The 50,009-nt window shown below is 46.6% G+C and carries 41 protein-coding genes and 1 tRNA gene (1 of these 42 only partly in view); 27 read left to right on the top strand and 15 right to left on the bottom strand.

The genetic code is table 11. The features are described 5' to 3' along the window. Window positions 1-648 (bottom strand): YihY family inner membrane protein (locus V4534_03125; GenBank protein ID MES2503850.1); only part of this gene is annotated, 648 nt, incomplete at its 3' end. Window positions 649-713: 65 nt separating this feature from the next. Here V4534_03125 and V4534_03120 point away from each other — a divergent pair. Both V4534_03120 and V4534_03115 read left to right on the top strand, forming a co-directional pair. Then, complete coding sequence (locus V4534_03120) at window positions 714-2,054, top strand: Mur ligase domain-containing protein (protein MES2503849.1); 1,341 nt, start codon at window positions 714-716, stop codon at window positions 2,052-2,054. Then, window positions 2,051-3,097 carry a hypothetical protein gene (locus V4534_03115; GenBank protein ID MES2503848.1) on the top strand — a complete coding sequence of 349 codons (1,047 nt, stop codon included), beginning with the start codon at window positions 2,051-2,053 and terminating at the stop codon, window positions 3,095-3,097. Before V4534_03120 ends, V4534_03115 begins: the two co-directional genes overlap by 4 nt. On the opposite strand, the gene V4534_03110 is transcribed toward V4534_03115, so the two are convergent. Further along, window positions 3,047-3,430, bottom strand: a complete 384-nt coding sequence (locus tag V4534_03110; GenBank protein ID MES2503847.1) for a DoxX family protein — start codon at window positions 3,428-3,430, stop codon at window positions 3,047-3,049. The two genes, V4534_03115 and V4534_03110, sit on opposite strands and share 51 nt — an antisense overlap. Before the next feature lie 12 nt (window positions 3,431-3,442). Here V4534_03110 and V4534_03105 point away from each other — a divergent pair, with 12 nt between their 5' ends. From V4534_03105 to V4534_03075, 7 genes are all read left to right on the top strand, one after another. Continuing rightward, a complete protein-coding gene (locus V4534_03105; protein ID MES2503846.1) occupies window positions 3,443-3,913 on the top strand; it encodes a GatB/YqeY domain-containing protein in 471 nt (156 codons plus the stop codon). After that, window positions 3,914-5,503 carry a CHC2 zinc finger domain-containing protein gene (locus tag V4534_03100; GenBank protein MES2503845.1) on the top strand — a complete coding sequence of 530 codons (1,590 nt, stop codon included), beginning with the start codon at window positions 3,914-3,916 and terminating at the stop codon, window positions 5,501-5,503. A 69-nt stretch (window positions 5,504-5,572) separates the two neighbouring features. Beyond that, a complete protein-coding gene (gene rpoD, locus V4534_03095; GenBank protein ID MES2503844.1) occupies window positions 5,573-7,459 on the top strand; it encodes an RNA polymerase sigma factor RpoD in 1,887 nt (628 codons plus the stop codon). 9 nt (window positions 7,460-7,468) lie between these two features. Further along, window positions 7,469-8,503 (top strand): ATP-grasp domain-containing protein, encoded by a 1,035-nt coding sequence (locus V4534_03090; GenBank protein ID MES2503843.1) that lies wholly within the window; start codon window positions 7,469-7,471, stop codon window positions 8,501-8,503. After that, window positions 8,478-8,960 carry a flavin reductase family protein gene (locus V4534_03085; protein ID MES2503842.1) on the top strand — a complete coding sequence of 161 codons (483 nt, stop codon included), beginning with the start codon at window positions 8,478-8,480 and terminating at the stop codon, window positions 8,958-8,960. Before V4534_03090 ends, V4534_03085 begins: the two co-directional genes overlap by 26 nt. Before the next feature lie 440 nt (window positions 8,961-9,400). Then, the gene (locus V4534_03080; protein MES2503841.1) at window positions 9,401-10,267 is read left to right on the top strand and encodes a hypothetical protein; all 867 of its coding nucleotides are present in this window, start codon (window positions 9,401-9,403) and stop codon (window positions 10,265-10,267) included. Continuing rightward, complete coding sequence (locus V4534_03075; GenBank protein MES2503840.1) at window positions 10,230-10,670, top strand: peroxiredoxin; 441 nt, start codon at window positions 10,230-10,232, stop codon at window positions 10,668-10,670. Before V4534_03080 ends, V4534_03075 begins: the two co-directional genes overlap by 38 nt. Window positions 10,671-10,673: 3 nt before the next feature. On the opposite strand, the gene V4534_03070 is transcribed toward V4534_03075, so the two are convergent. Continuing rightward, a tRNA-Leu gene (locus tag V4534_03070) sits at window positions 10,674-10,753 on the bottom strand. Between the two features lie 26 nt (window positions 10,754-10,779). Between V4534_03070 and V4534_03065 the strand changes: the two genes are divergently transcribed. Both V4534_03065 and V4534_03060 read left to right on the top strand, forming a co-directional pair. Then, complete coding sequence (locus V4534_03065; GenBank protein ID MES2503839.1) at window positions 10,780-11,748, top strand: AMP-binding protein; 969 nt, start codon at window positions 10,780-10,782, stop codon at window positions 11,746-11,748. Between the two features lie 15 nt (window positions 11,749-11,763). Next, on the top strand, window positions 11,764-12,789 hold the full coding sequence (locus tag V4534_03060; GenBank protein ID MES2503838.1) for a hypothetical protein: 1,026 nt from the start codon (window positions 11,764-11,766) through the stop codon (window positions 12,787-12,789). A gap of 5 nt (window positions 12,790-12,794) precedes the next feature. Here V4534_03060 and V4534_03055 read toward each other — a convergent pair whose 3' ends face one another. The 7 genes from V4534_03055 to V4534_03025 are packed head-to-tail and all read right to left on the bottom strand — an operon-like array spanning window position 12,795 to window position 18,849. Next, complete coding sequence (locus V4534_03055) at window positions 12,795-13,511, bottom strand: CpsB/CapC family capsule biosynthesis tyrosine phosphatase (GenBank protein MES2503837.1); 717 nt, start codon at window positions 13,509-13,511, stop codon at window positions 12,795-12,797. Next, window positions 13,512-14,936, bottom strand: a complete 1,425-nt coding sequence (locus V4534_03050) for an HAD-IG family 5'-nucleotidase (GenBank protein MES2503836.1) — start codon at window positions 14,934-14,936, stop codon at window positions 13,512-13,514. Next, entirely contained in the window at window positions 14,933-15,988 is a 1,056-nt protein-coding gene (locus tag V4534_03045; protein ID MES2503835.1) for an isochorismate synthase, read from the bottom strand. The genes V4534_03050 and V4534_03045 overlap by 4 nt, the downstream gene beginning before the upstream one ends. Next, the gene (gene ubiE / locus V4534_03040; protein MES2503834.1) at window positions 15,966-16,649 is read right to left on the bottom strand and encodes a bifunctional demethylmenaquinone methyltransferase/2-methoxy-6-polyprenyl-1,4-benzoquinol methylase UbiE; all 684 of its coding nucleotides are present in this window, start codon (window positions 16,647-16,649) and stop codon (window positions 15,966-15,968) included. The genes V4534_03045 and ubiE overlap by 23 nt, the downstream gene beginning before the upstream one ends. A 7-nt stretch (window positions 16,650-16,656) precedes the next feature. Further along, window positions 16,657-17,790: a translocation protein TolB gene (locus V4534_03035; GenBank protein MES2503833.1), complete on the bottom strand. Its 1,134-nt coding sequence runs from the start codon at window positions 17,788-17,790 to the stop codon at window positions 16,657-16,659. Continuing rightward, entirely contained in the window at window positions 17,787-18,383 is a 597-nt protein-coding gene (locus V4534_03030; GenBank protein MES2503832.1) for a TonB C-terminal domain-containing protein, read from the bottom strand. The genes V4534_03035 and V4534_03030 overlap by 4 nt, the downstream gene beginning before the upstream one ends. A 52-nt stretch (window positions 18,384-18,435) precedes the next feature. Next, the gene (locus V4534_03025) at window positions 18,436-18,849 is read right to left on the bottom strand and encodes an ExbD/TolR family protein (GenBank protein ID MES2503831.1); all 414 of its coding nucleotides are present in this window, start codon (window positions 18,847-18,849) and stop codon (window positions 18,436-18,438) included. Window positions 18,850-18,995: 146 nt separating this feature from the next. On the opposite strand from V4534_03025, the gene V4534_03020 reads away from it, so the two are divergent. Further along, window positions 18,996-20,651: a hypothetical protein gene (locus tag V4534_03020; protein ID MES2503830.1), complete on the top strand. Its 1,656-nt coding sequence runs from the start codon at window positions 18,996-18,998 to the stop codon at window positions 20,649-20,651. Between the two features lies 1 nt (window position 20,652). Then, on the top strand, window positions 20,653-22,320 hold the full coding sequence (locus V4534_03015; protein MES2503829.1) for a hypothetical protein: 1,668 nt from the start codon (window positions 20,653-20,655) through the stop codon (window positions 22,318-22,320). 3 nt (window positions 22,321-22,323) lie between these two features. Here the strand turns inward: V4534_03015 and V4534_03010 are convergent, their stop codons facing one another. Then, a complete protein-coding gene (locus V4534_03010) occupies window positions 22,324-22,980 on the bottom strand; it encodes a hypothetical protein (protein MES2503828.1) in 657 nt (218 codons plus the stop codon). Window positions 22,981-23,206: 226 nt separating this feature from the next. Here V4534_03010 and V4534_03005 point away from each other — a divergent pair, with 226 nt between their 5' ends. From V4534_03005 to V4534_02965, 9 genes are all read left to right on the top strand, one after another. After that, on the top strand, window positions 23,207-27,151 hold the full coding sequence (locus tag V4534_03005) for a hypothetical protein (GenBank protein ID MES2503827.1): 3,945 nt from the start codon (window positions 23,207-23,209) through the stop codon (window positions 27,149-27,151). Window positions 27,152-27,161: 10 nt separating this feature from the next. After that, complete coding sequence (locus V4534_03000) at window positions 27,162-28,673, top strand: GTPase domain-containing protein (GenBank protein MES2503826.1); 1,512 nt, start codon at window positions 27,162-27,164, stop codon at window positions 28,671-28,673. A gap of 10 nt (window positions 28,674-28,683) precedes the next feature. After that, window positions 28,684-29,931, top strand: coding sequence for a hypothetical protein (locus tag V4534_02995; GenBank protein ID MES2503825.1), 1,248 nt, complete (start codon window positions 28,684-28,686; stop codon window positions 29,929-29,931). Then, on the top strand, window positions 29,928-34,985 hold the full coding sequence (locus tag V4534_02990; GenBank protein ID MES2503824.1) for an RHS repeat-associated core domain-containing protein: 5,058 nt from the start codon (window positions 29,928-29,930) through the stop codon (window positions 34,983-34,985). Before V4534_02995 ends, V4534_02990 begins: the two co-directional genes overlap by 4 nt. Further along, the gene (locus V4534_02985; protein MES2503823.1) at window positions 34,975-35,415 is read left to right on the top strand and encodes a hypothetical protein; all 441 of its coding nucleotides are present in this window, start codon (window positions 34,975-34,977) and stop codon (window positions 35,413-35,415) included. Before V4534_02990 ends, V4534_02985 begins: the two co-directional genes overlap by 11 nt. A gap of 18 nt (window positions 35,416-35,433) precedes the next feature. Further along, a complete protein-coding gene (locus tag V4534_02980) occupies window positions 35,434-35,832 on the top strand; it encodes a hypothetical protein (GenBank protein ID MES2503822.1) in 399 nt (132 codons plus the stop codon). A 6-nt stretch (window positions 35,833-35,838) separates the two neighbouring features. Beyond that, a complete protein-coding gene (locus V4534_02975; GenBank protein MES2503821.1) occupies window positions 35,839-37,176 on the top strand; it encodes a hypothetical protein in 1,338 nt (445 codons plus the stop codon). A 248-nt stretch (window positions 37,177-37,424) separates the two neighbouring features. Then, window positions 37,425-37,919 carry a helix-turn-helix domain-containing protein gene (locus V4534_02970; protein MES2503820.1) on the top strand — a complete coding sequence of 165 codons (495 nt, stop codon included), beginning with the start codon at window positions 37,425-37,427 and terminating at the stop codon, window positions 37,917-37,919. Between the two features lie 143 nt (window positions 37,920-38,062). After that, complete coding sequence (locus V4534_02965) at window positions 38,063-38,599, top strand: hypothetical protein (GenBank protein ID MES2503819.1); 537 nt, start codon at window positions 38,063-38,065, stop codon at window positions 38,597-38,599. Between the two features lie 106 nt (window positions 38,600-38,705). Here V4534_02965 and V4534_02960 read toward each other — a convergent pair whose 3' ends face one another. The 4 genes from V4534_02960 to V4534_02945 all read right to left on the bottom strand — a co-directional run bounded on the left by V4534_02960 (window position 38,706) and on the right by V4534_02945 (window position 44,580). Beyond that, on the bottom strand, window positions 38,706-39,164 hold the full coding sequence (locus V4534_02960; GenBank protein MES2503818.1) for a hypothetical protein: 459 nt from the start codon (window positions 39,162-39,164) through the stop codon (window positions 38,706-38,708). 128 nt (window positions 39,165-39,292) lie between these two features. Further along, complete coding sequence (locus V4534_02955; GenBank protein ID MES2503817.1) at window positions 39,293-41,707, bottom strand: hypothetical protein; 2,415 nt, start codon at window positions 41,705-41,707, stop codon at window positions 39,293-39,295. 137 nt (window positions 41,708-41,844) lie between these two features. Continuing rightward, window positions 41,845-42,573, bottom strand: coding sequence for a hypothetical protein (locus tag V4534_02950; GenBank protein MES2503816.1), 729 nt, complete (start codon window positions 42,571-42,573; stop codon window positions 41,845-41,847). A 141-nt stretch (window positions 42,574-42,714) separates the two neighbouring features. Next, window positions 42,715-44,580 carry a hypothetical protein gene (locus V4534_02945; protein MES2503815.1) on the bottom strand — a complete coding sequence of 622 codons (1,866 nt, stop codon included), beginning with the start codon at window positions 44,578-44,580 and terminating at the stop codon, window positions 42,715-42,717. 86 nt (window positions 44,581-44,666) lie between these two features. Here V4534_02945 and V4534_02940 point away from each other — a divergent pair, with 86 nt between their 5' ends. The 5 genes in view from V4534_02940 to V4534_02920 are tightly spaced (at most 47 nt apart) and all read left to right on the top strand, a layout consistent with a single transcriptional unit that may run on beyond the window. Then, window positions 44,667-45,779 (top strand): fimbria/pilus periplasmic chaperone, encoded by a 1,113-nt coding sequence (locus tag V4534_02940; GenBank protein ID MES2503814.1) that lies wholly within the window; start codon window positions 44,667-44,669, stop codon window positions 45,777-45,779. 47 nt (window positions 45,780-45,826) lie between these two features. After that, complete coding sequence (locus V4534_02935; protein ID MES2503813.1) at window positions 45,827-48,229, top strand: fimbria/pilus outer membrane usher protein; 2,403 nt, start codon at window positions 45,827-45,829, stop codon at window positions 48,227-48,229. Next, window positions 48,214-49,173 carry a spore coat U domain-containing protein gene (locus tag V4534_02930; GenBank protein MES2503812.1) on the top strand — a complete coding sequence of 320 codons (960 nt, stop codon included), beginning with the start codon at window positions 48,214-48,216 and terminating at the stop codon, window positions 49,171-49,173. Before V4534_02935 ends, V4534_02930 begins: the two co-directional genes overlap by 16 nt. Window positions 49,174-49,176: 3 nt before the next feature. Continuing rightward, window positions 49,177-49,869 carry a signal peptidase I gene (gene lepB / locus V4534_02925; GenBank protein ID MES2503811.1) on the top strand — a complete coding sequence of 231 codons (693 nt, stop codon included), beginning with the start codon at window positions 49,177-49,179 and terminating at the stop codon, window positions 49,867-49,869. Continuing rightward, window positions 49,869-50,009, top strand: partial view of a deoxyribodipyrimidine photo-lyase gene (locus V4534_02920; GenBank protein MES2503810.1) — the 5' end (the start) only. It continues 1,143 nt past the right edge of the window; only the first 141 of its 1,284 coding nucleotides appear in the window; it begins with the start codon at window positions 49,869-49,871; its stop codon lies off the right edge, out of view. The genes lepB and V4534_02920 overlap by 1 nt, the downstream gene beginning before the upstream one ends.

Genomic DNA, 50,009 nt, shown 5'->3' with positions numbered 1-50,009 from the left:
CTGAATGTATAAGCCGAATAAATGCTTTGCCGATTCGAATAGGATTGTGGCTAGCAGCGCTCCTTTGGCAGCGTCTTTCCAAAAGACGACGCAATTGGGCAGGAAGCGATAGATCAAAGTCAGCCCAATCCAAGTTGATAGAATGGACATCATGTCAGCGAAAGGTAGCCAACTAAGAAGCGAATTGGCCAAAGCCGCCAATGCAATGCCTGCCAGAATCGGCAGGATTAACAGCACAGCCGCGTAAGTAACAAATGAGCGTATATCCCACGGTCTTGGCTTTGCCCCCCAGATGGCGCTGAATGCATTTTCGATGGTGGCTATCATCATCACCGCGGAGATAATCAGAAAGACTATGCTGCCCGCTGAAAGGCCAGCCGCGTTTTTGCTAAAGGTTTCTATGTATTCTTTAATTTCGGAGGTAGAGTAGGCCACCATGTGTTTTACCAGGTAGGCTTCGAAGTCTTTGGTCGATTGTTCAAAAAAAGGAAAGAGCGTGCTGAGAGCGAGTCCAGCCACCAGCAGAGGTACAATTGAAAACAAAGTCTGATAGGCGAGCGCGCTTGCCGAGGTGAATCCATTTTGATCTAAAAAATGGGTGGTGGCGGATTTCCAAAAACGATATTGCCGTGTGAACCAGAGTCTCATTAGACGCATATTATCATATAAAACAGACTTGGCGCGCTGGAAGTTTTGGCATAAGATTTAGATGTATGAAGATTTACCTCATTGGGATTGCTGGCACGGCCATGGGTGCTTTTGCGGGATTGTTAAAGCAAGCGGGTCATGAAGTGGTTGGCTCCGATGCCGCGACCTATCCACCCATGAAAGATAAGCTTTCTGAATGGGGTATACGCGTTAAGACACCGTATGCAGCGAGTAACATAGAGGCGGACAGCGATTTGGTGGTGGTTGGAAATATTGTTTCCAAAGATCATATCGAAGTGCTGGAAGTTTTGCGTTTAGGACTGAAGACGACTTCCTTTCCCCAAGCTTTAAACTCATTATTTTTAAGTGATAAAAAGTCGGTGGTCGCAGCTGGAACACATGGAAAAACCACTATCAGCGCGATTTTGGCCCACACGCTCACCCACACAGGTCGTGATCCAAGCTTTTTAATCGGAGGCATCGCTCAGAATTTCACGGAAAGTTTCCATGTTGGTGCGGGCGAGCCCTTCGTGATTGAGGGGGACGAATACGACACGGCGTTCTTTGATAAGGGACCGAAATTTCTTCACTATAAGCCGTTTTATTTGCTGTGCAGTTCACTAGAATACGACCATGCCGACATTTATAAGTCTGTAGATGAAATTATTGAGCGCTTTGCTCAGTTGATTTCATTGGTGCCAGGAGATGGCGTGATTGTGCTCAACAATCTCTTTCCAGATTTAAAGCGTGCGCTAGAAAAGAGCGAGCTGAAGGCCAAGCTGATTGAATACGGTGAGCCGGCGATGCTTGTTGAGTCTTCCAAAGGCCTTGAGTTTGAAGTGAACGCCGCCCGCGTGAGCATCCCGTTGGCTGGACGGCATAACGCTCAAAATGCCTTCGGTTGCTACCTGATTCTTCAATCGATGGGTTTGACGCACGAAGAGATACAAGGTGGCTTTTCTAGCTTTCAAGGTGTGAAGCGGCGAATGGAAGAAGTCGGCTTGAAAAATGGCATTTTGGTGATTGATGATTTCGCGCACCACCCTACAGCTGTTAAAACAACTTTGGAAGGCGCGAAAAAACGCTACCCAGGCAGGCCGCTTTGGGCATTGTTTGAGCCACGCTCAGCCAGTAGCTGTCGAAAAGTCTTTCAAAATGCCTACGCCGCCAGTTTTGATGCCGCAGATCGGGTGCTGCTTGCACCGCCTGGGCGCCATCTTGAGCCAGGCATTATGATGGATGTGCCTAAGCTTGCTTTGGATGTCGGCCTCAAAGCAACCGCTTGCGACTCTTACGATAAGATGATTGAGTTGGTGCGTGCTGAAGTACCAGCAAATGCGGTACTGCTATGTATGTCCAATGGGGCATTCGGTGGCATTCATCGGAAAATTTTGGAAGTGCTATGATCGTTGCGAATCTAAAAGCATTGGAAGGGTTGGTGTGGGGAACGGCGCTTGGCGACGGGCTACACCGGATGCATCGTTTTCGAAAGCCGCCCTTTTTGCTGCATTCTGCCAGTGGCACTTGGTTTTTATCCGTTTTTCAAGCAGTATTTGAACCAGGGGATCTCTCGACCAAGCTGCAAGTGCTGGCCACGCCGCGTCACGGTATGGCGCTGAGAGGTGATGCCAGCGCTTTGGCTGGTACATTGCTTGAAGCTTCAAATGCGCGGCCTTCACATCGGTTGCTAGGCGATATCTTGCCTTGCATGACACCACTTGCTTTCTTATCCAAAGATGAATCCAGCTTGGTTGAAAAGCTGATTGACTGGACACATGTGACCCATTGGCATCCACGAGTCATCTCTTCTGTGGCGCTGCTAGTCGGTGCACTGCGGGCTTTATTAATGGATGCAAAACTGCCGCTTGAAGGCCAGCTGCAACAAGGTGAATTGCTTGCCGATCGCGTCCTGCATAGGTTGTTCGAGCGCAAGGAAGCAGATACGCCGCAAGCTATTTGGACAGCACATCAAGCGCTTAGGCACCATGTGGCTGTTGGAAAAGGCGCTGTGGATCCTGTTGATTTGCAGTTTCCGGCAGGCTTTGACGGGCGAGATAGCCCTGAGCAAATCGTAATTTATGCCTTGGCTTTAAGCTGCCAGGTCGCCCCGGCAGAACTTAAGTTAAATGTTGTGTTGGAAAATGGCAGCACCAGCGATATTTTGGCGCCTTTAGTGGGTGGTTTGATAGGATTTCACGAAGGCATATCGACCATGCCGCCGCATTCACTCCAGATAATGTTGAGCAAAAGCTTGTGGTCTAGACACTTGACGGCATTGGCGCAGCGCGATTTCTATTTTCCCGCGCTCGCTGAGGCAGAAATCACGCTCACGTTGTCTGAAGAATCCGCTTTGAAAGAACTCGATCACTTCCAAAGCGGCTCTGGGCTCAAAAATCAATTAGCGCTTTTTGAAGACAAGATAATCAAGCGAGAATCTGCCGGAGCCTAATAGGCTCATGGCTAAAAAAGCGATACCAAAGAGAAAGGAAGCTTCACGCGTTCCCCAGTCTGCGCCGCCATGTATGTGAAAGCAGGCTACGGCCATGACAATAATTACGGGAATGGCACTATAGCGAGTCAGTACGCCAAAGGCCACTAATAGCGCGCAGAAAAATTCCGCAAATACCACAAACGCCATGCTTGGCACCGGTCCGATCCCCAAAGGGTCCGCAAAGCCGGGTGACATTTCGGCAAAGTTCATCAGTTTCGGTAAACCATGAGCGAGCGCCATCGAGAGGCCAAAGGAAAGTCTCAGGGCAAGTGTTGCGATGTTGAATTGCATAGGATATACCATATGGCATCTATGACTAGCCTACAAGAACGAATCGGAAACGACTGGAAAGAAGCCATGAAGGCGCGTGATCCGAAAAAAGATGTTCTGTCTTTAATGAAGACGGAAATTAAAAATAAAGCGATTTCTTCCAGAACCGACGGTGCGGCTGGCACAGAGCTTGGCGATGCGGCTGCATTAGATGTTTTGATGAAGATGGCCAAACAGCGCCGTGAGTCAATCGAGTCCTTTAAAGCCGGCGCGCGTCAAGATTTGGCTGACAAAGAAGCGTTAGAACTTGCTACTATTGAGTTGTATTTGCCCAGCGCTTTAACCGATAGTGAATTGGAAGCTTTGGTTCAGGATGTCGCGAAAGAAATTGGCGCTGAAGGCCCAAAAGACATGGGCAAGCTGATGAAAGCCGTGATGACCAAAGCCGCCGGCGGTGCCGATGGCAATCGCGTCCAAGTCATGGTGAGGAAGTGTTTGGGATAAGTGAAACTCGAAGAAGCGATACAGGAAATTAAAAGACGAACGGATTTGGCCCAGGTGATTGGACAAACCGTTAAACTTCGAAAGAACGGCTCACATTATGTGGGCCTTTGTCCGTTTCATGGCGAAAAATCCCCGTCTTTTAATGTTCGACCAGACAGGGGCTATTTTAAATGCTTCGGTTGCGGCGCCAGCGGCGATGTTTTCGAGTTCCTGCAAAAGACCACCGGTCAGCTGTTTATTGATATTGTCAAACGCCTGGCCAGCGAACACGGCATTGAAATCGAACAGACATACAAACCGAGAGTCAATCCCGCGGTTGCCGATTCATTGGCCAGTATGCAGTCCATGTTTAGGCAACAACTTAAAGGTGAGGCGCTTTCTTATCTGACCCGCCAGCGAAAATATTCGACCGATTTTATCGATAAGATGGAACTTGGTTACGGCGGCGCTGTTTCAGGCCTGTTTCAAGGTCGCATTACCATTCCGATTAAGAATCATCGCGGGCAACTGGTAGCCTTTGGCGGCCGCATCTTTAACGATTCAGAAAAAAGCCGCCCGAAGTATGTCAACAGTGCGGCTAGCGAGCTATATGACAAAGGCCACGTGCTCTACGGGCTATTTGAATCGCTGCCTTTAATTAAAACGCAAAAACGAGTGGTCTTGGTGGAAGGCTATTTTGACGTGATGGCGTTGTTGGCCGTCGGCATCCCAGCGGTAGCACCTTGCGGCACGAGTTTAACAGAAGGCCATCTGGAACTTATCCATAAATACACAGACCAGGTGGTGTTGTGCTTTGATCAAGATAGCGCAGGCCATTTGGCACATGAAAAAGCATTGCTGATGTTTTTAAGCAAAGGCTTTTCGGTACAGACGGTTGTTCTGCCAGCCAAAGACCCAGATACACTGTGGCAAAACGGCCAAGCTCAAACATTGAAAGATTTATTCGCCAAGCCGAAAGATGCCATCGAAAACCGAATCGAGCTCGCGCTGCAAGAAAGCGTAGGCGGCGTTCACCAACGCATTGGCGCCCTACAAGCTTTGATGCCCGTGCTCAGTGCCTCGCCAGATCCCTTAGTCAATAGGCAATACGTGCGCCTCGCTGCCCACATGTTGAAAGAAGACGAAGGCCTATTGGTTGGCGCGGTATTAAAATACAGACCTGGCAGCGTCAAAAGGGCGCCTGCACGCGCCACTGCTGCGCCTGCCACGCGAACTCCTTGGTCTGATGCTGAAAAGCTTCTTTATAAAGCTGTGATCGCCGCACCAGCCTTGGTGCTGAATCACCCCGATATTTTAGAAGATGTTGGTTTAAATCCTGAGCTCAAAGCAGTGCTTACCGCACTGGTTCAGGGCGAAAATTTGCTCGATATTACTTTGCCAGAAGTGCAATTAGGTGAAATTTTGGTATCAGGGGAAGAAGCAGAAAAAATATTTTTAGGCTGGTCTGACAAGGTGGCTCGAGAAAAAAGACAAATTTGGTTGAAAGAACAACATCTTAAGTTGATGTCTGCTACAAATCAGGGTAACTTAGATGAGGTTCGACAAACACTAAAAGACCAAAGTGGCGCGTTAAAAAAAGGCTGGACTTGAACACTTTGGTGGATCAGCTATGGAAACGTTTTCTCCTTGGAAAACATCCAATGAGCTCGAAGGCTTCTTATGACACGTACGACCGATAAAAATCAATCTGAAATTGATCTAGACCTTGATCTAGACGACCTAGAATTAGGCAATGAATTAGAATTTGAAGCCGACGAATTCGAGGCACCTGCCCCAAAGCCAAAAGCTGCCGGCGCGAATAAAGCCTCTCAAAAACCACTTCATGAAAGACGCGAAGTCGTTAAACTGGTTAATCGTGGGCGCGATCGCGGCTCGTTAACCATTGACGAAATTAACGACGCTTTAGGCCATGACGTTGCCAAAATGGAAGACCTGGAAAACCTGGTCGCTATTTTGCTCGAAGCCGAAATCGAAATTACCGACGAAGGTGGCAGGCCGACAGAAGCTGCGGGCCGTGATGAAGTCGAAGAATTTACGCCTGAGCCAGACATTGAAACCCCTGATGTGGCCACAGGCGAGTTTAACAAAGGCAGCGATCCGGTAAGGCTCTACCTGCGCAAGATGGGCTCTGTGAATCTCCTAACCCGCGAAGGCGAAGTCGAGATTTCCAAACGCATCGAAGAAGGCGAGACAGAAGTCTTGGATGCTGTCCTTAAGACGCCAATTTGTCTGGTTGAAATCTTAGATTTAGGTGACCGCCTTAAAAAAGGCAAAATCCGCGTCAAAGAAATCGTCAAAGAAAATGAGCCCGGTGAAGATGGCCAAACCATCGAATTCGATGAACCAAAAATCACCGAACGCGCTCTGAAAATCGTCTCTGAATTGAGCCAACTTCGCAAGCACATGACCGAAGTCAACGGCGAGCGCGTGGTTGAGCTTTTAAGAGAGCTCAAAATCAACAAGAGGCAAATCGACCGAATCGTGCAGCGCATCAAAGTCTTGGTCCGCAGGGTCAACAAAGTCGAATTTGAACTGTCCAATATTGAGCGCCGCGTCAATCGCCAAGCTCATGTGGTGCTCTCTGAAATCCGCGCATGCGATAACGATCAGCCCAAAATGCAGGCCTTGGCCAAGAAATGGTTTTTGACCGTTGAAACTCTGCAAGACTGGTACCGTACCATCGTCATGGGCGTGCATCGCATCAAGCGTGTACAAGAAGAAGCTTTGGTAGAAGTTGAGCCACTGCGCGATGCCTACCGCTTAATCCAAAAGGGTGAGCGTAAAGCCAATCGCGCCAAAGAGCAGCTGGTTGAAGCCAACTTGCGTCTGGTTGTGTCGATTGCCAAGAAATATACAAACAGAGGCCTGCAGTTCTTGGATCTTATCCAGGAAGGCAATATCGGCTTGATGAAAGCCGTAGATAAGTTTGAGTACAAGCGTGGCTATAAGTTCTCAACCTACGCTACTTGGTGGATTCGTCAGGCAATTACGCGCGCCATTGCCGATCAGGCGCGCACAATTCGTATTCCAGTGCATATGATCGAAACCATTAACAAGCTGGTACGAACCAGTCGTTACTTGGTTCAAGAGTTAGGCCGTGAACCGACCCCGGAAGAGATCGCTGAAAAAATGGAGATGCCGGTCGAAAAAGTTCGTAAGGTATTAAAAATTGCCAAAGAGCCTATTTCTCTGGAAACACCGATTGGTGACGAGGATGATGGCGGCAGCTCTCTAGGCGACTTCATCGAAGATAAATCTGCGGTTAACCCGTCCAATGCAGTGATGCTCATGAACTTGAGCGAGCAAACCCGTAAAGTGCTGGCCACTTTGACGCCTCGTGAAGAAAAAGTTTTGCGCATGCGTTTTGGGATTGGCGAGCGTTCTGACCATACTTTGGAAGAAGTTGGCCAAGATTTCGAAGTCACCCGTGAACGTATCCGGCAGATTGAAGCTAAAGCCCTTAGAAAACTCAGACATCCTTCTCGATCTAAAAAGCTGTTTGCTTTCTCAGACCCGACAGAGCTACAGATACAAAAGAATCAGTAGGAGATGCACATGGGTCAAAATCTGGTGATCCTCTTTGGAAGCGATAGCTCTGAGCGTTTTGTATCGGTTGCGACCGCACAGAACTTAAGTGAAGCGCTTTTGAATGCGCGTTGCTGGTTTTGGGCACCCAATGATTCGGTTTACGAAGTATCGTCCAGTGATCTGCAAGCTGCGAAAAACGTCTTTAAGGCCGAGTTTAAGCCTGCGGGCACACCGATTGCGACTCACCTGTCTGAAGCGCTCGATTTGGCCAAAGCCAATGGTTATGAGTTTGTCCTAGCCACCCATGGCGGCAAAAGCGAGGATGGCACGTTGCAAGCGCTTTTTGAAAAACGAGGCTTGGTATTTACGGGTTCAGGCTCCAAAGCATGCCATTTAAGCATGGACAAAGCTGGGGCGAAAAAGGCGGTAGCTGCGCGCCAAATTCGCGTGGCACCATCGACAGCGGTGACTGGCAAAGATTTTCAAAATGCGAACGCTGCTATTCATCAAATGTTACACGCGCATTCCAGGTTGGTTTTAAAGCCTAATTGGGAAGGCTCTAGCGTCGGTGTTTCGATTGTCACCCAAGATAACGTAAATGAAGCTTTAGCATCGCTTAAATCGCACGCAGATAGGCCTTATCTTGTGGAAGCTTTCGTGGAGGGAATTGAGCTTACCGTTGGCGTTATCGATGAAGGCGGTGTCCCTCGAGCTCTTGTGCCTACTGAGCTGCGCGCAAAAAACGGCCTTGCCGATTATGATGGCAAATATTTAGGCTTGGGCACCGACGAAATCACACCAGCCGAAGTACCTGAAGCCATTGCGCTTGAAGCTCAGCGCATGGCTGTAGCCGCGCACGATGCGTTGGGGCTTGAAGGCTACTCTCGTACGGACATGATTGCTTCCCATGAAGGTGTTGTCTATTTGGAAACCAACTCCTTGCCCGGGCTTACGAAAGCCTCGTTGGTTCCCCAAGCGTTGGCCTATGAGGGCATCAGTATTCATCAGTTCATCATGCAACAATTGGAGCTTGCGCGTGCCAGACTTAACCGACAGCTATAGAGAGGTGATGTCGCATTGGCCTTCAGGCGTGGCGATTGTGACCTCTGGGATGAATGGTTCGTTCCATGGTATGACCGTTAGCTCGTTCACCAGCGTCAGTTTGCATCCGCCCATGGTGTCCATCTGCGTGGATAAAAGGGCGCAGATGTGTAACATTTTGAAAGCGTCGCAAAAATTTGCGGTGAATTTATTGCAGCATAGTCAAAAAGATTTAGCCGCAAGTTTCGCTGACCATCGCTTAAGCATGGTTCAACGTTTTGAACAGGCTGAGTTTTCAGCAGATCTAGCAGGCAATCCGATTTTAGCAGGTGCGTTGGCTTGGTTGGATTGCCGTATCTCCGGCATGCATGATACTGGCGACCACGTTATTTATCTGGGTGAAGTTTTGAGAGCCAGTGTGTCTGGGGCAGGGGAGCCACTAATTTATTATCGCCGCGGCTGGCATCGGATAGCTTAACTATATATTGCTGCAACCTCTGTAAGCAACGACTGCATTTCAACTGATAGCAGTTCTTTACATGGGTGGTGATTGAACCACCAAAAGACTTGCCTCGCTGCATAATTTTTGGAATTATTTGTTCTACTTCCTACATTCGCAGCCGCTACAATGGTTGTATGGAAGGACTCTAGCCCCTGAGGGCAGTAATCTCTAAGTTCGCTATGGAGTCTCCTGACGTCTTGATGCCTATAAGCGTAGACAATTAAATCCTCAGCATCGAATGCCCTTAAGTTGGAGGATATTAATCCTGTTAATAAACACACAGCTAAATAGATTTTCAATGATACTCCCTGAACAAGTCCGCTCATGTTAATAAGGGCGAGGCGGGTTTTATTCCAGTGATGGTGCTGAGCATTTAGGCATTGACGATGCTTTTTGCCGCTCGTAGACATGGATTGATGGAAATTTTGCTCGTCTATAAGCGTCCTCGGCCCGAAGAATTGGAAAATCATGACGCTTCTTTTCGGCGGGTAGAAGATGTTCTTAAGCTTAAGCGCATCGCTTTTGAAACCTGCTTTCGGGAAGATTTGTCATCTGGCAAAATTAAAGATCGGTTGATTATCACAGTGGGTGGAGATGGCACGTTACTGGAGGCGAGTCACTCGGTTGCAGATAACGTTTTGATGGGCGTGAATTCAAATCCAAACACATCGGTGGGCTCATTATGCGTTGCCGATATGAATAATTTTTCGGATGTTTTGGATGATTTTTTGAGTGGTAAGCTGCAGCCAACGCAAGTGACGCGGATGCAGATTGAACTCGGAGGTAAACAGCTGCCGGTATTGGCTTTAAACGATATTTTAATCGCGAATCAAAATCCTGCGGCTATGACACGGTATGAGGTCACCGCTTTGGGCCAAACGAGTTTTCATAAGAACTCTGGCCTTTGGGTCTGCACCCCCTGTGGCTCCAGTGGCGCGGTTTGTTCTACCGGTGGACGGGTGCAGCCGATTCAAGATAGGCGGCTGCAGTGGGTGTGCCGTGAGCCATATTTCGCGCGTATGCCGGTGCCAGCGCTATTGGCAGGATTTCTGCCGGAAGGCGAGTCTTTGCGAATTCGAAGTTGCACCAGCGGTGGTAGGCTATTTATTGATGGTCCGCATTTGCAAGAGTCGTTTGAAGAAGGCACAGAGTTGATTTTATCTGCATCTAAGAGCATTCTAAACTGGCTGATCACCCCAGAAATGGAGAATCGGCGCCAGCAAATTGGGCTGCTGAGGGAGTTATATGAGTTTGAAAGAAGGGATGAAAGCGCCGGCGTTTAAAGAACTGGAAAAACATTCAGGCCAATGGGTCGTTTTGTATTTCTATCCGAAAGATGACACACCAGGATGCACCCGTGAGGCATGCAGTTTTAGAGATTTGTCTAAAGATTTTCACAAACACAACGCTGTGATTTATGGCGTGTCCAGAGACGACCACGACAGCCACGAAGCTTTCAAAAGCAAGTACGAGCTACCATTTCCACTGCTGAGCGATCCAGATCTAAAACTGCATCGGGCGTATGGCGCATACGGTGAAAAGACCAGTTATGGCAAAACGTCGATGGGCGTCATTCGAAGTACCGTGCTGATTGATCCCAAAGGCCACATAGCGAAAATTTGGCCCAATGTGAAAGTGGACGGCCACGTCGAAAAGGTACTGGCTGCAATTGATGGTGATAAATAAGAGTGCCGAGGGCGGGACTCGAACCCGCACGGGATTACCGGACGATTTTAAGTCGTCTGCGTCTACCATTCCGCCACCCCGGCTTTTGCAACTTTTGTGCTTAACGGATGTGAACGTCAATTTCAAGTGCGTATTGGGTACAAAGCTCAAAACTTCTGGAAGCATGGGTGTCCCTAAAGTGGTTTGCCATAGTTTTGAGCAGCACTTATTGGCTGCGCAAGCCGTGATTCAAAATACAGGATTAACGGCCACGAGCCGTTCTTTGGTCTCCTTGCCCGTGCATCATGTCAGTGGCCTGGCAATCGTCGTGCGCGCTTGGGCATCAGGAGGGGAATGGGTTCTTCCGCCCAAAGATTGGACGCCGAGTTGGGCTTTTGATGCCGGCATCACCCACTTATCGTTAGTCTCAACTCAGTTGATTCGCTGGATAAAGGAGCCTGTTTTCATATCTGCGCTCAGGCAGATGAAAGCGATTACGCTCGGTGGTAGCGCCATCCCTAGGAGTCTTATCGAACAAGCCTATCGTGAAGGACTTCCCCTCATTACGACATATGGGAGCACAGAGACTGCCTCTCAGGTAACGGCCACAGCCCTCGGTGATTCGTTGGACAGGCTTCTCACTTCTGGAAGATGTTTGCCCGATAGGGAGATTCAAAGCGCTGCCGACGGCGAAATCTTGGTACGCGGTGACATGGTGCACCAGAAAGGCTGGTACGCTACAGGCGATCTAGGTCAGATAAATAACCACGGTTATTTGGAAGTTTTCGGCCGCAAAGATAATAGGATGATCTCGGGCGGCGAAAACATCTACCCAGAAGAAATTGAGCGCGCTCTTTTGGAACATCCGAATATAGAAGCGGTCATCGTTGTGCCTAAGCAGGATATTGAATATGGCCAAAGACCAGCAGCATTCGTTAAGATGCGTTCCAATCTCGAAATCCAGCCAGACGACTTAATAGCCTTTTGCAAAGAGAGATTGCTTGGATATAAAGTTCCACGCTTTTGGTACGCTTGGCCTGAGGGCTTAGCGGAGCATCAAAAGCCGAGTCGATATGCCTTCGCCAAATTACTAAACTAAATACTAGTTTAGGCTATGCATATTTCAACGTCGCCTCAAAGCCTGCCTATTTCTATCGACACGCCAGGCCCCAGGGCAATTTGCTCAGAATCTCCTAAGGGGATTCCGGAAGATATCTTCTTGAGCGTGTGTCACCAATATCGGGCAGAACACGAGTTGCCGAATCGGCCTGGGTATGTTTCTCAAGCTACCAGCTATCTTCTTGGGCAGACGTTGACGAGGCGAGTGTCTAACTTCTTTTCTTGCTTTGGCCTCAGCCAGTTTTTGCCTGCTCAACGCGATTACCCCACCCTGCCTCAAAGCGAGCTCAACGATCAATTAGCCCAGCGTTTTACGCCCAAACTATCAACGATTCGAGAACTAAAGTGCAACACAGCGGAGCTTAAACCCAGCTCCATCAGGTATGAGATCTTGCCGCCTCAGGAAGACCGCCCTTTTCATTCGATTATCTATTATATCGGGATGCCGCTAGAGAAACTTCCCATACCCGTAATCGGCAAACTCTATGATTGGGCCCGGCCGGTATTATACGGCTCCCAAAAAGATTGGGAAGCCGTGCAAATCGATGTTGATCTGGCTGGAAACCCGATCGGCATGTCCTTCGAGACTTCTAACTACACCAACTCGCCTGATAGTTTTAATCTAATTACTTACCGAGATTTGCACCTGTTTTCCAAAATCGAAAAAAGGGTCGACGGTGTTTGGACCCAAACGATCCAACAAAAAAATGGCCTGACACAAGTTCAAGAAATCGCTGATCCCTTCAAAGAGAACACACACCCAGATCTCTGCCTAGTTTCCTGGAACGGTCAGCTAGATCTCAGTGATCGAGTGAAGCAAAAGCCCGATTTGAAAGTGAACGCTCTGGAGGCACCAAAACCAGAGTTTCTAGACATCGAAACCTACCGCAAAGAAGGAATCGACCTCAGAGCAACATGGCTAAAAACACGCAAATTCGGCAAATTCATGATGAAGCTACCAGGTCGAACGATTAGACCAAAGCCGTTAGACCCCGCATCCTTAAATGCCCCAAGCGCCTGACGATGTTACAGGCCTACAATTTCACTGGGGTTGTCTACGGTTAGTCTTCTTAGGTCGGCCCCACCGATTAAGCCCTTCGCCGCTTTCAAGCCTTCCACGATAAACCGCCCAACATCATCAGCGTGGTGACAGTCACCGGCCAAAACATCCACCTGGCCGCCCTTCAAAAGCTTTTCCGCAGCGAGTTGATACTCTTTGCCGTAAGCGCCAGCTAAAGAGCCTAGGTTTACCTGAATCAAGCAGCCGGCATTGCGTAAGGCTTCTACTTTTTCAGGATAGGCATAGACATAAGGGAATCGTTCCAAATGCGCCAAAAGGATCTTGTATCCCGTCGTCTGTATCCTGAACAAAACGTCCATCAACTTAGGCGGTGGCGTTTGATAGGGCAGCTCCAACAAAATCCAAGAGCTTTGTTTGCCATTCAACTCGTAAGGTACAGCTTGCTTACTGCGACAAGATTCCAATAGCAGTTCGTCCAGATAATGTTCAGCGCCCTTAATTCTGATGGGCCCTTTATCGCCCAGCAAGGCGTCTAACTTACTATGAATCTGTTTTTGAACCGAGGCGTTATTCATCCAAGCTCTGTCGCGGCGAAAATGCGAAGTACAAGCCACATGAGTGACACCAGCTTGCTCCAACGCTAGTGCCAAAGCGATAGAGTCGCTCTGAGTTTGAGCGCCATCGTCAACGCCATAAGCTAGATGGCAATGCAAGTCGATCATTTATGTCAAAGCTCTAAACTGATGATCGTGGCTCATCAACTCGCCTTCTTTTCGAAAGCCGTGCAGCGGACTATAGTGCAGAAAGTTGGTTACTTTGCCCGTATAGATACAAGCATACGACCGAACTTGAGCGCCGAAACGACTTAAATCATGATGCTCGTGGAAAAGCTCACCCCAGAAGGGATGAAAACGGCGCTCCAGCGCATCTTGAACCACATCCATTTCTTTGTCTAAATCAGCCAGGTGCTTTTTGGCCTGTTCCATCTCGCGTCTAACGGCAGCCGCTTCAGCGACAAGTTTGGCTGAGTCTAAGTAGGCCAAAAGGACCCGGTGCAGGCCGATTTCATTGCCCAGCTCCAAGCGCTCGGTATCTATGCGGCCGAGCTTATCTAGCTCTGGGTTATAGCGCATGGAAAGCTCAAGCTCTTTAGGTAATTCTTCGACGATCAGGCAGGTGCGCCACAGCGTTTCTTTCTTGCTTCGAACGATATCGCCGTAGATATGATCGCCAACATATAAAATCTCTTCGCCGCGAACATCTGCCATTTTTTCGAATTCATGAATGTTGCCGCCTTCAAAAATTTGATGTTGCGGCTCGCCATGCAGGCGTTTAAATGGGTTCATCTCAGTGAAGAAAGCTGGCTTTTGACTGGCTGTGATTACAAAGTCAAAATAGCTCATCCAGTTGCCCAGCAGATAGCTCATGATGGTTTGCGTGTAATCCCAATGGCTGTTGGTCAACAGAAATAGTTTTTTGCCCGAAGAACGGGTCTTATGCAGGGTTAACGCAATATCTGAATGCGATTCAACGTATGTGCTTAAATTGTCTCGAATCACCGATTTGAGCGAATCGTCCGAATGGATGGTATCGATGGCATGCCTAATATCGTCAAATATGCGGCCGTAGTTGAGCGACTTGTCTTTGAAGTGGTTCACCAGATCGCAATACAGCGAGGCTTCAGGCATAGCGAAAAGCGTGTCCAGCGAGGCAAAATCCTGCGTCATCTTGATGCGGTGGTTTCTATAGATACCGTCTATTTCGACTGAATCCAAAGGTCTGTAGCCATGTTGAGCACGCCACACGCGGCCGTGCATGTCCATTTTCAATAAGTGGCCATAGCGCTTGTCTAGCACCAAACCTCGAATGCTTAGGCTTGGGTTATAATTCAGCGCATATAACTCTTTAGGATAGCCGAGCTTTTTAACCAGGTACTCTACAGTCATGTTGTACTGCAGATTTTCCATGGGCTCTTTGTGGTAGTTAGCCAGCGTATAATCCATGTCGTAGCCAACGGCTTTAATGGCAGACAAGTCTAAATTACGATTGGTATAGATCGCTCTAGTAGGGTCCCGCTCCAAAGCTTTGGGTGCGCCAACTCGTTGAAGCAATTCTTGATCGATGGGAGAAAAATAACGCAATGTCACAATAAAGCTCTCCAGAAAGCGATTTTATTCTCTATTTCTTCCCATTCATGCTCAGGCGTCGAACCAGGGACGATTCCTGCGCCTCCAAAAAGATGCAAGGTGCTATTTTCGATAACAGCACAGCGAATTGCTACTGCAAACTCGCTGTCTTCCTCGCCTGCATACCCAATGGCGCCTGCATAAAAGCCGCGGTCAAAATCTTCCAGTTGTCTGAGCAGTTTAAACGCTTCTTCTCTGGGCCACCCGCAAACCGCAGGGGTTGGGTGCAAGGCCTTTAAAATTTGCTCGTCTTGTATGCCAGGCGCCAGGATGCCACGAATGCGAGTACGCAAATGTTGCACATGCGAGAGTTTTATCACCTCATGCCGGTTGGTGACGCCATAATCAATGCACAGCTCGTGGAAGCGGTTCAAGATGTCGTCAATGACCCATTGATGCTCGCGCAATTCTTTGTCGTTTTTCAGTAAATCATCGGCTGGGGCAGCGCGCGGTTTGGTGCCAGCTTGCGCTTCTGATTCTAGCTGGCTGCCTTGTCGTTTAAATAATTGCTCGGGCGACGCCCCTAAAAATGCCAGCCCTGGCATGGGTTCATAGAGAAAATGATACGCCGTCGGAATCTGGCTTTGCAGCTTGGCAAGAAGCGATAATGAGTCAACAGGCTCAGCTTGTGAAAGGGTCATGTGGCGAGCGAGTACCGCTTTTTGCAGTGAGTCCTGCTGGATGACGTCCAAAATCTCTCGCACCGCCTGGCTCCAACCTGGCGTCGGCTGCGTGCGCTTTACTTGAATCTCTGTTTGGTTAAGGGCGGGTGGGCAAGGGGTGATGGCTTGTTGAAGCTTACTTGGTTTCCAAAAACGGCTTTTACCAAATGGCGACCAAAGCTTATCGCTGCTTCTGTCATTGTCAAAACGCACAAATCCGACGCTGCCAATGCGCGGCTGCTCGTATTCTTCCAAAACGCCAACCGCAGCAATCTCTGTACCGGTGTCCCTGGAGCGCCAGTAGAACTTGGGGAATTCGTCTTGGTTTTCAAGCCACTGAATCAGAGACATAGAGTGTTGCAATTCCCATCGATAAAGGGTGCGCGGAGAAATTACTCAAAACAGAGGCATCAAAGTTTTCAACCGATTGGTTGAGATATTGGTACGCTTTGTAGTCTCCAGAAATCAGACCGCCGATACGCGGCAAGATGTGCCTGAAATAAACCAAGTAGCCTTTGCGAATCAGCCAATTGCGAGGCATCGAAAACTCAAGAACAATAAGTCTTCCACCTGGTTTTAAGACACGCTTCATCTCGGACAAAGCTTGCTCGCGACCGGGCATATTGCGCAGGCCGAAAGCGACCGTGACCAAGTCAAAGCTAGCGTCAGCAAAGGCTAAATGATGCGCATCTCCGGCTTGAAGTTCTACGCATCCGGTAAATCCAGCACGCTCTACTTTTTCTCGACCAATCTTTAGCATGTCAGTGGCAATGTCGACCCCGACCACTTGGGTAATATTGCGCGCTTGTTGAGCCATCATTAGGGCCAAATCCGCCGTACCCGTGGCGCAGTCCAAGACCTTTAGATTCGGCTCCTGCGGAACAAAAGTAATGACCTTCCTGCGCCAAACTTGATCGAGCCCAAACGACAACATTCGGTTGAGTAAGTCGTATCGATGAGCAATTTGGTTAAAAAGCGAATGAATCGGTTTGGTTGATATCGTTTGCACCATAAATTCCTTAAAGGGCGGGCCCCCAGCTTGGTGTCCAATAACGTCCGCCGTGCGTGATTTGTTTCTGCACGCTACCATCTAGATTGGAAACGAACAAATCGCGGGTGCCGCTGCGGGTTGACGAAAAAACCAGCATGCGGCCATTCGGCGCGAAATCGGCTTCTTCGTTGCTGCCTTGATCCTGAGTGACGCGGGTAATTTTTTTCGTTTTAACTTCCACCAGGAAAATATCAAAGACATTGAACTCATCTCTGGCTGTGAATACGATGTAATCACCGGTGGAACTCCATTTTGGAGCCTGGTTATATTTACCTTGCATGGTGATTCTTTCAGCACCAGTGCCGTTGGCGTTCATGATATAAACTTGTGGATTACCTGAACGATTTGAGACGAAGGCAACTTTTGAGCCATCAGGACTATAAGAAGGCGAGGTGTTTAAACCATAACCTGAAGTGATGCGGATTTTGTTTTGTCCATGTAAGTCGGTTTGGTATATATCGCTTTTGCCTTCTAAAGAGAGTGTAATCAGCATTTTTGCGCCATTTGGTGCAAATGCTGTCCCGGTGTTCAGGCCTTTATGATTTGAAATCGTTTTCAGACCACTGCCATCGGTTTTGATGGAGAACAGGTCGGAATTTCTATTGATAAAGCTGGTGAAGTAGATTTCTTTGCCGGTGGGCGTGATGGTGGGCAGAATATTAATGCTGGAGGCCTTGGTAACCTGTCTTTCGCCATTACCATCAAAATCCATCAAAACGATTTGTTTGCCTTGAGGCGTCATTTTTGATGCGGCTATTTGCGAGCCAAAAAAAGATTTTTCGCCAGTAAAAAATTTGTAAACATCACCAGCAATTTGATGACCGAGCTGTCTAGAGGCTGGCTGTTTATATTTGAAAAGCTGCTTGTTATTTACCAAAGCAGTCGTTTCTTTAGCACTGGATTGAATCTTCACCGTGCCCTCGGCAATCGCTGGCATGGCGCTGCGAAATACGCCGGAGAGTTCCAAATCGTTTAAGACCACACTGGCCAATTCAGCTTGACCAGAAATAGCAATCTCAAACGGGCGAAAGCGTGCTTTTTCAACCCGCAGCGAGCTTTGAGCCATCAAAAGGCCCGATAATAGAAAAAATACAAATTTCATGAACACTCCATCGGACAGAACTCGATTAATAAACCGTCCGTCTTATATTTGCGAGCCATTGTTAACGGCGGTGCGCCGAAAGACGAGATACGCCTGCTGCCTTGCATGACCGCTTCGTCGAAGCGCCCGTTTCTGGAAGGGTCTTGAACCTTGATTTTAACCAACTTGCCTTTGGCATCTATCCAAAGCCTAACGAGCAGTTTTAGTTTTTTTGCTTCTCTGTCACTGATAATTCTCGGAATCTCGTAATTTTCGCGCAGAAGCTCAACGACCTGTAGTTCATAAGAATCAGCTAGCTCGCTGTTGATAGAACTGCCTCTCGCATGACCCGCTGGATTGCCAGAAAAGTCAGGCTTGCCAAAGCGCTTTTTTAAAATGTCTAAAGGGTTCGTATTTGGCTTCGCCTTGGCAATCTTCTTGGTGGTCGGCTTGGGCGGGGCAGGTGTGTGCTTCGGCGCGGGTGGAGGAGGGGCGGCATCGATGCGAGGCAGTAATTTTTCTTCCCGTTTTTGACCCAACTTAGCCAGACTGACTTGAATGATGGTTTTAGGCGGCTTGAATGGAGGCTCATAGACGCTGAAAAAAAGATACAATAATGCCAAGGCACTATGGAGGCCTAAGCTTGCAATAAATGCTTTGCGAAAACTATTCAACGCCCTCTCCGGGAGGCTGCGTAACTAAACTAATGTTTTCAACGCCGTTTGACTTAAGAATACCCATGATTTTAACGACATAACCGTAAGGCAGACTTTGGTCGGCCTGGAGTTGTATTTCTTTGGACGCTTTTAGAGATTCTGGTAGTTGGTCCAGTCTCAGCTCCTTGTCTCCCAGCATAATGCGGCGATCGGCGCCCAAACTGAGCGTGAGCTTGTTGTCTGCGCCTTCGATTTGCTGCGAAGCTGCTTCTGGAAGCTGCAGGTCTAACCCTGAGGTCATCATCGGCGCTGTGACCATGAATATGATTAACAGCACCAACATAACATCTACCAAGGGCGTGACGTTGATTTCGCTCATTGGCTGATAGCGGCCTGCGCCCGAGTTGAGATTTTGAAATGCCATAGGAATATAGCCTAGCGCAGGAATATCCTTTTTTCCAGCCTGGTTATTAACTGGTGTTTAATTGGATTAAATTTTCTTGCCTCGCAGGTTTCATCTTTTTCTTACCCTTCACAGCGCGCGCTGCCTTAGTTGAACTTGACAGTCCGATGGTTAGTTTTTGGAGCGAAACGCTTAAACAGTTTTATGAGGGTGATGAGCCTGAAAATCCTTTGACCTTGGAAAATTCGTTCAAAGCTGATTTTTTACTCAAGCTTTGGCAGGATAAATTCCCCGAGAGTTCAGTGCCTAAACATGATGACTGGCTGGATCAATTGCAAGCCAGAAATCTATATAAAGAATCATTTCCAACCCAAACCATTTTTGGTGAGATTTATGGCGATTTAATGCTATCTAATGGCGCTACCAGTTCTAAGTCTGATATCGAAATGCGCACCAACTTAATCAAGGCATTTGCGACGAACAGCAAACTTACGGATGAAGTTGTTTCGCTCCTGAGAGACATTAAATCTTCTGAAGACCTATGTCTGCATCTTCTCAATCCTGTGAAAGCATTAAAAGCTAGAATGCCTCACGCCAGAGGAGATTTGGCACCTAAAGAAATGTCCGCCTGGCCAATTTTGAGCCAGCCACTTAAATCGGCGAGTTTATTATTTAAGAGTTATTACTATTTCATAGGCCTTTGGGTCTCCTATACCGAACTAAAAACGAACTTATCGAGCTACCGTAGTCAACCTACTTGGGGAGGATTTTTTGGCCACAGCTTGATGGGTCTGTTGACTTCAGTCTCGAGCAGCGCACTGATTTACTATCAACTGGATGCTCACGCCAGGCTACAAGCTGAACATGCGCTCGTCGTTGGTAATTTAAAAAACTTGAGTAGCGTGATTCATCGAGTATTCGATCTTCTGGCCTTAGCTGAGTTTCCTGGCGAGCTAGCGCTTTTATCGTACGAGCAACGCGAAACTCTTAAAAGCTTGATGGATTTAGCGGACGGTCTTGCCGTACCATCCGGCTCGCATCTATTTCAGGCTGATTTGCTCAGAGCATTAACCGCCATGGACCACGCGCTGGCTATCAGAAACGATATTCAAGCAATGTTGCTGCTGCTTGGAAAAGCGGACTTTTACGCCTCGGTAGGCGCAGCAGTAGCCAAAAAAGATAGCGGCATTACTTATGTGAAGTGGCTTTCAGACTCGAGGCCAGTCATAGAAAGCGTTGGTCTGACGCACCCGTTGTTGGCCAAATCGAAAGCGATTGGCAACGCATTAAACATTGGTGAAAATGACCATGCCGTGGTTTTGACCGGCCCCAATGCTTCCGGTAAGTCGACTTTAATGCGGGCACTCGGAATCAATGTCATCGCATTGGCGCAGACTTTGGGCCTTGCTTTCGCCGAGTCACTTTCTTTAACGCCTTTTGATGCTTTTCACGTGTTCATGGAAACGAAAGATGTTTTAGGTCAAAGCTCGTCCTATGAAACAGAAGTAAATCGCATGGTGGACGCGCTCAAATTAAAGAGCCAGTTGAGTGAATCCGGGCAAAAAAGCCTTTTGTTGGCCGATGAGCTATTTAGCTCTACCAACGCCGTGGATGCCTTAATCGGCTCCAAGGAAATATTGGTGCGATTATCTCGCCTCGATCACAGCATGAGTCTGGTCTCCACTCATCTATACGATTTATCAAAGGTGGATAACAGCGCCGGCACCGTGCGTAATATGCATATGGAAAACTTCAAGCTTAAGCCAGGCGCCAGCAGCGCACGCAATGGCATGCAATTGGTGCATTCATATTTAGGACTTTAAAATGAGATTTTGCCTTTTATTGATAGCAATTGCTTCTTACTCGGCTCACAGCACTTTACTCGAAAAGCACGCCGTTGGGGCAGATGTCTTAAATTTGCATTTTGCGGTGCCTATAAGCGATGTTTTAACTCAATCGCATGTGCTTGTAGGAGAGGACTGGGACTTGTTTAAACACGTGGCCCCTGCGGCAACGCTATTTGGGCAGCTTTGGGCCGGCCTTTTGTTGAAAAATGGCCTATGCGCTTCGCTTGAGTTGTTAGAAAAAAGGCAGGATTTGCTGCGTCGTCTTCGTGCCGATCCGACCATGGTGAATCGAGTTCAAAGTGTTATGGCACCTTTGAAAGGTTTTGAAAGTTCGTTTTTCGATATTTATGACCCCGACAATCCGATTAACGGCCTAGAAATCCAAATGCTTTATTACGTGGATGAAAAAGCTTCTCTAACTTTCCTGGGGGCGAACAAAAATCTTATTAGCCCCATGAAAGTGCAGAATCAGACCCCGGCCTATATGCTGTTCAAGGCAGTTCAAGAGATTTATCTGTCGCTGCCACTGCTGCTATGGACCACCTATCTTCAGGCACGTTGGGTGCACGCCGGCGGTTCTTCTTTAACGTCGAAGGTTTTATTCTATGCTTGGAATGGATTTATTCTTTCATCCAATTTTCGCGATCCAGCTTTTGGGCACCAGGATTTAAAGAGAAAGCATCAACTGTTGCTAACCAAGTTGCAGCATACGGCGAAGGTCATTGGTGCCATACTAGATATTGAAAAGCACGACCAAAGTTTGCCCCAGTCTCTGCGTCTCAATGTTACCCGGCAGGATGCTGATGACTTCAAGCATTTTGTCGCCCAAATAGATGGCTTAGGGAATGCTCCCAGCGAGCTTTTTCAACTCGACTTGGCTACTGCGTTAGCTGCCAACCGGTTGTTAATGGATTTAAAAAAGCCTTTGGCGCGCTATGTCGAAAAATTGTCAGCTTTGGATTTCTATGTGGCCATAGCCAAAGCCTTAACTGCCACGCCAGCGCAGCTCACCTTGGTTAAATGGTCTAAGAAACATCAGGCGCCGTTTTTCGAAGCCGAAGACTTGCGAAACCCGCTTCTCCCCTTCGAAAAAGCGGTACCCAACGATATCTCTTTAGGCGGAAAAAGCTCGGCGATGCAACTGATGATGACTGGCCCGAATGCGTCCGGAAAATCCACCATGATGCGAGCCGTGGCCCTCAACATCTACTTGGCTCAAACCATCGGCGTAGCGGCTGCATCAGAAATCACCATGCGACCATTTACAGTTGTAAACAGCTTTATGGAGCATTCAGACCAAACCGGTCTAGATTCGTCATTTGTCCGAGAGCTGAAAAATATGGCTGCGATGAAAGAATTGTATGCGAACTTGAAACCAGACGACCGCGCCTTCATGATTCTAGACGAGCCTTTTAGAAGTACCAATCCTGTTGAAGCCGAAGCGGCGTCCCAATTGGTTTTGGACCATTTTTGTAGGTACCCCCAAAGCATCATGATGGTATCCACTCATTTGGTTGGGCTGACCAACCTGACAGGCGAGGGCTGTAAACGCTCGAACATGTATATGCAGCAATATAGGCTTGAAGAAGGCGTCTATGCGGGTAGCAATGCGTTGGATATTTTGTTCCGGAAACTGGATGGTTAATGCTTATTGAACCGTGTACTTAATGTAGACCCTGGAGCTCGCTGCGCTGCCATTTGAGATGACTTGCTCGTTATCCCTCATGCGCAGGTCAAACGCCACCAGGCAGGCGTTCGTCTGCCCCAGGCCCATGCCAGTAAAAGGCTGCACCAGACTCGTGTGCTGTCCCGCAGGTATTTCGCTTCCTGACGTGCCGATGCTCGAGCCATTTTTTAAGCGGGTTGAGTTTTGTACGATGCACCCTTTGGCTTTGGGTGAGCTTTGAAAAACCAACGGAATCGATTTCCCTGGCACGAATGGTACGCCTGGTTCCACGCTCGTTTGAAAGCTTAAATTGCCTTCAGACGAAACAGCGGCCAAACCTGCAATATCCCCCAATTCGATTTTGGAGACATATACGCCCTTGGTGCAGGCGATACCGGCTTGAGCACCATTGAAATCGTAAGTTGAAACGCGAGCATCGGGAGTTTCCCGGTAGCCTACGGCTGGCTGTGGATCTTGGTTAAAGGTGTCGCAAAAGCCCCCGCTAATGGCTTTGAGCTCAATCCAATCGTTACCATTTATCGTAACACTTTCAGCTGCTTGGGAGCGTTCGCTTGCGAAGAGAGCGAATATGCCAATACAGGTGGCTAACCCGATGTTTAGTAACTCATTCCTCAGCATAGGACCTTGGCCTCTGATCTAGATATAAACCTAATTTTGGGAACAATATATTGAATTGTTCGGTGGTTATAAGTTGAGTATAATTAGCTAGTTACTTAAAATCAAAGAGCACACGTGCTGTGCAGAGAATTGCTCCAGCTTTATCCGTTAAGTTGGATTGCCAAAAATAGCTATTGTGAATTTCAGAGCAATATACCAAGTATGTTTTAATAAGGCGGAACTTGGTATGGCTAATCTTGTTTTCTTGATGGGAATTTTAGGTAGTGTAATAAGTTTCGCAGGAGATTCTTGGAAGGTTGCCGGCGAGCATTTCGAGAATCAATATCTTTCTGATCTGCAAGAAAAGCTAAACGAAAGCGATCTTGGCTCGGGCAAGCCGCTCTCGGTTCTACCACTCAAGCAGGCCTTTTTGATTTATCAAATCGAAGCGATGAGAGGTGATGTTGATGCCCAGTTTAGATTAGGTGCATTGTATGAACAAAGCAGCCTTAAACAAGAGTCTGAGAAATGGTATAAGCTGGCTTCCGCTGGTGGGCATGAGTATGCCACATATCGCTTGGGCAAAAACATAGAACCGGTTAATGAAGACGATGACTGCCTGTTCTATGGCAACAAATTGCTTGGTAGCAGGGCATTGCTATCCGTTACATTATTCCACGTAGAATCGTTGGCCATTCTTGGGCACGGGCATTGCAGGATTGCTCTAGGACGTCACAAAAAGTCTCCATATTGGCTTAGAAGTTCGGTGTTTACACCATCGACTACGGTAGTTGGGGGCCGAGCTTTCTATCACTTGGGTCTTGCTCTAGAAGAATCGCTAGGGTCTGACCATAAATCAGTCATCTCGTCGATGGAACGGGCCGCGGTCGAAAAATCAGAGAACGCTCGAGAATGGTTAGAGTCGCGTCGAACTCAAACCGGATTAATGGCCTATGCATTATTTTCCCAAGCCAATAAGGACACTTTAGTCGCTGATCACATCTTTAAAGTAATGATTCACGAACCGAAGGAGCATATTTATATGCTATGGGGGAAGAAGGATCGTTACCAAAGTGGTGCACTGCGAGACGCGATCCCTCTCTATAACCGAGATATTAAGGCTGCTTTGTACGAACTACCGAATGACAAGCCTCCACAACTCATATTCGAAGTGATCCAAGAACTTAGCACGTCTTTAAAATCTGAATTCATTGACTGCGTATTGTCACTCTATCAAGAGCTAGATGGGTTTAAAGCTCCCGACCGCAAGGCGCTCGAAAATACACTCACATTCTTGAAATCCCCTGAGGGTCTCAAGGTCGATAAAGCTAAGCGTTTTAAATTGATTGAAAATAGCGCGCGCGTGGCTCACTTGGGCTTAAATCAAGATCTGGTTCAGTATGTTACTTCGCTAACCAAGGATTTAAATCTACAGCAACTGGAAAATGCGCTTAATCTCCGACATTTTTTGGCGTCTTCTCTTGATGTGACAGAACTAGATTTTGCGCTGGATCGGGTGTTGGAACATGTTCCGGCTGACCAAACCACCTTATCTGCCGTATTGAAAATTGCGAAGGACAGTAGAAACCTGAACCTACTGGCATTCTGCTTTCCCAGGCTTTTCGCCAATGAGCTCGAGCAAGCTGATGCTTTAATGTATTTCGAGGACTTACTCCACGGAGCGAAATCTACTTCTCAGGGCCGGCGGGGGACTCATCAAATTGTCAAGATGTTAGCGCAACTTCCTGTAGCCCCTGATTCGGAATTGCTAGAGAGCTTTCCAAAACTAAAAATGCTGAGGGACAGCGGTATCTCTTCAACTGGTGCAGTAGGCCGGATTGATGTACTAAAGACTTATGCTAAGGCCCTACAGGACTACGAGGCCTGCGGTTATTACTTCTGGGATAATACATTGGCATCCACATTGGCCCCCAGACACATTAGTGCCATTCGAAGTAGCTCAGAGTTTACATTGTCAAGACTAAGCAGTGCGATCCATGATTTTGAAAAGAACCGAGCAAGTATGGACTATCTTGGCGATGCACAAATTTCGAGGAAAATGGCTGTCGAATCATTAGAGAATGGCTTGACTCTTAAGAACTATGAACTGGAATATCGACTGGCTGAACTTAAGAAAACTCAAAGTAGCTTTGATGCCCATGCTAATTACATTGCTCGATATAGCCTTCAAAAAGAACAGTTGAGAACCAGTGCAGGCTTGAAAGTCTTTAAGAGCGTACCGGAGAATTTAGACGTTTTCCATGTGTCCTCCGCGAATTCAAAGATGTCGCCTGACTCTAAGAGCTTGGGTGACTTACCTTTCTATGCCCATCACTCCATCAAACTAAGAAAAGGAGAGGTGTTGAATGTCCAGGTCGCGGGCGAATGGTCACCCGTCTGTGCCTTGAAGCGATCTGGGCATCCAATAGATATCGCCAGAATTCGTATGGGTTCAGAGGGTTTCAGAGAGCAGCAGCTAAGTGGCAATTCCAGGTCAACGGGTAGTGACCAAAGGGAGACAATGTCGAAATTTTCGACTGAGAGTGCAACGACGAGCTTTGGGCTAAGTGGCTCCGGCGGAGCTTATGGGTTAGGGTTTTCTGCTTCATTCTCTTCTCAGAAAACGACCGGTACATCACAGACGTCTGATAACTCTCAATATCAGCAAACGTCCCAGTACCAGTCCAATGCCGCTGCGTTTCAATCTGGTATGCGGTTCGAAGACACACCATTTCCTAGGTTCCCAGCTGGAGCTTATTTGGCTATTGTCACACCGACCGAAATTCGTCGAAACACTGAAATTATCTATAGTTCGGTGGTGCAGACACACACTTCTGTTGTCGCATCAGAAGACGCAGTGGTGTATTTTGTGGTCAACGACTGCAAAGATGAGACCTCAAACTCACACGCATTGACAATCAATTGGCAGAAGCTGGAACCCACTAACATTGCGATTTCTGCCTTACTCGACAATATGGAAGACCAACTGAGGCTTTTCTCCAGAAGGGGTGAGGCTTTGGTTCAAGAGGGAGGAGACCTTGGACTAGGACTCGAGATGTTGAAGTCAAATGTGATTGCTGAACTGAAAAAAAATCAAGCTATTAATTTTATGTCTGATCCAACGCTGTATGCTGTCTTCGGCCAATGGCTGAATCATGAAGCAGTTCAGATTGTGAGAAAAGCGAAGATTATTGAACTAACCAGAAAAATTTATGCTTTGAAATTTGAATCGGATAGCCTGAAGCGGCAGCTAGACGCTCAAACTGGATATAAAGAGCATCTGCTTTCTCGTCAGAGTCGATTGGTGAAAACTGGTCGCCATATCCCTCTGTTTCACATGGTGGTGAAAACAATTCGAGAAGCAACCCGGTTTTTATTGCCGATTCTCCGCTTATACCATGCGGATAAGATCGCTTCGGAAATAGAGATACACAATGGAGATGTCGATCTCGAAACGATGGCAATAAAAGCCAAGTTTGTAGTGGAGCAGGTTTTAAGCCATATATCAGCGGATGCTGGGGTAATGACAGGCGAAGAGATTGTCGTGATTCGAATTCCAAGACCTAACTTGGAGTTGGATGAAAGAGAAAAAATATTAGTTCCAACAATATCTAAAGAACGTGCAAAAATATTTTGGGATCACCTGTTTATTGATGAACCTAACGTTGAAAGTTTAGGCCTGAAGCTCGAGCCCGAAGATTTGTATCAATCTGCGGTTGCCTTGGGAATGTTATCACGTCACGATGGAGCTCCGGTGATTGTGGATATGGCGTTGTTGTTTGGGCATAGTAATACACTGGTTGGGTCTTACTTGAAAGAGTTTCTCCATACTGCAAAAATTGATATGCAAGTTGGGTATGAACTGGATTTTCCGTCGGAATTTGGTTCTCAAAAATGGACGTTAGGTGATGATAAGTTGCGAAGTCACCCGATCAGCCTAGGATTTATTAATATCCAACAGCTGATGGCTGATGTGACAGAATATATGCGAAGTGATGTGACCACAGGTCGCAATACCGGGAAAGGATTGTCTCCTTTTACGAGTTACAATTTTGCACTGAAAGGCACGGGTACACTGACTGCTTTAGCAAGAGACCTGCCAGTAGCGGATGATGCCTATCCGGAAAAGTTAACGGACATATTTCTCGTTATGAAAGTTGTCTCAAATAGATGTGGAAAGCCGATTAAATAAGGAGTTATTTATGTTGATTAGAAAATTGCTATTGCTGAGTTTGTTTTTTGGCGTGTTTGATTCTGTCCTTTTAGCTCAGGAATCTAAGCAGAAAATTAATATCTTGCTGCTTGGTAAAAGCGGCGCTGGAAAATCAGCGCTGATTAATATGTTTTACAATCACCTATTGGGCAAATCTTATGTAGACGACCGAGAGTATGTCATTCCATTTGTACATGGCACGAAAGACTACGAAGTAAACGTTGATAGGTATGCTGAGCTTTGGGGGTTAAAACCGGGTCCTGCTGGCGAAAGCCAAACACAAGGGGTTTATTGGTATAAAATAGAAACGAAAGACTTGGATATAACACTTTGGGATACTCCAGGGATACCAGATACCAAAGGGCCCAAAGCAGATGAAGAGCACGTAAGAAAGATTAAAAACGCACTTGCGACTGTCGATATCCACGCGTTTGCCATTGCTCTTCCGCCCGATGCGTTTGACAGAAAGTCACAGGAATTTTTGACGACCATGAACAATATAGTCAACAATCTTCCAAAAAGTTACTCCGAGAATATTATTGGGATTTTTACTCGGGTTATTGGAGACCATATCGATGATGACACGAAGGCGGATTTTCGGACCAAATTATCAACTGCGTTTGGCGGAGACGATTCAAAGAAGCTGTCGGGGTTTTACGTTGATGGGTCTAGCTTCTTCAATAAGACACCCAGAGGTCCCTTCAATTGGGCAGCAGATGGCATGGTAATTGCCCAAATTATTGATCAGGTTCGGAAACATAAGGCAGCCCCTCGCGAAGAGGTCGTGGAGCTGCAGAGCCTAATGCAGTATTTGGAAGGCAATATAACAGCGCTGAACTTTAATGTCGGAAATCACACAATAGTTAAACAGATACTAAATAACGCCACAATAAATCTTGCACATGAAGAGCGTAGGAGAGACGCCAACCAGCACTATAAAAAGCAACGGCAAGTAACTCGCGTGAAATATCAATGGACTCATTGTGGCTGGAAGGGTTGTACCGTTTATGATGAATCGGAAGAATTTTGTAAAGCCCCCAGAGAAACCTGCACGTCTAATTATCGTGAATACGGTAGCAGTACAACATGTAGACACACCACATATTTAGAAACCAAGGAATGTAAATTGGTTGCCTATCAAGAAACAGAAAATTACGAAGACGAAGGACAACGTGGTGAACACAATGCGGCTGTTTCAGAGGTCACTAAACATGAAAATACAATTAAGGCGAACGAGGAGGAACCAGAGAAGCTTAAAACAGCACGGAAAGAACTTCTAGCTTTTATTGTAGCCCTTCAGAACAGACGGAACGAACTTGCAATGACAACAGACATGAGCGCAACAATCAAGGACCTCGAAGACAAAATGAAGGAAATCAGTGAGCGTACTTTGTCTGAGGAAGACAAAAAGAAGCAGCTGACACCGCATCTGTTGTTGAAAAAGATCTATACTCAGATGGCCAATAAAGTTCTAAATCTAGAGATTGATTCAGACCTATAGGGAGTGCTTTATGTTTCTTCTTAAAGCAATATTAGCATTAGCGCTAATGGCTCCAAGTCCAAAACAAGAAATTAATATTTTACTTCTTGGTAAGAGTGGGGCTGGAAAGTCATCTCTGATTAATATCTTCTATAACCACCTGCGAGGCCGATCCTATGGAGACGAGCTGGATATTGTCATCCCGCTGAAACATAAAGGAAGAGATACTCCGGTAACAGTTGAGATGTATAAGAAATATGAGGTTTTCCTGAACGAAGACGGGCAGAGCCAAACGGAAGAAGTTTTAAGGTATACGGTAACGACAAAAGACTTGGTCGTCAATTTTTGGGACACTCCTGGACTCCCTGATACGCGGGGACCACAAAAAGATGAAGAACATTTGACTAAAATAAAAAACATTTTGGCGAATGTTTCTTTTAATGCCATCGCGGTTGTTTTTCCACCCGAAGGGATTGGTCTACAGTCCCAGGAATTTATAAGTACGATGAGCAGTATAGTAGATACCCTTCCGAAAAGTTATTCTGGAAATATTATTGGGATTGTTAACCGTACCATTGGAGAAAATATTGATGAGGATACTCAGGCGGACTATCGATCTAAATTGTCAGCTGCTTTCGGTATAACTGATTCGAAGAGATTGCTGCCCGGTTACTATTTCGATGGCTCAAGTTTTTTCAATAAAACGCCTAAAGGTTATGAAAACTGGGCTGCCGATGACAGAATTATTGCCCAAATCTTGGATAGGGTTCGAACCAATAAGGTAACAGAAACAAGGGATGCTGTTGAGCTTCAGAGTCTCCCGAGTCTTTTGGAGGCCGAAATGAAAAAACTCAGTGATTGTATAGCAGACGGAAATCCAATCCATCAGAAGTTCCAAGATGCTTGGAATAATCTGAGTCACGAGAGGAAAATTGAATATTCAAGTTTCAGTGGCATATTAGTTGGCTTTCTTGAATCGCTACTGACGGGTAGTAGATATGAATTTCTTGACTTTATAAATAGCCAAATTTTTCGAAATTTAATTATGCAAGAAAATAGACAGCAATCAATCCTAGATGAGATAGTATTTCTTCGAAAAAAAAGGGGTAGCATGGCAATGCCAACAAGCCCTGACCCAATCTCTAAGATCATTGAGGACAAACTTCTTGAAATTGGACTGAGCAGATTAAGTGAAGAGGATAAATCTAGATCGGCTGAACCCTATCAATATCTTAAACGACCCTCTGAACAAACCCGAAATAAGGCGAATAGATTATGATGTTTATGGCCTGGTTTTTGCGGGCTTTATGTACTGCCGCATTTGCGTTTAGCAGCCTAGCCGTTTCATCTGCGGAGCAGAATCTTTGGGTCCATAGCCATCTTCTGACAACGCCCAAAGCAACCACCTTAAAAGGGGATTATGCTCATTTCGGTTTTTCTGGCGAATCACTGGCGCTGGGCGGCGTTGTGCTTCCATTTCCTGTTGAGCTACCCAAGAATCGGGGAAACATTCTCCATCACCCATTGCCTTCGTATTCTCATCGCGGTGGTTTATCAGAGTGGGGCAAGGGCTGGAGCTCATCATTAAGCATTCAACGCTATGCAGAAGTAGGCGAGGTCGAATGCACGGGAGGTTCGTTTTCCAGTCCTTGGGGAAAGCTCCAAGTTAGTCTTGAGGGGAAGGTCTACTACCCGAAAGGATTGGAACTTGATTTGCGAGTTAGCAAGTCAACCAGCGGATTTATAGTTTATCACCCGGATGGGAGAGTCTTCCGTTTTGAAAAGGCTTATGGAGACTTCGCCTGGTATTTAGTTGATGTTAGAGATCGAGAAGGTCATGCGACAGTTTTTGAATATGAAGAGAATCCTTCAGGACGGCCATTTTTAAAAATAGTTCGTTACGGTGGCAAGAAAAGATTTCAATATGAAATTGAAATCGAATACGAAACAATCGGCAATCCAGTCAGGGCTTATGAAAGCTGTCAGCTTGAAACGACTCTCGACAGAAGAGTCAGTGTAATCGTCTTTAAGCATTGGAACGGCCAGAAATTTCAGACTAGCAAAAAATTCTACTTGCGGCATGAGAACGTAGACAATGGCGCTACATTCTATCTTTCTCGGGTTGAGACCGAATTTGCTTCCGGCGATAGACCGCCTGCAGTTACCTATCATTATGATGGCTATGGGCGATTCTTGGAGCGGCCCTACCAAATTGTCGCGAATAATTTCACAGACCTGGTCTCTAGACTAAAGTTTGACCAGTTTTATGCCGCCAGTGTGACTTTCGTAGACTTTAACCAAGATGGCTTGGTAGACATAGAAGTCGCGCAAAATCTTATGTCTTTTTTACAGACTAAGGACGGCCAGTTCGTGCCACATGTGAATTACGTCACAGCTGTTCGTGATGAACTGTGCCCTCCTTCAGGGGACTACTACAGTAATTTTCGACGGTTACTGATTAGACCAGCAGGCCTTCAGGACCAGCTTCAGCAGTTGGTTGTTCGTAACGATTCTGGCCCGGAAGGGGCTCGGACGAGAGTTGTTGTCTGCAGCCTTGAGGGAAAAGTTCGTTTTGAAAAGGATTTACAAATTCGTGGCGAACAAGGTTCTTTTAAGGATGCAACCCACTTAGCTGACCTGAATAGTGATTTGAAACCAGATTTAGTTAGGTTGATCGAAGGCCAATATACTTACTATCTCAATCAGTCTACTAAAGATGAAATTAAGTTTTCGGATGCCATAACGAAGTCGTTTCAAAGAGTGGGCTCCAAAAAGATTAAAGAATACCAATTCGTGGATATTAACGGTGATCGATTGCTCGACATTGTTGGCAAGGCCGATTCCGGAATTTATGTTTGGCATGGGAGAGGCCAAATGGATTTTGGCCCTGAGGTCATTTTCTACTCATTTCAAGCGGACCGGATACCTGCATTGGCAATAGCAAAGTTTGACTTGAGCTTTGTGGATATTAATCGAGATGGCCTGATGGACGCAATCTTAGATGGGCATCTGCTGATTAACCGTGGTGATAGATTTCATCTCGTTTCCGCGAAAAGCTTAGAGGAACGCCCACGGGGCTCGAAAGTCCCCCACTCCATTAATCTGAGCGGAACTCCTGATGACCAGCTTAGTATGATGCATTACTCATTGGGACTGGTTGTTTACAACCTCAATGGCCCGTCAACGGGTCTACTCACGCAAGTGGACAATGGCCAGGGCATTGTTCTGGACTTCGAATACCAATGGACCGATTTTAAGCCTGGCGTGCCAAGGCCTTTTATTGTCCCGAAGTCTCTCACCGTCTCGACAGCTGGAAAGGGCACCCAAAAGACAGAATACGAGTTTATTGACCCGCGGGTAGATTTGGCGACTGGCCAGCTGATTGGCTTTGCTCAGGTCAAAACAAGAGATTCACAGGTTTCAGTACAAACCGATTTTATGACGAGTGCGGAGCATTCACCGAAACCAATCGAAATCCGCAAGCAGGATGAACGAGTTAAAGGGCTGTTTGAAGTAGAAACTCATGAGTGGAAGAGCGATTTCTTGGACGGCATTCATTATCCTAAGCTTATCAAGACAATCCAGGCATATCTTAGCAAAGGTGAGCCAATTGTTAGGCGCTCTATCGATTTTCTAGCGCATGACCGCCTGTGTGCCAATCAAACTCGAGAAAATGCTTCTCTAGGCTTGCTAGAGAGATTAGTTTCTTATGTTGATTCGCGTGCTTGTTTGAAAGCGAACGAGACACTCGTTGGACCAGATTTTACCTACACAACCTTAACTACTTATAACCAGGCTGGACTGCCAACAAATCTCGAGCTGGCGACCGCAACAGAGAGACTGCAAAAGATAGCTCTTGGTTATGACGATAAGCTTGTTCTTAAGAATGTGACCCAACCAGGCAAAGGGACGATATTTTTACATTACGATGCCGTGTTTGAGGTTCTGAAGTCCTTGCAGTTCCCTGATGGCACTTGGCGGAATATGACCGCCTATTCACCGGAAGCCGACGCCGTTTCCGGTTTGTTGTCCAAGGGTGGAAGTACCGAACTGTTGACTCAAAATTTTGTTTATGATGAGTTTCAGAGGCTCAAACAGGCATCAACCAATCTAGGTCAACAGTCAGAATACTCATATCGTTTACCGACTCAAACCTGTCCGGGTGTCTTATCTGAAATCCTCACGAAAACAGCAATGTTAACGAGTGCCGATGGTGAACTGCTGACCCAGGGTACGCAAAGTCAGACAGGTTGGTATTTTGGACCGCTGTATCGTAAAGTCTTGGCCAGGAATAAGGAACAACAAATCGATTTGGGTTCTTTGAGCCTGAATCCGACACAACTTACATTCCAGGATCTTGAGTCTGCCAATGCAGTACTTTCCGAAACGGAGAGTTCTGAGTTGTTTGGTATTCTATCTCGAGATTCTGCCGTTACCTCGAGTCATCGTAACCATATGACTCATCGGTTTGAAGTTGACGCAGCAGGCTTTAAAGCGAGCTCGGAAGAGAATGACCAATATGTTACCAGTAACGTACTTGACCTGAGCACCTCCCAGCCAATTGCTTATACCGATGAGCTAAGTCAGACTTACATATATGAGCGCGATGTTTTGGGGCGCCTTCGGAAGATTACTCTTCCGGACGGTAATATCCACACGATTGATTTTGATATGTTCGGGCGAGTATCAAATATTACTCGCTCTAACATTGCCGGTGCTGTCTATGGCTATGACAACGCAAATGATCGTCTTTCCGAAAAAACTGTTCTGGGCGTACGTGAGACATATGCGTATGACGCTGCGGGTCGCGTTAAAACAATGCTCCGCGGGTTAGAGCGATACGAATTCTCTTATGAGGGCAATGCGGTTGCTCAAGTAGACCATGCTGAGTTCATGAAGAAGTCTTCCTATACACCGGATGATAAGCCGGAACTAAGTTCTCTAACGACTAAATCCGGACTCTCAATAGCTCTTGAGTTTGGATATGACAATTTTAGAAGGCTGATTGAGCAAAATGTTTCCAATATCTACACCAAACAATTTGTTTATGACGATTATAGGCAATTGGGTTTAGTTCGTATTGGAAACCAAACGTTCTCGATTTCACGAAATAATCAGGGCAAAGTTTCGAAAATCGATTTGCCCCATAATCAGACATTTCATGTCGATTATGACTCTCTGACGCAGGGCCGCATAGGTCATAGCTCACACCAGGGCTCGTATAGCTGGAGCCTAAATGACCGCGGTCTGATTGACCATGCTCAGTTTACTTCTTCAGCAGATACCTGTGACCCAAAGATGCTGAGCTTTGTTTATGCGGCGGATAAGACGCTGCAAGAAGCCCCCTTTAATCTTAAACAGTCGAACTCTCTTTCTGCCCCAGGAAGGGGGTTATACGATGAAAATCGCCATCGTATCGGTAAATATAGCGGTAGCAACTTAGAACATATTCGTTTCAACGGTATCGTAGCTACGGCAGAGCATATATATGAGAAGTTTGCGGTCGAAGGCATAGACCTCGGAATTTTGATAGATGGTCAATTTCAACCTTGTTTGTTTGATCAGGTCGGTAGCATACTTGCGATAGGTGATGTGGTTTCAATCCCATCTGCCTTTGGTGAGCGTAAAGAATACCAGCCAATTTTTGAATATTTTGATTACGCTGGTCAAGGTCGAGATCCTGAAACTGGCTTCATTGCAATGGGAGAGCGTGATTACGACCCCAAAACTCATCAATTTACTTCGGCCGATCGATTTTTCCTAGAGTCTCCTGAAGAGTGTGTTCGTTCGCCTCAGGAGTGCGATTTATTATCGTATGCCAAGAATAATCCGCTGATTTATACGGACGAAGATGGACTAAATGCACGGTTAGTTCAGGGTCTGGGTGCGGTTGGATTTGGAGTTGCCACAAATTATCCTGCTGTGAAAAGAGCAGCCACCGAGCTTTACCAAGAGCCATCTCTTAAAAATGCAGGGATCCTGACAGCTGAAGTGTTGCTCCCTGCCACTCGCCTTGGGCGAGCGGTGCTAAAGAATGTCCACAATACCGATGCAGAAGCAAAGGAATGGGCAATAACTAATCCTGAAAAAGTACTGTTTCATCCGAAGTTCAAAATAATCATGAAAGATCCTAATTCGCCTAAAAATGAGCCGCGTTGGTGGTCCAAGGACACAGCCGGACATGGTGGATCAACTTGGAAAGTTTTTAAAGAAACCAATAAGGGTTTGCAATGGGAGACAGATGCAACTCGATTCGGTGATTTTATCGATGATAAACACAAGAGCGATGTTGGAAAGTTTATTCCCTGGAAGGAATTGAGAAATGTCAAATAGTATAGTGTTAGAATCAGCAGATGAGTTTGTAAGATTGCGCTGCAGTGAGATCGATGGCGAGCAATTTATCGCTTCTTGGGGAATTGCCACATTTGAGATTTGGAAAGAAGTTATAGATAACCATCCCCGTATGCGTATGTGGGTTGCTCATAACAAGACGATTCCGGATGAAATTATTCGGATCCTTGCAGTAGATAGAGATAGACGTGTAAGAAGCATGATTGCGAGTAAAAGAAGGGCTCCCTCTGACGTACTAGCAATTCTGGCGAAAGATGAGGATGAGACCATTCGACGTTCGGTGGCGGGGCACCGAAATACAACTGCCGATACTCTTGCAACAATGCTCAATGATGAATGGTCAGTGGTTGCGGAAATTGCGAAGGAAAGGCTGACTGAGATAAATGCTACTTCATTGACCAAATCCAAATAGAGTTTAAAGTTGGGCCTTATGAAAATCAACCGCATATTAATTGGAATCATATTTGTTTTTGGTATCTCTTGTGGTTCAGATAGTACTCAACTTAATCATGATCAAAAAACGTCGAATCCTGATGGCATTTTGCCGATTATCTCTCTCGAAGAAGAATTTAAAAAATGCTATGCTAATTGCAAAAAACCGACTCAAGGTGCGACGCACGTTTGCGATGTGGCCGCAATCTTGAGTCAAATGCAAGCCCAAAAAGCATCCCGAAATCGAGATGCATGTTCTGAATTTTTAACGGCCATGACACTCAGTTGTACGCGACAATCTTGCGAGCTTAAATCGGATGAGGCAGCCAAGAAGCGACTTGCTAATAAGTGTGTGGAATTTCACAGTGCCAAACAAGCCGCAGTTTGCGGGATTTAAATACGTATGAAGAATAACCTATCCATTTTTCTGATGATTCTTTGTGGGTTGGCAGCCTGCAGCAGTGAGCCATTGCCGCAACCAGCCCGGCCCGAAACCTACGAATCTTTGCGAGACGCCATTAAAGCCACTACGTCGCATGATGACCTTGAGAAACTTCGGCGGAAATTATCGAATTCAAAGATTTCTCTCTATGATATCGGTATATTGGAGCGCTCGGTTGAGTTTCAGAGGAAAGCCATTAATCGGCTGAAAAATAAAGGGCTGACGTCCTACGAACTCATAAAAAGAGGATTCGCTTCCGAGAGAGATATCAACAACTTGAAAAGCTTCGAAACAGACTTCAAGTATAGCCCGATAATATCAATGGACCAAAATGACGAGAGACTATATTTTAAGCTTAGTGAGCTGCCTTCGTTGGAGCTCAGGCTTCTAAAACTATTGCTTGATACTAGAATCGTTCAATTGGAAGAATTTGATGGTGCAAAGGCATCAGACGAACCGGGAACGGAGCTTGGGGCTATCTTGCTGGTTCAGGGAAACAAACATCCTGTTCTTATTCAACGACTGGAAAGAGGCGAGCTAGCCTATCGAACGCTGCCTTTCTGGGACCGATTTGCTAGTCTGGATTTAAAAGGTTTTAAGGGTTGTAGGACCGATTTTGTGCAAGGATTGCCTGTTGAGCCGGGCAGCCCGATTGATGTTTCCGAACTTAATCCAGTTGGATCCGGCGGGCAGAACCAGGTTTATGCATACGGAGACGATGTTCTTCGGATAGAAAAAACCGATGAGTCGTGGCAGGTATTGGCTTTTGTTCGGATGCTGGTTGGTCAAAATCTTCCTGGTGTTATCAAAATAAAGCGCATTCTAAAAGCTCCCGATGGCAAGGTTGCCGCGGTTTATGAAAGGCTTACAAAGAAGAATCTGTCCGCAGTTAACGAGGAAAAGTTTGCGCAAATAGCGCTTGAACTCGCGGTGACAGTGAATGAACTACATGCCCTGGATGTAAAGCACGAAGATATTTCACCAATGAATATTATGTTCCGCGGAGAAACCCCAGTCTTGATTGATTTTGGAAGTAATGCCCAGAGATTTTCTGGCCGAGACCTTCCAGATTTAGCGCTCTCGCTGGCCATTATGAGAACGCCTGATTGTGAAATTGAGCAACAATTTGTCGATACGTTTGCAAGGCATGATCCAAACTATATTGCCAGATTAATCGATGAGCGCCTTAGTAAATGTGGTCAAATGAAAACTGTTGGGCCCGAATTGGTAAAGCTAGCGAAGGAAGACGGGACTTTGCCCGATTTTATTTTGTCGATGAGGCATATTTTCGATAACTAACCGGACCCAGCGGTGCCAAGGATATAGTTGATTTTGATAATGCTCTCTCCGCAGTGGGTCAGCCCGGAATCGGAAGAACATCCGATGGCAATCTCAAAACGAGTTCGTTTAGTCTGTTAGGGACATAAACGCCGTCTCCCTAAATCGCAAAATTACCGGAGACGGCCAGCCCGTAAGCTGAACTCAACATAAAGATTTCAGCAGGCACTTGTCAACATTGATCTCCACCCAGGAGGTCTGGGAGACCTATGCTGAATGAACATGTTTTTGGTGCCAACCTTCCGATTAAAGCTAAATATCTTTGGCTATTGATTGCCCGGGAGTGCGATGAGAAAAATCCCACCGTCTATTTAAGCTGTAAGCCCCTTGCAGAAAAGATGTGCTGCTCGCCCAGCACCGTTTCTAAATACCTGCGTGTCTTAATGGGAGCGGGCCTGCTCAAGAAAGCCGCGCCGACTAAATATTCAAACATCGCGCCCTATGAAGTGCTCTTCTTGCCTGTGCAAGCTAAAGCGGAGGAGCAAATAGATGTTCAATTGGCCAGCATGTCTGCCAAAGAACTTGCTGAACGATGCTTAAGTTTGCTCAAAACAGTGAATACCCAAAAAGCACAGATCGCTTCAATGGATAAGATGATCCGGCTCCAAGCTGAAAGGGAGCGCAGCAGGAATACGGGAGTGGTTAAAGAGCCAGATGTGACGGTTCGTAAGCAGAACTGGATGTACAAAGATGGGGGCTCATGAGCCGAACTCATTGGACTACGACCGCCTTAGATTAGCCTGCCGCAGCTAATCAGGGTTATACATTTCAAGCGACTATCTAAACCGACAGGATTAGCCTAGGCCCCCTGGATTGTTGTATCTCCAGATAGGAGATAATGCACCATATGGCACCATTCGTCGGAGCATTAAAATGGCTCACCCGAAACTTCACGGCTCCCGTGTTTTTAGGATTTTTAACTGTCATAGTGACCCTTGTGCGCTTAGAGGTAAGGGATCAGTCCAGAGCGTTTGAAATTGATCTGTCGAGCAAAAATGCGGTTCATGATGAGATTGCTATCGCTATAACTAATATCCGATTAACTCGATTATTGATTCGGGAGAAATGTAAATTCTTTCCCAAAGAAAGCGAAGAACGAGTGGAACTATATAACGCTAACATTCGTCGAATAGAAGCGGTTGCATCGCTAATTCGAGCGGGGTTCAAAGCACAATCAACTTTTGGAGATGAAGTGGGTCAAAAAGTAAAGAGGCTAATTCTTCAGTTTGATACTTGGGATTTAAAATTTGAAAATGTATGTATTCAAGTAGCCTCTTTCGACAACGAATATATGGCAAAAGAGACTGAAATTCTTGCTCCGATGAAGGCAGCTATCGCAGATGATAAAATGCGCTTAAAGTCTCCCATCTGGCTACCCTTTTAGCGAATATTAATTATCTGGATTTCCATCGCAAAAAGCTGCGTTCGCAACTTTCTTTGTTTTGAACAACATTGAAATGATTTTTAGCATTAGATATCTCCTTTAGATTTTATTTTAACCGGTTTGTACCAATCTTGAACAATAAATATACAGCTGAAACCAATCTGTCAAACCAACTCCTAACTTGGTAAATAGGAGTGCCAAATTCTTCGAGATGAAGCTGTTGGGTTTCAGTAAATGCATCGCTTAAGTCATTAAAATTTGTTTTTCCGTCTATCCCAAAATAAGGGTAATGATGAAGATATTTTCCAAAAATTAGGTCGCAGGAAGCAATGTAGTGTTCTGTGTCCAGTATGTGGTTGTGCCAAAATTCATCTACATCTTCAGACGGAGGAAGGCGTTTGTTGGGATATCTAGCCTGCAGAAATAAAAAGTTGCGATATAATGCTGCAGTTTGTTCTGCATCGGCACGCATCCATCCTTGATGCGCCACCATTTTGTCGATAATTATGGAAAAATCTAAGCTTTTAATTTTTTCTTGCAATGTAATGCCTTGAATTCTGTTCATAAAAGATTCCAATAATACCTAATATAATACTTGCAAATCCGGCGAGTACAAGCACGTTTCTTAAGATGCTCAGTAGTTCTGTTGAGGTGGGAAATCGACGCATCTGAACACTGTAAGACAGCAGACTGTCAAACCTTATTCAACGGGTTTGGCACCACCAACAGCCCCTGGCCGAGATCCCCGCCCTCAGCCATTCTACGCGCTTTGCACAGGTTGTAGAAAAACATCGAAATATCAACGCCGACCTTGATTATGCTCGCGAATTGTAAACCCGACATGAGATAGCTAGCACCCCGATTAAGCCAGCTGTTTGGCTCGCTTTGTTTAATTTGAGCTGCTGTGCTTAGCGAAAGTGCCGTTAATTGGGTCATGGCGCTTGCCATGGCAAAAGCTTGCTCGGGCTTGTCTGCGTAGGGATTATGTCGAAGTAGGGCGCCCGTATATACCGCGCTCAGGCCCGTGGCTGTATATAATACGAGATTGCAGCTTGAATGCTCACTGTCAAAAGCGCCAATTGCGCCTGCGGTTACAGCGGTTGCAGCATCAACAGCAATAAACCAAGGTTTGGTTGGTTGATAATCTTGAAAAAGTGGCAGGAATTTCTCTGCGTACTGCGTGCCTGGAACACTTTGCCACCCGCCTACACCTGCTGCGTCTAAAACCCATTGCGCTTGGAAAGTTGGCTTGATCATCATTTTGCCTAGTACAATAAGTCCGATGGCTTGTGATGTTAGATAAGCATATCCGGCAATTTGCTCAGCGCCTTCGCCATGTCTGACAACATCTACTGCTGCGGTTGTTGTAGGCGCAGCTAAAAGTAAGATTGGGAAAATCACAGAGCCTGGAAACTGCACTTGATTGGGGAATTTCATCGACAGTGCCTTAGATGCTACTCCAGCGCCTCCGATGATAGCCACGTTGCCTGCCACGGTTCCTAAAGCGTAGCTCGCTTGGGAGCTCCCTAGTTGAAGCTGTGTCGGAGAATCGCTCCAGCTCGGCGCTTTATTTTCATAAGGTTGGTTTGTCTGGCAAGCGAAAATGCCTTGGATGACCTGGTTTTTGGAGTTCTGGGTTGCTCCTGTGGGCGACATTTTAATAACGCTGGCGATGGCGGAAACTGCTCCGATATTGTTCGCTGAGGCGGTTATTACGGTTGGTATCGCTTGTGGGGTTGTCTCGTGGGCCAAGAGTTTGGGTTTCAAAACGTCCAATTTAGGCAAATCGACTACGTTGGATTGCGTTTGAATGGCCAAAGAAGCAGTTTCAGTGTTCCCACGTGACAGGGAGTGGGGTTCTCGTGTTTCAGAATTGCTGGTTGAGACAAAGCCGCTAGGAGCTTGGCTGCTTGTACGTGTCGGTGGAGGCAGAATAAGAGGCGCAGTCAGGGATGCTGACTGGGAGTGGCTTAGTGAAGAAGGAGCCGTTCTAGAGCCTGTAAGCGCTTCGGTAGGAGTATGGGCCTTGCAAACCAAGCCAGGTTGCGCTGGAGACAATATATTGCAGGTTTGTCCAATGGTGCAGTTGTTACAGGTGGTTAGACGGGTGCTGCATCCAGCACCGGTGCAGCTTAGGGCTGAACCAATGGTGCCCGAGAGAGCAACCCAGTCGCCTTCGCAATTGGTGTCAAAATAGGTAAGAATCTGGTTTTGGCCGCAAGTGCCTGTTTTTGGAATACCGACAAGGGCAGGGTTAGCACGGAGGTCGAGTTTGTTTAGGGTGGTTGGGGATAAGATCTTAGGAATGGTCGTTAGAAGATTGTAAGAAAGATCTATGGTTGGAATGCTTGGTAAGTAGCCTGTTATAGTTTTCAGCCCTCTATGGCTGAAATCTAAGGTCCGCATAGCTGAACCCAAATTGGCGTCAGCTTGAGTTAATCCAAATGAGACTGAGTTCAACTGGCTAGAAGTTGCATTTATATGGATATTACCCCAAGCTTCTAACTCGGTGCGCCCAAACGTCCAATCGTTTATACGGCTGGAGAAGATGTCGAGGCGTCCGGTATTACCGCGATAGCCGAAGTTTGACTCTGTGATGAGGCGATCAACATTGGTGTCTTGCAGGCTTAAAGTATATTTGTTTTCCTCACCACCTAAAGCGAAAAACTTTCCTATGGTGAAGGCGCCTATATCAGAGCTTGTAATCGAAAACGAGCCCTTGCCTTTTGAACTTTGAGCGAAGTGCTCGCCAACCGATACTTTCGGCGATGAAACTTTATTGAATTCCACGAAAACATTGCCGCCGCCATTTCCGATACAGTCATCAAAAACAATACTCTGCGCGACAGTGCATCCCAAGACCGAGTAAATTCGATTTCGAGAGTTGCGTAGCATACAGCCGGAAATGTAGGGAGCGGGTAGTATGGAACGGAAGGTTAGATAATTGAATGTACAGTTATTAAACGCTACTTCTAAGTCAGTCTCAACGGTGTCATCTACCCAAACTCGGTCAAAGACTGCATTTTCAAAAATGCCACTTTTTAAGATGGTTAAATTCTGTGCCTGGGTACTAATAGCCAGGTTGAATATTAGAAAAAAATTTTTCATAGATTGGCGTAAAAATTAAATTAAGTTATTAAATATTGTATTGCTTTTAATTGGTTTGGCAATGGGGTGATATTAGAAGAGCCGAAAACAAAAAGAGCCAGATTTAATCTGGCTCTCATGATATCTATAAGTGATTCTTATTGAATGGTGTACTGAACATACACTCTGGAGCTTGCGGAACCACCAAGTGGGACTTTAGCGCCATTGTCTCTCATACGAAGATCAAAGTTAACCAAGCAAGCATTTGCTTCACCAAGTCCAAGGCCAGTAAATGGTCTGATTAAGTTCTGACTTTGACCAGCTGCGATTTCGCTTGCTTCAACCAAATCTGCAGTTGAAGTACCTTTAATAACTGAAGCGCCGTTTGGAATACATCGTGTCGCATTAGGCGATTTTTGATAGACTAAGTCTACACCGTCAGTTTGGCCACCAGCACCAGCAGAACCTGCGTCGGTGATAAATTGGAGGTTAGCTTTGGTGGAACCCGTGCTAAATCCGTTAATATCTTTTAGCTTAATTTCTTCAACGTAAATCCCTTTGGTGCATGCAATACCCACTTGAGCTCCGTTGAAGTCGTAGGTGAGCGTGGACGCGTTAGGCGTGGCTCTGTAGCCTTTCGCTGGCTGCGGATCGACGTTGAATGTGTCACAATGTCCAGTTCCGCTTGCAACTAATTCAATCCAACTTTCTTGTCCGGTCGCACTTGTTACTGTGCTAGCGGCATCGGCACGTGCCAGATTTAAGGTGCCGTTACCTGCGCCCAGCCCGGCGTATTGTGTGCCTACGAAAGCGGCAAGACCTATGGCGACTACTGAACCTAGTTGAAACAATTCCGAACGAACAATATTTTTTCCTGATTTAAACATTTTAATCCCCCTTTATTGTGACGGTTAGAGTTTTGTCACGTGGAGAATATGTAGTAATTCGATTTCGCCACCGCAACTTAGGTGTCTAATTTTTCTGCATCGCGCTTAAAAATATGACGAATTTGGAGATCAGATCCGAGGTTACTCTATCAATTTGACGTTATTATTTAGGTTTTTGCGTCCAAAAGGATCAATAATCGTTAATTCGCCTTTAATTTCTGGGTAAGTCTTAAGCCAAGTTCGGCCGCATAGGGCATACGGAATGCTGTATTGGTTTGCAGAGATCCGGTCTAAGTGCGCGCCAATTATGATATTATTATCATATCCCTGCCAGCCAAGGTCTACTTTCTCAGGTGGTGGGGCCCCTGGTGCGAGCTTTAATTGAACGCTGCACGGTTTGAAATGCCAAAACCCTGTTGATCCATTTGCCCAGTCTTCTATGAAGCCGAGTTCTTTAAGCCATTCTATATATGTATCGTTTAGGCCGGTTACAAAGATACCATCATATTGATAGGCGACGCCCGAGCCAGCCATGCGTAAAACTGCGCTATGTGGAGGTTTTTTCCCTTGTAGCATGAGGCCTTGGACATCTGGGCTGTTCAGCAGTTTTAGCCCGAATGCGTCATAGGGAGCAGGCGGCAACGCGTCTTCTTTCGCTTTTAAAGCGCAATTCATCCAGGGCGCATAAACGCTGAACGCAAATGTGCTCCATGAACCTGTTGCCACCGCAGCTAGCGCGCCTGCTTGAAGATCTCTGTTTAAGTAGGGCACTAAGGTGCTCGATTTAAGGCCGCTTTCGCCGCAGTTGGCTTCTAAAGGGACGAAATGATTAGAACGATTGAGCTCAAGGTTTGCAGGCATGTCTAATAGAGCTGTGATACTTGGGCATCCTTCTGCCAGGGCCTTGTTGGTGCTCCCTATAACCCAAAGCGATCCGCATGAGATAAGTGCGAACGCAATGCCATTCAATGTCATAGCTCGTTTTGATGAGCCAAGATCCTCTAGTCGAATCAGCAAAAGTGAAAATACAGCACCCAAGGTTACGAATCTCTGAGAAAAAAACTGCCAGCTGCTGATGTCGCGGGGAATAAAGATTGCAAGAAACCAGAATAATAGGGCAATTCCTAAAAAGATTTTCTCTGGAAAACTTAGCTGCCCTTTTCTGAATTTAGTAACTGAATAAATAATGCTTAGTAGGATAGCCAGCATCCAAAGATTGGCGTACCAAGTTGGTCCAGGTGCCACTATTTTGGGCAATATATTCAGTAGTTCGTGAACCCCATTGGTTACAATATTAAAAGTACCCAGGTCAGGATGGCGTTCTAGCGAAATCAGGGTTCCCATGACGATTATTAAGGCAGGCATGCCAGTCCAAACCAGTGTTTTCAACTTTTGGTACCGCTTATGCCATGTGGGCTCAGCCGCTAATATGAAGGTCGCAACGGTAAAGCCTGTTAAAACGGCCGTGAATATATGGGCTGAGGCTTGAACGTAAAAGAGAATTGATAGAATTAACCACTTTTTCCATCTCCAGTTTTTTACAATCAGTACATATGCCAATATCCAGTAGCCAATCCCCGTACCGATCGCGAAAGCGAAGAATCCCATATAGAGATTCCAAGACCAAGCTAACGGAAATCCTAAAAATGAAATCCAGATTCTTTTTGGTTTAAAAGCGATTACCAGTGCGCAGAACCCCCAGGCGTTTAAAACTAGGATGATACTTAGCGCGACTTTAATTCCTACCTGCCAACCCAGCCATTTTTCCAATGGAGCCATAATAATCATAAATCCTTGATAGGGATTTAAGGGTATGAAGCCCAATTTTGCGAAGCCAAGTAGGTTTAAATCTGTACAACGATTCTTAAGATACGCACCATAAAGGTGCATCGGTCCATCATTGGTGGGCAAGTAGGGCACCAACCAAGCGCATCTCACCATGGCAATCGTGAGCACTGCACAAATGCTGAAATAGACCGAATACAACCCGAGTTTTGCTTTCGTCATAGACTAAGCCATCGTATGAGAAGGCTCATTTCGAAAACAAGTCATAGGGGATTCTATGTTATGCTTTATTATTGGAGAGGTTTGCTATGAGGATTAAGTCGAAAGCTACTTTTATAGGAATTTTTCTAGGTTATGCCAGTTTGGCAACAGCCTTTTCTGTGACACCTCTGGAGCTGCAGGTAATAGCCCCAAAAAAGATGGATAATCTGCAGATAGGCAATAGTTCAAAAGCAGGGGTGACGATCCAAGGCAGTGTGGCGAAATGGGAAAGGATTAATGGTCAGGACATTCTGGTGCCAACAAAAGACGTGATCATTGCGCCCCCCATGATTTTGGTTCCTCCTGATCGAGTTCAAATTATTAGAGTCGTTCGAGTCAAATCTACCCCCGTCGAAGGGGAAGAGGCCTATCGCATCATGTTAGACGGATTGCCTCCACCGCCGCTTATGCTGCAAAAATCAGCTGCTGGTGCGATGTTTGTTACCACGATGTCAATTCCAGTGTTTTTTAGCGCTCGTGATGTCCAACCCGCAGTTGAATGGAAAGCCATTCGTCAAGGAGATAGGCTAATTGTTAAAGGCACCAACACGGGGAAGAAGCATTTTTTCGCCAGAGAGATTATTGCGGAGCAAGCTAGCCCTAAGGGAGGAGCGCCAGTTAAAATCCCGCTTGTTTCCAATGGCGCTGCCAGAATTTTGCCAGGAGCTTCGGAGCTTTGGATTTCTGAACCCTTAAAAGGCGGATTTGCTCTAGGCCAGCCTGTTATTTTAAACATTAATACGCCCAAAGAACCGGTAACAGTGAGTGCAGCGATAACTGCCCCTGAGATGAACTTTCTATGGCTCGCCAAAAAGAGTGCCGGCAAGCTGGAAGTTGAGTTAGGTATTGAAGGCGGTAAGGCCGTAACTGTAAAATCTATCCTAGCTAGAGACAGTACTGGGCAAGTTGTTCCTCTGGAAAAAGACACGACAACAACCAGTTTTGTAAGCATTAATGAAAAATGGGTGTCTGCCAAGCTCGAGAAAGGATTTGCAGATAATTCTCAAGTTACTTTGACTGCGGACACCAACCTAGGTCCAATGACGGGAACAACCATTGTGCGAGCTGACCTTATCAAGGCTGCGCCCGAAGTAGCAGCGCCTGCTGCTGTGCCTAATCCCGAAGTCAAGGCGGACGTGCCTGTGAAACCAGCTAAATAGTAGGAAATCTAAACGCACCGTGGATTGTTGAAATCCACGGTGTTTAGATGAATTGGCCAGTTCGGCTCATATTGATTTCAGTTTGCTGTGTAAGCCGGCTTTTGTGTGCGCAGAGCGCGACTGAGACACCCATTACGCCTGGCGCAGCGCCACCAGCCTCCGCGAGCACCGATCTCATGTACCTGGAGCTATTGCTCAGCGGGGAAAACACCAAAAGCATTATCCCGTTCTTTGTATTCGATAAAAAGAAATTTCAGGCCATGCGGGGCGAGTTGGCTACGGCTGGGCTCGTGCTGCCGACCAAGGGCACTCCGGATGAGTTGATAGACGTATGCCAATTGCCGGACGTGAAGTGTGACTATGACGAGCAGCAGCAGCGGTTGAATCTTGTTGTTCCTGACTCTTATCGGGTGAAAAAGACTTTTTCCACTGCGGAAAATAATTCCTATATTAAGACCACGCCGTCTGCCATCGGAATGTTTGTTAATTATAACCTCTACAGCACCGGATATTTGGATTGGGCGCAGTTTGGAGCCTCTTTGGGTGGGACTTCGCTCACTTTGATTGCTAATCAGTTTTCGCCCATTGGTACTTTTACACAGGGCGTGGGTTTGGTGAGCAATGACTACCGCTCGTTGCTGGCCAACCGATTAGATACCAGTTGGACCTATGCCAGTCCGCGATTTGCTTGGGTTTGGCAGGCCGGGGATTTAAGCACCAGCTCGGTGAGTTGGTCGCAATCGATTCGCATGGGGGGCCTGCAATTTAAAAAGAACTTTGGGCTTCGGCCGGATTTGGTTACCACAGCCTTGCCGCAGTTGTCTGGGAGCGCGGTTTTGCCTTCTGCGGTGGATGTTTATATTAACGATCGGCTGCTTTATCAGCGTTCGGTTGGTAGTGGGCCGTTTGAGATTGATAATCTGCCGACTTTTACTGGACCTTCCACCATTCAGATGAAAGTAACGGATGTTAACGGCCAGACTCGAACCATCACCAGAAACTTTTGGGCGACTTCGCAGATGCTTAAAAAGGGGTTGTGGGATTATTCGGTTGAAGGTGGGTTTGCTCGGATTGGGTATGGCACGTTTTCCTTTGACTATGACCCACGGCCGCTTGGCAGCGCTACCAGTCGTCTAGGGCTTAGCAATCGCATTACCGGGGAGACGCATATTGAGGGTGGTGCGGGTTTGATTGGTGGCGGACTGGGGGCGGTTACCAACCTTATCCCTTATCATTTGCTCAATCTTTCGGCTGAGGGAAGCTATTGGAATAGCCAATGGGGCGCGCAGCTGGCAGCGGGGGTAATTACGCAGCTAAGCATTTTTAGCATTAATGGGTTGGTGAGAAGAGATTTGGGCAATTTTATGACTTTGGGGCAGGCGACGATGAGCAACTCGCTGTCTTTGAACCCTTTGGTTAATACAATTTTTGCTTTGAGCCAGGAGCAGTTGGGTCTTGGTTTTGCACTGTGGCGATTGAGCTTGTCGGTCAATGGACTGCATAGTGTTGACAGGAACCAATTGGAAACTTGGAATCTGCAAGGGAGCGTCTCAACTTCTTTGGGTAAGTTTGGATCGATTATAGGCAATGTCTATGGCAGTTGGGCGGGCGGGAATAATCAGTTTGGATTTAACTTCGGGCTGAATGTCCCGCTGCCGTTTTTGCGGACCCTGGCGCCCACAGTGAGCGCCTCTGCAGACTCCTCAGGTCAATGGTCGGGTATTGCTCAAATTGCGAAGAGCAACTCAGGTGTTCCGGGTGATTACGGGGTCCAAGGCGCTTACCAAGAAGGTGGCAGTTTTAGAAATATTCGCGTTAGAGCAGATTATACCGCGCAAAAAGCCAGGGCTGCGGCTAACGTTGGCTATAATAATGGTTATTCAGATTTGGGCCTGAGCTTAGACGGTGGCGTGGTAATGTTGAAGGATGGCGTCTTTTTAAGTAACCAAATCACTGATGCCTTTGCGTTGGTTAAAACGGATGGTGCCGGGATTGAGGTTAAAGCCAGAGGGCGCTCTTATGGGATTACGGGCAAGTCGGGAAAACTGTTGATTCCGGGCTTAACCAGCTTCTCGTCGAACCGAATTACCTTGGATTTGGGTGATTTGCCGGTGATGGCGCAGATTGATAATACGGAGACAGTCGTTGTTCCTAGAAACTTGAGTGGTGTTGTGGTGGAAATGGGCAAGCTGACGATTTTGGCTGGCGCTATTGTGACCTTAACGGATGATAAAGGAAAGGTTTTGGAGCTAGGCTCACCAGTGTTGCTCAAAGGTAACACTGAGATATTTATGGTGGGGAATTATGGGATGTCATACGTTACCGGGCTTGGCGCTAAGAACACCTTGCAGTCCTTTATTAACGGACAGCCTTGCGAAGCCAGTTTTGATTTCAAGCCTGACCCATCAGCGCAACAGGAAGTAGGACCTTTGGTATGCCAAGTAAAATAGTTTTTATCGCCCTTTTTGTGTTTGCTCTCAACGCTTTGAGTGCTGATTGTTCGTTCTCAATTAGAAACTTCAATTGGGGCAATATTGACCTTCTGTTTTCCACGAATGCATCAGATATCCAGGGCATATTCGACGTTAATTGCCGAAATGGCGAGCCCGACGAGCAGGTTAGAGTTTGTTTGAATTTAAGCACCGGCTCGGGTGGGATGGATGCATCCGGCGATCCCAGATACATGTTAAATCAAAGCTCACAGCTGGCTCAGCTTCGCTATAATTTGTTTAGTGATGTCAGCAGACTTAACCCCTGGAAACTATGGACAAGCCCACCGCCTGTTCCACCAGATATTGTTTTGACTTTGGATGAAAATGGGCAAAGTACCCGGGAGATACCGATATATGCCAGGCTTTACGGCAATCAGTCATCGTTGCCGCCTGGTTACTATTTGTCGACTTTTAGCGGCAACCAGTCTCAGGTGGTATACGGTGATACCAGCAATAATTGTTTGGTAATGTTTTCACAGCTGACACCAACTGTCGTTCCATTTAATGTGCAAATGAACTATCCGCCCACTTGTACGGTAACAACGCAGCCGCTTAATTTTGGCACCATCGATTTTAGATTTCCGACTATGGGAACGACTCAAATCGAGGTGCAATGTTCGAACACCATGACCTATCAGATTAGCCTCAATGGTGGTGAAAGCGGCGCATGGAATCCAGAAAGGCGAGAGCTGAAAACCCCGGACATGCATGTCCTCTATTACGGCTTATACCAAGACTCCGCCCATATGAGGCCTTGGGGTAATATTGTTAATCAAGATACCGTTCAAGGAACCGGTACGGGCCTTCGCCAGTCTTACACAGTCTACGGCTTTATCCCCGCTCAGCCTGATTCTTGGGTAGGGCAATATCGGGATCGGGTGCGAGTTTTGGTGTATTATTAGTAGGTGCTAAGACCATCGTTCGCCATTTTGTTGTTTTTTCTGTTGTTGCGTTTGGTCATCATCGACCCGATCTATATAATTTCGGGTTCGATGGTGCCTGAAATTCTGATAGGCGATCATGTTTTGATTTTTAAACTCGCCTATAACTTTCAAAACTTGATTTCATGGCGTCAGCCAAAGCCCGGTGAGTTGGTGGCTTTCAAAGCACCGCTTTATGTACCGCATGATAGAGATTCCATTTGGATCAAACGCGTTATTGCGACCGAAGGCCAGCGTGTCCGAATCGACAACGGCACGGTTTACGTCAACAATGTACCGTATTTGCATTTAAAGAAAAACCGAGTCGTCCGTTTTATGGATTTCATGAGCTACGGCGTTTGGCAAAAGCAAGAAGCCTGGGCCACCGAAGAAAATACCGCTGGTTATATTCACCCGATATATATGGGCAATGCTGAGGAATACTGGCCCATATCAGGCCAGCTCGCTTTACCTGGCCTCATATGCGACGCCGTCTCGTGCGTGGTCAAACAAGGCTTTATGTTCGTCATGGGCGACAACCGCGGCGGCTCGACCGATAGCAGGGATTACGGGGCAGTGCAGGTGGAGAATATCATCGGCAGGCCATGGTTGGTTTGGATGAGCCGCGATCAAAGGCTTTCGCAATTTAGAAATCGTTGGTTTAAGCTGTTGTCTTAATGACCACGCCGACACCGATTTCTATTGTCTGGTTTAGACAAGACTTAAGACTCGAAGACAACCCAGCCCTAGTCGAAGCAGCCAAGCATGGCGTGATATTGCCAGTCTATATCGTGGATGACACCGTCGGAGCCGCTAGC

Source organism: Myxococcota bacterium (assembly GCA_040387835.1).
Classification (GTDB): Bacteria; Myxococcota; UBA727; order UBA727; family JABDBI01; genus JAZKCZ01.
The sequence above is the reverse complement of the archived record's forward strand: the minus strand, read 5'-3'. Positions and strand labels throughout refer to the sequence as shown.

Coding starts and splice junctions, on each gene's coding strand:
- V4534_03120 (MES2503849.1), top strand. CDS start 714: ATGAAGATTTACCTCATTGGGATTGCTGGCACGGCCATGGGTGCTTTT.
- V4534_03115 (MES2503848.1), top strand. CDS start 2,051: ATGATCGTTGCGAATCTAAAAGCATTGGAAGGGTTGGTGTGGGGAACG.
- V4534_03110 (MES2503847.1), bottom strand. CDS start 3,430: ATGCAATTCAACATCGCAACACTTGCCCTGAGACTTTCCTTTGGCCTC.
- V4534_03105 (MES2503846.1), top strand. CDS start 3,443: ATGGCATCTATGACTAGCCTACAAGAACGAATCGGAAACGACTGGAAA.
- rpoD (MES2503844.1), top strand. CDS start 5,573: ATGACACGTACGACCGATAAAAATCAATCTGAAATTGATCTAGACCTT.
- V4534_03090 (MES2503843.1), top strand. CDS start 7,469: ATGGGTCAAAATCTGGTGATCCTCTTTGGAAGCGATAGCTCTGAGCGT.
- V4534_03080 (MES2503841.1), top strand. CDS start 9,401: ATGGAAATTTTGCTCGTCTATAAGCGTCCTCGGCCCGAAGAATTGGAA.
- V4534_03075 (MES2503840.1), top strand. CDS start 10,230: ATGAGTTTGAAAGAAGGGATGAAAGCGCCGGCGTTTAAAGAACTGGAA.
- V4534_03060 (MES2503838.1), top strand. CDS start 11,764: ATGCATATTTCAACGTCGCCTCAAAGCCTGCCTATTTCTATCGACACG.
- V4534_03055 (MES2503837.1), bottom strand. CDS start 13,511: ATGATCGACTTGCATTGCCATCTAGCTTATGGCGTTGACGATGGCGCT.
- V4534_03045 (MES2503835.1), bottom strand. CDS start 15,988: ATGTCTCTGATTCAGTGGCTTGAAAACCAAGACGAATTCCCCAAGTTC.
- ubiE (MES2503834.1), bottom strand. CDS start 16,649: ATGGTGCAAACGATATCAACCAAACCGATTCATTCGCTTTTTAACCAA.
- V4534_03035 (MES2503833.1), bottom strand. CDS start 17,790: ATGAAATTTGTATTTTTTCTATTATCGGGCCTTTTGATGGCTCAAAGC.
- V4534_03025 (MES2503831.1), bottom strand. CDS start 18,849: ATGGCATTTCAAAATCTCAACTCGGGCGCAGGCCGCTATCAGCCAATG.
- V4534_03020 (MES2503830.1), top strand. CDS start 18,996: ATGGTTAGTTTTTGGAGCGAAACGCTTAAACAGTTTTATGAGGGTGAT.
- V4534_03015 (MES2503829.1), top strand. CDS start 20,653: ATGAGATTTTGCCTTTTATTGATAGCAATTGCTTCTTACTCGGCTCAC.
- V4534_03010 (MES2503828.1), bottom strand. CDS start 22,980: ATGCTGAGGAATGAGTTACTAAACATCGGGTTAGCCACCTGTATTGGC.
- V4534_03005 (MES2503827.1), top strand. CDS start 23,207: ATGGCTAATCTTGTTTTCTTGATGGGAATTTTAGGTAGTGTAATAAGT.
- V4534_03000 (MES2503826.1), top strand. CDS start 27,162: ATGTTGATTAGAAAATTGCTATTGCTGAGTTTGTTTTTTGGCGTGTTT.
- V4534_02995 (MES2503825.1), top strand. CDS start 28,684: ATGTTTCTTCTTAAAGCAATATTAGCATTAGCGCTAATGGCTCCAAGT.
- V4534_02990 (MES2503824.1), top strand. CDS start 29,928: ATGATGTTTATGGCCTGGTTTTTGCGGGCTTTATGTACTGCCGCATTT.
- V4534_02985 (MES2503823.1), top strand. CDS start 34,975: ATGTCAAATAGTATAGTGTTAGAATCAGCAGATGAGTTTGTAAGATTG.
- V4534_02980 (MES2503822.1), top strand. CDS start 35,434: ATGAAAATCAACCGCATATTAATTGGAATCATATTTGTTTTTGGTATC.
- V4534_02975 (MES2503821.1), top strand. CDS start 35,839: ATGAAGAATAACCTATCCATTTTTCTGATGATTCTTTGTGGGTTGGCA.
- V4534_02970 (MES2503820.1), top strand. CDS start 37,425: ATGCTGAATGAACATGTTTTTGGTGCCAACCTTCCGATTAAAGCTAAA.
- V4534_02965 (MES2503819.1), top strand. CDS start 38,063: ATGGCACCATTCGTCGGAGCATTAAAATGGCTCACCCGAAACTTCACG.
- V4534_02960 (MES2503818.1), bottom strand. CDS start 39,164: ATGAACAGAATTCAAGGCATTACATTGCAAGAAAAAATTAAAAGCTTA.
- V4534_02955 (MES2503817.1), bottom strand. CDS start 41,707: ATGAAAAATTTTTTTCTAATATTCAACCTGGCTATTAGTACCCAGGCA.
- V4534_02950 (MES2503816.1), bottom strand. CDS start 42,573: ATGTTTAAATCAGGAAAAAATATTGTTCGTTCGGAATTGTTTCAACTA.
- V4534_02945 (MES2503815.1), bottom strand. CDS start 44,580: ATGACGAAAGCAAAACTCGGGTTGTATTCGGTCTATTTCAGCATTTGT.
- V4534_02940 (MES2503814.1), top strand. CDS start 44,667: ATGAGGATTAAGTCGAAAGCTACTTTTATAGGAATTTTTCTAGGTTAT.
- V4534_02935 (MES2503813.1), top strand. CDS start 45,827: ATGAATTGGCCAGTTCGGCTCATATTGATTTCAGTTTGCTGTGTAAGC.
- V4534_02930 (MES2503812.1), top strand. CDS start 48,214: ATGCCAAGTAAAATAGTTTTTATCGCCCTTTTTGTGTTTGCTCTCAAC.